This is a genomic window from Methyloceanibacter methanicus (genome assembly GCF_001723285.1).
Taxonomy (GTDB): Bacteria; Pseudomonadota; Alphaproteobacteria; order Rhizobiales; family Methyloligellaceae; genus Methyloceanibacter; species Methyloceanibacter methanicus.
In genome coordinates this window covers 173015-229761 of record NZ_LPWG01000012.1, presented here as the reverse complement: position 1 = coordinate 229761, position 56747 = coordinate 173015, and the positions used below count along the sequence as shown (strand labels likewise).

The window sequence follows — 56747 nt, the reverse complement described above, 5'->3', positions numbered from 1 at the left end:
CACCACGAGCGCGACCGCCGGCAACGCCGTCGTGACGACGGTCTGGCCCAGAAGGGGCTGGCCATAACCGAGCGCCAGCATGCCGAGACAAACGACGGCGGGCTGCAAGACGTTCTTGATGAAAACGAGGATGGCCACGGGCCAGGTCACGGTGACCTTGTAGCTTGCGAGGATGATCCCGGAGGCGAACAGAGCGACACCGGAGGAGGCGTGCCCGAGGAGCGACATCGAGTGGTCCACGACCTCCGGCAGATCGAGGCCCAGCAGGACCAGGACGAACCCCGCGCCCGGCAACCAGACGATCGGCTGCTTCAGCGAGCCGAGAAGCGTTCGTGCGATACCGGCCTCTTGCCGGGGCGCCGCTTGCTGGGGCGCCGCTTGCTGGGGCACCTTGGCCGGGCTTCCGGCGGCGGGTTCGGTGGTGGCGTTGCTTCGGGCGGCGTCGAGCCCCAGCAGCACGAGGGTCGCCGGCAGCAGGAAGATCACGATGATGATGCCGCCCGCGGCGATCGGGATATTGCCTGTCGGGCCATAGAGGTAGCCCAGCACCGGGACGCCGACGAAGGCCGTGCTCGGCGCGGACGCCATCAACGCCCGCAGGGCGCTCAAGCCCGGCGGATGGTGGAAGCCGAACATCGCGATCGCGAGAACCGCGCCATAGGTGCCGACCATTGCCAGCAGCAGGAACAAAATGAGGGGCGTCGCGGCGAGCAGGTCCTCGCGCCCGGCGCTGAAGACGCCGACGAACAGGGCCAGCGGCAAGGCGTAAGTCATCACCATGCGATTGAGCGTCGGCACCTCGCTCTTGGAGAAGTCGTGATGCCACGCCGCGAAATAGCCGAGCATGATGGTGATAATCGCCGGCAGCAGCGCGCTCAGAATCTGTCCTAGCATTGGTCCCCTGCACTGGTTCGCGATCTCGGCTGCCGTTGCCGCCACGCGCCGCGGCGCGCCTTTGCCGGCGTCACGTCCGTTCGCCCACGCTTCCCGATCAATCCCAGGCTACGATAGGCCCGCTTCAAATCAAAAGTTGCGGCCCCTCTTGATGTCCGCCCCCACAGACCAAATGTGTAAGCCTCATTCGAAGCACCCTGGAGGCTCCGTACGCGCCCGGCTTCAGCGCCCGGCCCGCCGCTTCGCGACAGGACCCATCGCTGTAAAGGCCGAGTCGGCCCCCGGCACAAGGAATTGCGGGGAATTGTCCTATCGTCACTTGATTGCGCTACGACCAAACTGAACCTCGATTCTTCGTCCAAGCCTCAAGAGACCCGCCATGACCGATGATCTCCAAGAGACTGAGCAGACTCAAATGACAGACCAGACAGCCAAGACCGACGACAAAACCAAGACCGATGCCGAGATGACCGTACAGGCCGACAAGGAATGGGACGATCTGCAGCGCGAGCTGGAAACGCTCGGCGATCAGGTCAGGTCCCTGCGCGAACACGCCGGCGCCCTCGGCGAAACCGTCCTCGGCAACATGGAACTGCGCTTTCAGGACGTGCTCAGCCGCGCTCATGCCTATCGCAATACGACGGCCACCCAGATGGAGACTCTGCAAAAGCTCGCCGTCGAGCAAGCCGGCCAGACCCAAGCTACCCTGACCGAGACCGGCAAGAAGTCCGCCGAGATGGCTAAGGACAAGGCCCGCGAGCTCTGGGACCGGGCCGAACCGCTCCGCCAAGGCGCCCAGGAAGTGGGCCAGGGATTCTTGCGGGCCTGGTCGGAGATCGCCGCCTCGTTCGGCAAGGCCGCCGAGAAGGTGCAATCGGACAAGCCCAAGGAAACCGCTGAAAACGAGACGTCCAAGACGACCGAAAATCAGCCGTCTTAAGCTCTGTATGGGGATTTCTTCGCAGAGCGCACACCGGGAGAGTGCCCAGGTCTTCGGATCTGGGCATTTTCTTTTCGCGTCATTTGGCGTCTTCCGGCCCCCGGCGGGGGCCGTTTCGGCGTCAGTCCGCAAGTGCCGGTTTGGGACTGCCGGCCGCCTGCAACAGCTCGGCCCGAACGAGACCGCGGACCGAGTTGCCGAGATAGAGGCGGTCCGCGTCCCTTAAGTCGGCCTCCGTCAGAACCGCTTCGCTCGCGGCCGCCCGCGGCAAGTCGAGCAGTTCCTCCCGCAGCGTCCCGGGCAGGAGCCCGCAGGAGAGCGCGGGCGTGAACAAACGTCCGTCCCGTTCGACGAACAGATTGGTCCGCGTCCCTTCCGTCAATTCTCCGCGCATGTTGAGGAACACGACCTCGTCGCAGCCCGTGAGGTCCTTCTGCCGCTCCATCTCCCGGTCGTAGAACTGCCGCCGCGTGGTCTTGTGATAGAAGAAGGGATCCTTCTCGTCGACGCGCAGGTCCGAGATGACGAAGCGCCAGACCGTATCCTTGGTCGGCAACGCGATCTCCCGCGCGCTGACCGTGACGGTCCCATCCTCGAACAGGAGGAGCCGGACCATGGCCACGGGCGCCTCGATCGTTGCGGCCTCCGCGTCCAGCGCCGCAAGGACGGCGTCGCGCGAAAAGGGATAGCCGAAATGAGCGGCAGAGGCCTGAAGGCGCATGAGGTGGCGCTCCAGCAGGTGGTAGCCGCGCTCGCTCTGCCAGCGCAGCGTCTCGATGAGTTCGAACGGGCCGACGGACTCCGTGAGGAACTGGGCCTTTAGGAGGCATTCGGCGTATTCGGAGTCTTCCTTCGAGTCGGCGACGATGCCGCCGCCGATGCCCATTTCGCCGCGTCCGCCCGACAGCACCGCCGTACGGATCGCGACGTTGAACTGGCATTCCCCCGAGGGCGCGATGGTGCCGATGGCCCCGGTGTAAATGCCCCGAGGCTCCTTCTCCAATTCGCGGATGATCTCCATCGCCCGGACCTTCGGCGCGCCGGTGATGGACCCGCACGGAAACAGGGCCCGGAGCATGTCGGCGAGCTCCATGTCCGAGCGCAGCTCCGAGGTAATTCCAGACGTCATCTGATGCACGGTGCGATAGGTCTCGACCGTGAACAGGTCCGTCACCTCCACCGAACCAATCCGCGACACGCGGGCGAGATCGTTGCGCAGGAGATCCACGATCATCAGGTTCTCCGCACGCTGCTTCTCGTCCATGGCGAGCCAGGTCTTGAGCCGCGCATCCTCGCGCGGCGTCCGGCCCGTGGCGCGGTGCCCTTCATGGGCCGCGTGCTGAGTTGCTGATCCTCGCGCCGGAAGAACAGCTCGGGCGAGAGCGAGAGCACGGACAGCTCCGGCATTTCCATCAGAGCGCCATAGGCCACCCGCTGTCTCCGTCTTAGGCCGGCGTAGAGCGCTGTGGGGTCACCCTCGAAGTCGAACAGATATTTCTGCGTGAGATTGATCTGGTAGACGTCGCCGGCCGCGATGTAGTCCTGGACTGCCCGGAAGGCGCGCCCATACGCCTCGCGGCTCCAGGACAGCGTCAGGTTCGAGATTTTCGCGTGCCCCGCCCCGCCCCGCGCGTCGAGCCAGTGCCGGACCGCCTCGTCGCCCATTCTCCGGGCTTGGCCGTAGAGCCCCACCCAGAACAGCGGCACCGCGCGCTTCTCGGGGAGCAGTCCCGCCAATTTCGGTTCCAGGCAATAGCCCAGCTCGTAGGCGAAGAAGCCGGCGGCATGGAGACCCCGCGCGAGCCCATCGGAAATGCGCTGAAGCCCGGCCTCCACGTCCTCCGGCCGGTCGACGCGGACGATCTCTTCCGCCGATTCGAACAGCAGGCTGCGCTCACCGGAGGTAAGGCTGTCGTCGAGAAGGACAAAGGGCGAAGACGTCATTATTCAATGCGCGAGGCGAAAGAGCTTGAAACCTCAAGCATAAAGGAGAAGCCCCGATCCGGCGTCAAGTGCGGCTCGTGAGTGCCTGCCGCCTCGCGTCAGTCGAGGATCAGCATTTCCCCTTTGCCCAGAACGGCCATGTCGCCCATGAGCCGGCGCGCGCGGGCGCCGAGGCGAATCCGCATGCCTTGGCCGCGCAGCCACGTTTCCAGGAGGCGCAAATAGTCGAACTCCATCACGCCGCTGTCCACATAGGTGGGCAGGAGGTGCCGCGGCTTGTCGGCCAAGATCAAACTGCCGCGCCGGTTGCCGTAGCCCGCGTAGCGGCCGGCGCCGCCCCCGGAGCAGAACGGTGCCGGCGATCATACGGCCGCCTGCGTAGTCGCCCGCCTTGCCGCCGACCACGATGAGCCCGCGGCGCAACCGCTCGCCGACAAGGGCGCCGGCATCGCCGCCGATGGAGATGAACCCGCCCCTCATGCCGAATGTCTCGCCGAACGCGACGCCGCCGGCCTGGTCGCCCACATGACGCCGGACGCTGATTTCGCCGCCGGCCATGCTGCGCCCACGGACACGCCCGCGCTGCCCTCGACCGCGATCTTGCCGCGCTTCATCTGCACGCCGAGCAACATGCCCGCATCGCCCTCGACCACGATCTCGCCGCCCTTCAGCTTGGCGCCGATCTTGTCGCAGCGATCGTCGGTGCCGACGAAGTGCAGGGTCTGGACGTCCCTGCCCTTCACCTTGAAGGCATCGCCGACGGTGAGCGCCTCGCGCGTCGTGGCGATCGACAGCGACTCGATCTCTTTGCGGTTCAGACCGTCCAGGCGCGCCGGCACCAACGGCGACAGATCAAGCCGCTGCTCAGTCCGTCTCTTGAGCTCGAAACAAAGCGCGCTCACCCGACAATCTCCTTAAGGTGGAAGTGATGGGGCCCGAGGTTGCCGCCGTAATTTCCGGCCGTGATATGCGTGACGCCTTCCCGCGCCCCGCCCTTGGCGATCGCGTGGATGCCCTCATGCATGGCCTCGTGAATGGCATCGGCCGTCAGGCCGTCGATTACGATCTCGAGCACGGCTTCAGCGCTCGGCGGCAGCTCCGAATCCGCGTGCCATTTGAGGCCGGGCGCATAGGCGTGATTGGTCGAGGCGATCTGGCCGGCGTATTTCGAAGCCACTTTCGAGCCGGAGCGCACGATGCCGCCCGGGAACGGCGTGATGACGTCCCGAACCTCCGCCATGGCCTTGACCGCCCGCGTGCAGGCGGCCAGCACGGCGCTGTGGGACTTGCCGATCACGAGAAGGTTGCCGCCGCCCACGGCCTTCGTCGTCAAACCGGTCTTCTCTTCGCAGACGAACTCGCCGCCCATGACGGGAATGCGCCAGTAGCGCCGTCCGCCGATGACTTTCGACATCTGCCAGCCGTCGCCGAAGAAGCGCAAGGACGCGCCGAGCTTCAGCGTCTTCTCGCCCTCGAGCCCCGCATAGCAGGCCGACCCCGGACTGGTCAGGACGCATTGGCCCACCCGATTGCGCAGCTGGGTCTGGAGCTTGTCCACGTCCATGGTGAACAGCAGCACCGCAACGCCGGGTCGCCCGTCGGGCGTTTCGGATCTCGGCACGACCCGTTCGATCCCGGCTTCGGCGCCGCACGCGATCACCGAAGTCGCGAACCCGGTCATGGTGCGCGCGGAAATCATCGCCCATTCGGCGGTCGGCGCGGTGATGATGACGCGCGTCCCCACCATCGGGAAGGCTTCCGCGAACGTCTCGACAATGGTGACGCCTTTGACTTTCAGTTCTGGCATGTCAGCTCGCACAAGGAATGGTCGCGAACCGATCGGGACGATCGGAAACGGTTGGGGTCACGCCGAACCATGACGGGTCGGCACCATAATAGGTCTCGTAGAAGGACCGCACGCGATTTTCGATCTGGCGGTCGAAGCCCGGGTCCACGTGATAGCAGCGGCCCCAGCTCACATCCACGACATTGCCGTTGCGCACCACGAGCTTGCCCGATTTGAACACCAGGTCGGCGGCGGAGAACATTTTCGTCTTGTTCTTCTGATCGGTGTAGACGGCCACGTCGGCAATGGCGCCCGGCGCCAAATGGCCCCGGTCCGTGAGCCCCAGGACCTTCGCCGGCGCGGCCCGCGTGATAATCGCCAATTCGGACAAGGTCAGTTCACGCGAAATCCCGGCAAGACCCGAGACCTGACGCGAGGCTTCCGGCAACCGGTCGAACCAGCGCAACCGCTCGTTCTTGTCCATCAGAAGATGGAAGATTTCCGGATAGCGGACGAACAGCGCACCGTTGGGATGATCTGTCGAGAACAGCACCCGCCACGGATCCTCCGCGAGCAGGAATATCTCGAGGCCGATGGCCCATTGCAGCGCGTTGACGAAGCTCTTCTTCTTATAATTGTACGGAACGATGCCCGTGCCGTTGCCATCGGCCTGATTGATGACCCACTTCTTGGGGTTAGCCGCGCGCGCCGTGAACTGGCGCAACACATCGCCGGAAATGGTGACGGTCTGCCCGAACATGACCTGACCGACATCCACGGTCGCTTTCTTGTTCTTGTTGATCGCTTCCATGAGGCGCGGCGCACCGGACGAGAAGCCCTTATCGCCTTCCTTGCCGTAGCCGTAGAACTGGATATGCGCCAAGTGGATCGGATGGGCCTGGGTGGCTTCCAACGTCGCCACGGCCGTGTCCACATTGCCCGCGATGCCGAGATTGTTGGTGTGGACATGGGGCGGATGCGGGACGCCGAGATCGGCGATCGCCTGCTGCATGGCCTCGACGATGCCGCGCGAGGTCACGCCGTATTCCGGCACCTGTTCGTCCAGATCGAAGGTCCGCGCGTTGAACTTGAAGGCCTCGGAACCGCCCGCGTTGATGACCTTCAAGCCGAGCGCCTTGGAATGCATGAGGGTCCAGGCGACGTAATCCTTCAACTCGTCGCTCTTGACGTTGCCCGTCCGGAGCAGGTTGAGCGTGTAGTCGTCATTGCCGAGAATCACGAGGCCCGCCACGTCGATGATCGGGATCGACGCCATCTCCTTGTGCGCCTGGATGGCATGGGTCGGGATCATCGCGGGCTCGATCACCGTCGTGTAGCCCATCTCCGCGTAGCGAATGCCGGTGGCGTACGAGCCCCAGGCGGCAGACGACGGCAGAATGGGCTGCCCTTCGGCCGAGGCCATGAGCGGCAACTCCGGCATCAACTGCCGGCCAAGGGTCACGTTGGTGCCGGCGATATGCGAATGCACGTCGATCGCGCCGGCCATGACGATCTTGCCCGAGACGTTATGCACCTCATCGGGCTCGCGCCCTTCCGGTGCATCGACGATGCGTCCGTTCTCGAGATAGACATCGCCCACCGCATCGCGATTATGCGCGGGATCGATGACGCGACCGCCCTTGAGCTGGGTGAGCATCAAGCGGCCCTCTTCGCATCGATCAGTGTACCGATCTTATTCAACACGTCCGCCACGGTCGGCTTGGACGCATCCGCTGACGTTGCCTTGACCTCGCCGATCCCCGCGATGGGCGGCAGGTAGACCGCGGCGTCATGGTCGGCGACGGCGGCGCCCACTTCGACCACCACGTCGTCGCGGCCCGCCTTCACCGGCTTGGACGACAGCACGACCGATGAAATGCCGCGGAAAGCCCGCGTCGGCGGTGCGGCATCGGCGCCATCGAGCGCATCGATCCACACGAGAGCGTCCGCCTCGCCGCTCTTCAAGAGGCGTTCGGTCTCGAAGGCCCACATATTGTTCTCCGGCGTCTCGCCCGCGAAGCTGGTTCGCACCGGCAAGCCACAGGTCCAGGTCGAACAGAGATTGACGCCCTCGCCGTTCCCGGGCGCGGCCAGCGACAGCGTCGCCGCGCGCGTGGTCTTGACGAGATGGCGGACGGCTTCGAGCACCGTGTGGAGCACGGGCTCCTCGATTTCGGCGGGGTCATAGACGAACACGGCGAAGGCCGATTCGCGCAACCGCTTGCCCGTGGACAAGATCTTCTTGGCCAGCGCCGCATCGCGAATCTCAAACGGCAACTCGCGGATAGCGGCCCCCAGCGACGCGACAAGCTCCGGCAACGCGGTCTTGCCATCGATCTCCGTGGTGCGAAGACCGGCCGGCGTCTTGCCCTTCTTGGCGCCGACGACGACGAGCTCGCGCGCATTGTCGCCCGGCCGCGGCAAGGCCTTGGCGGGAAACAGCTTTTCCAGGAGTTCCGGGTCGCGCGCGCGCGGACTGTCGCCGATCAGCACGATCGTGTCGGCACGATTGCGGACCTCGCCGAAGCTCGCCGGGGTGGATCCCGTCTCGCGCATGACGCGCGCCGCCCGGGACATGCCTTCGCTGGCGGCATGGTCGACCACGCCGCCCAGTTTCTGCGCCAGGGCCAAGGCCGCCGCGGCGCCGTTCACATCCGTAAAGAGCCCGCCGAAAACCGGGAAACGTGCTTGTGCGAGTAAATCCGCTGCACGTTGGAGCGTGCTGTCCAAACTCGTTGTCCTCCCCGGCGTCTTCTTCTTGAACTCGTTACACAGATAAACAGGTGGCTTCCCGGGCGCAAGCGCAGCCGGACGCGTTCGCGGACAAATTTGCCCGCTTGGGTTCGTCAACTGAGATGGGTCAGCGGACCGCCCTTGTCCGTGCCCAGGAACTGAGCACGCGCAGGCGAACGGTTAGTCCTTGGGCCTGTCGTACTTGATATACGAGAATCGCATGTCGTCTTCCGGCGTTCCTTCCAGCGCGCCGCCCTCGGCGCCCGGTTGCCAGTGCACGACGTCCTCGATCTTCTTCGCAAGCTCGAAGTCCTTGTCGGTGATCCCCTTGGCCGCGTGGTTCATCAGCCGCACCTCGACCCAGGCATAGGAGGCGGTGATGTCGGGATGGTGCCAGGCCGCCTCGGAGAGATGGCCGACGGTGTTGATCACCATCAGCGTCCCCTTCCAGCTGTTCGTCTTGAATTTGCGACGAATCCAGCCGTCTTCGAGATACCAGTGAGGGAGCTCTTTCTTCAGACGCTCCTCGACTTCCGCGTCGCTGTAGGTGCGCTCTTTCGTTGCCATCGCTCTCTTCTTTTGAAACAGTGCGGCGCAACATCTTCGAACCGCGCGCCGCTCTTTCCGCAATCACGCCCGCGAGCATATCGGCGCGCTGCGGACCGATCAATGGAGGCCGTTCGGGGAGAACGCCTATGCCGGACCTTGAGCGCAATAAGGATACCGTGGTGGCCTTCTACGACCTCGCCTTCAATGAATCGCAGCCGCGTGAGGCGATCGCGCGCTATGCGGGCGACGCTTATATTCAGCACAATCCCCGCGTGAAGGACGGGAAAGACGGGTTCATCGCCTATTTCGAGGAGATGCAGCTCCGTTATCCCGGCAAGCGCGTGACCTTCAAGCGCATCTTGGCCGAGGGCGATTTCGTGGTGCTGCATTGTCTTCAAGAGTGGCCCGGCGATGCCGATTGGATCGGCATCGACATCTTCCGGCTGGACGCGGCGGGGAAGATCGTCGAGCACTGGGACGTTCTGCAGGTTGCGCCAGAGACTTCGGCGAACGCGAACGGCATGTTCTGATGCCGCTGGAGTTCTAGCCCCCATGGAAACAGCGTTCACTGACGTGTCTCAGCCTCGCAAAGACGATCTCGAATCGGCCGTGAGCGTCGCCACGACCGCGCGTCTGCATTTCGGGTTCTTCGATCCCAGCGGCCGGACGGCACGGCCCTTCGGCAGTTTCGGGCTGTCGCTCGACCGGCCATGGACCCGGCTCACGCTGCAGCACGCCCGCGAGGACGCCTTCAGCGGCCCCGAGGCCGAACGCGCCGCGCGCTATCTCCGGGCCCTGGCCGAGGCGCAGGGGCTCGACAGCGCCTATCGGCTCGATATCTCCGAGGCGATCCCATCCCATGCCGGGCTTGGCTCGGGCACGCAGCTCGCCCTGGCCGTGGGCGCCGCCGTCGCGGCGCTCGAGGGGCTCGACCTGTCGCCAGCCGACATTGCCCGTACGCTCGGACGCGGCGCCCGGTCCGGGATCGGCATCGCCACGTTCGAAACCGGCGGCGCCGTGCTCGATAGCGGCCCGCGCGATGGCGCGTTGCCGCAACTCGTGGCGCGCGTTCCCTTCCCCTCGAGCTGGCGGACGTTGCTGATCTTCGACCCCGAGACAAAGGGCCTCGACGGCGAGGACGAGATCGCGGCCTTCGAAGCCTCGCCCGCCTATTCCGAGGAGGCGCGCGCCGCCTTGGAAGCACGCATCGTGGAGCGCGCGCTGCCGGCGCTCGAGACCGGCGATTTCGGCGTGTTCTGCGAAGAGGTGGGCTATCTCCAGGCCCGGATGGGCGACTATTTCGCGCCCCGCCAGGGCGGCGTCTATACCAGCCCGCGCGTTGGCGCGGTCCTCGATGCCTTGCGCGCGGCCGGCGTGACGGGGCTCGGCCAAAGCTCCTGGGGGCCGACGGGATTCGCCTTTGCGCAATCGGAGACCGAGGCGCAACGGCTCCTTCGGATCGCGTCCGATGCGGACGCCGGTGCGGCGCTGCAATTGCTCGTGGCCAAGGGCCGCAACGAGGGCGCGGAGATCACCCACTCGCGCGCGGGCACGACGCGAAGACCGTAAGTCCATCGGGCCCGCGACGGTCTTTGAGCGTTTGAAGTTGTTTGCACCTGCGCCCAATGTGCTAAAGCGAGTTCCATAAGAGCAACACATCGGGCTGGACGTGCGAAAACGCACCGAGGCCGCAAAAGTCTGGGGAGATGCAAACGATGGCCCCGCCACGTATTCTGCACATGGTCACACCGCTCAAATATATGAGCCCGTTCGACATCAACATGGGGATCGACGCCGGCTACGATCACGCCATTCCGTACACGAACGCGACGATTGAGGACATTTACGGCCTCGTGCAGGACGCCATCTTCTCGCGGAGCCCCGAGGGGATCAAACGGCAAGCCGTCTTCATCGGCGGCAAGCGCGCCATCGAGTCGCTCGACATGATGGACAAGGCCAAGAAGGCCATGGTGCCGCCCTTCGAGGTGTCCGTGTTCGCCGATCCCGCCGGGTCCTTCACCACGGCCGCGGCCATGGTCGCCTGCGCCAAGACCGCGCTGAAGACCAAGTTCGACACGGACTTCAAGGACAAGCGGGTGATCGTCTATGGCGGCACGGGCGTGGTTGCGTTCGCCTCCGCCGTGATCGCCTCGATGGACGGCGCCAAGGCGTTCCTCGTGGGCTATGACGGCCCGGAGCGGGTGCGCCGGCTGACCATGGAAGCCAATGACCGCTTCGGCGTCGATCTCGACTATGCGGACGGCACGACCGAAGAGCAAAAGGTCGAGCTGGCCCAAAGTGCCGATGTCATCTTCTCGGCGGGGCCGGCTGGGCGCCAGATCCTGAGCCTTGCCCAATACAGCCCGGCGAAGAACCTCAAAGTGGTCGCGGACGTGAACGCCGTGCCGCCACTCGGGATCGAGGGCGTCGGCATTCAGGACAATGGCGTCCCGGTCGAGGGTACCGACGGCACGGTCGGCATCGGAGCGCTGGCCATCGGCGACATCAAGTACAAGACCGAAATCGGCATGTTCAAGGAGATGATCAAGGCCGAAAAGCCGGTCTATCTCGACTTCCGCGCCGCTTACGAACTCGCCCAAGAGCTCACGTCCTGAGTTGTCCCGGCAACCGCGCGGTTCGGTCCTGATCGCCGCGGTCTCGGGCCGGGCGCTGGCCCGCGCCGCAACGGATGCGGGCTACACGCCCCTCGTCGCGGATTTCTTCGCGACCGGGATACGGAGGCACTCGCCCACGGGGTGCGCAAAATGCCCGGCGACATCGCCTCCGGCTTTCAACGGACGGCGCTGACACCCGCGCTCGAGTGCTCGCACGCGAGCGCCCTCCCCGCTCATCGGCCTGATCTATGGGTCGGGCTTCGAGGACCGAACCCGGCTCCTCGCAGAGCTGGCGGAACGGTGGGTCCTCCTCGGCAACGATGCCGACATCGTGGCGCGAATCACGACCCGGCGCGCTTCTTCGCGGATTTGGGGCGATACGGCATCGCCCACCCTGAAACGCGTCTCGGCGCCCCACGCGATCCGAAGGGCTGGATCGCAAAACGGCGCGGCGGTGCCGGTGGCAGCCATATCGGCCTTGCGGGCGCGCCAAAGGACCGGGCCGATCTCTATTTCCAAAGGCTGGTGCCGGGGCGGTCGATCTCCGCGCTCTTCGCGGCGGCCGGCAATGACGCTGTCGTGCTCGGTTTCAGCGAACAATGGACCGCGCCGGCCCCCGGCAAGCCGTGGCGCTTTGGGGGCGCCTGTCAGCCGGCGGACCTTTCTCGGAGCGCCAGCGCGCGCATGACCGAAATCATCTTGCGCCTCGCCGCCGCGTTCGGATTGACGGGACTGAATTCGGCCGACTTCGTGCTGCAAGGCGACGATCCGGTGCTGCTGGAGGTCAACCCGCGCCCCGGCGCTACGCTCGACATCTTCGCAAGCACGCCGACGCCGCTTCTCGATATCCATCTCGATGCGGTGCAGCACGGTGCTTTGCCATCCCGCGCTCCCGTATTCGAAAGCGCGGCCGCATCGGCGATCGCCTTCGCGCCGGAGACGCTCACGATCCCTATCCAGATGGCCTGGCCCGCATGGGCGGCGGATCTGCCGAAGATCGGTCAACGGATCGACAAAGAGCGTCCGATATGCACTCTACTGGCGCGGGCGGGATCGGTGGACGATGCGCGGCGCCTCCTGCAAACGCGCATCAACGATCTGTTGAGCGCGTTGGCGGTGTCCGAACATCCCGAACGCACGCAATAAGAACACCACGCGAATGCGAAGGAACAGATGAAAAAACCAAGCTTGAATACGCAGGTCGCACCGTTGGTGCAGAATCTGATCGACAATGCCGACGCCTTGCGGGTCGGCGTGTCGAAGGGGTCTTTGGGGGAAACGCTGATCGACTGCGGCGTCGAGGCTGTTGGGGGCCTGGAAGCCGGACGCCATCTCGCGGAAATCTGCCTGGCCGGACTCGGCGTCGTGTCCTTCGAGACCGCCGCTACCGGCGACAAATGGCCCTTCCTGATCACCGTCCATACAAGCCAGCCGGTACTGGCCTGTCTCGGTTCGCAATATGCGGGCTGGAGCCTGTCGGGCAAGGATGCCGACGGCAAGGATTTTTACATGCTGGGCTCGGGCCCGGCCCGCGCGATGGGCTCGTCCGAACCGCTGTTCAAGGAACTGGGCTATCGGGACAAGGCGAAGACCGCCGCGCTCGTGCTCGAGTCCGACAACGCCCCGCCAGCCGCGCTCGTCGAGGATGTGGCCAAGGCGTGCGGCCTGCCGCCCGAGAAGCTGACCTTCTTGTTTGCGCCGACCTCGAGCCTTGCGGGCTCGGTCCAGGTCGCCGGCCGGAGCCTGGAAGTCGCGCTGCACAAGGCCCACGAGTTGCACTTCCCGCTCGAGAACATCGTCGACGGCATGGCCACGGTGCCGATTCCGCCGCCGGTCCCCGGCTTCGTGGAAGCCATGGGCCGCACGAACGACGCCATCATCTATGGCGGCCGGGCGCATCTGTATGTGGAGGGTGACGAGAAGGCTGCGAAGAAACTCGCCAAGGAACTCCCGAGCAAGAACTCGAAGGATTACGGCAAGCCGTTCGCGGAAATCTTCGCCGCCGTCAAAGGCGATTTCTACCAGATCGATCCGATGCTGTTCAGCCCGGCGAAGGTTACGGTGACGTCCCTGTCGACCGGGAAAAGCTTCGAAGGCGGCGCCATCGACGACGCCGTTCTCAATCGCTCCTTCTCGTAGGGCTCGATGATCAGCGATACCGCCACAACACCGTCCGTCGTCCTCTTTGGCGACGGGCGGGACTGGCACGGCAGGAGCCTCCGGCGTGCTTTCGAGCGGCGGGGCATCAAACCCGTGGTCGCGCCCCTGCCCGCTTGCGGCTTCTCCACGGAAACCGCGACCGGCCTCGCCATCCCGGGGCTGGGGGATCACTGTCCGCACGGCGCTTTCGTCCGGTTCATTCCGGGCGGCAGCTTCGAACAGGTGACCCTCTATCTCGGCCTGCTGCATGCCTTGCGGGAACGCGGCGTCACGGTCTGGAACGATGCCCGCGCCATCGAGCGCTGCGTGGACAAATCCACGACGACCTTCTTCCTGCAGAAGGCCGGTCTGCCGACCCCGCGCACCTTTGCCGGCGTCGATCGCAGCACGGCGGAGGAGGTGGTCGCGCGCCTCGCTTCGGAAGGTCACAAGATCGTCGAGAAGCCGCTGTTCGGGGCGCAAGGCAAGGGCGTCCGCCTGATCGAGACGGCGAGCGATTTGTCGCCGCCGGAGGCGGTCGACGGTGTCTACTATCTGCAGGAGTTCGTTCCGCCCGCGCAGGAGCACCATCAGGACTGGCGTTTGTTCGTCTGCGGCGGGCGCGTGGTCGCCTCGATGATCCGGCACGGGGAAGACTGGATCACCAATATCAAGCTCGGCGCCCGGGCCGAGGCGGCGATCGCCAGTCAAGAGCTCGCCGAACTCGCGGTCGGCGCGGCAGCTAGCGTTGGCGCGGACTATGCCGGTGTGGATATCATCCAGGCGCGCGATGGGCGCTTCCTCGTGCTGGAGGTCAATTCCATGCCTGCCTGGAACGGTCTGCAGAAGGTCACCAGCCTTCGCTTGTCGGACACCGTGGTCGACGCATTCCTCGCCGCGGCCCTGCCCGGCAGCACTCGGACCGTCCGGGAGGAAGCGTGAACGCGCCGCTGACCAGCGATGCCGTTGCCTCCGCCTTCCATGACGCTTGCCTTGCCGAACTCGACGCACTCAAGCCGGGCAATGTCCACCGCTATGCCGGCGGCCATGGCATGGAGGCCGCCGACTTCGAGAAGAGCGCGGCCGCCGCGGCCCCGGTTATTGGCGCAAGTGGCCTCACGGTCGGCGAACGCATCGAAGCGGCGGTGGAAGCCACGCGCGGCGTCGTCGGCCACAACACCAATCTCGGCATCGTTCTGCTCGCCGCGCCCCTCGCCCAGGCCGCGCTCATCTCGTCCGGCAAGGACTTGCGCCCGGCCCTGACCGAGGTGCTTCGATCCTTGACAGTCGAGGACGCCAAGCGCGCCTATCGCGCGATCCGTCTGGCCGAGCCCGGCGGGCTCGGGAGTGCGCCGGAGCACGATGTGGCGGCGGAGCCCACCACGACGCTGCTCGAGGCCATGCATGCGGCCCGGTCCCGCGACCGCATTGCCTGGAACTACGCGCACGATTTCGTCGACATTTTCGACCTGGGCCTGAAATGGTGCGGCGGCGGCAGAGCGCGCTGGGGCGACGTGCCCTGGGTCACCACCTATGTGTATCTCGGTTTCCTCGCCCACATCCCGGACACGCTGATCGAGCGCAAATTCGGGACGCATATGGCCGGAGAAGTCCTTGACGAGGCCCGGCCTATCGAAGCGGGGCTTTCGCAGTGCCACAATCCGAAGGAAATGGCAGGACCTTTGGCTGCATTCGACGCATCGTTGAAGAATCGCGGCCTCAATCCGGGGACGTCGGCGGATCTCACGGTCGCAACAGTGTTCGCAAGCGCCCTGATCGCCGGGTAACCTCCCATAAAGAAATCGCCCCAAATCGAGCCGGGCAGTTCATAATCGGCTTGCATCCTTCAAGCTCGGCCTTATGTTCACCACGCGGAGCTCCATTGGGGCTGCGAACGCTGGAGCGCATCCTGTGCTCTTCCGTTGGTTTCGCCGGTCTGCGCCGGTGGGACCGTGTTTTTGTGTTGATCACGTCTCAGGTATCTAGGGAGGGGGCCTCATGGCCAAAATCACTGGTGTATGCATCGGCGAGTCGCTCGTCGGCGATGGCAACGAAGTTGCTCATATCGATCTCATCCTTGGCCCGCGCGGAAGCGCCGCCGAGACGGCTTTCTGCAACGCGCTGACGAACAACAAGGACGGCTTCACCACGCTGCTCGCCGTTGTTGCTCCGAACCTGCTCTGCAAGCCGGCTACGATTCTCTACAACAAGGTCACCATCAAGGACGCCCGTCAGGCCGTTCAGATGTTCGGTCCGGCTCAGTACGCGGTTGCCAAGGCCGTTGCTGACTCTGTCGCCGAGGGTGTCATCCCCGCCGATCAGGCCGACGATCTTTATGTCTGCGTTGGCGTCTTCATCCACTGGGAAGCCGCAGACGACAAGAAGATCCAGGACTTCAACTACCAGGCAACGAAGGAAGCTATCGCCCGCGCCGTCGCCGGCGAGCCGAAGGCTTCCGAAGTCACTGCCAAGAAGGACTCCGCCGCGCACCCGTTCGCCGCTGGCTGAACTGGAGAAGCTGCGGATCGGGCGACCTCCGGTGGAGAAGACGAGCCGGGCCCGATACGTCGGTGGCTCAAGAAGCTTGGTTTCTAGTTCGCGGGGTTGACCGCAGGTCAGATTTGAGGTCGCCGCCCTCCCCAGAGGGCGGCGATTTCTTTTTGTCCGATCGCGCCGGAATGGAGCGCCGTCGCCACGAGGACGCCGCGCGCGCCGGCCTCTTTGACCGTCGCAACGTCGTCCCGGGTGGCGACGCCACCGGCCACATAGACATGGCGGTCGCCGGCGCTCGCGATCGTTTTCCGCAAGAGCTCGAGATCGGGGCCCGTCTCGGTGCCCACCCGGCCGAGGCTCATGAGGATGATCCGGTCGGGCCACAGGTCCGGATCGTCCATCAGGTCCTTCGGGCCGCGCAGACCCTGCTCGTCGAAGTCGAGCGAGAGCACGACATTGCGGCCGAAGCTCTCGCAGATGGCGTTCCAGTCCTCAAGGCTCGCAATGGTCTCACTGCCGATGACGAGCGTCGCCCCAAGGGGGAGCCAGAAGGCACAATCGTCGAGATGGGCAAAACCGGCATCGATCCAAAGATCGGTGCCCGGGACGGCGTTCGCCAGTGCCTGACAGAGTTCGAAATTGTTGCCGCGCCCCAGGATCGCGTCGAGATCGGCGATATACAGAGCCGGCGAGAAAGTGATACCGAGAAGCGCCCTGGCGATGGCCGGTGCGTCGTGAGGCGGCCCGAAGGGCGTCGCGATCGGGCGGTATTCCGCACGCTTTCCCGCCCGCGCGTATTTGCCCGCACGCGCATGAACCACGCCGCCGTCCTTCAGATCGAGCACGGGAACGACGTCGAAGGACGTGAAGGTCGGGTTTCCAGAAACCTCGGAAGTCGGCGCCATAGCGAACGTGCCTTTCGAATCTCGAAGTTATCATGACGCGGAATGGCGTCGTGTAAAATGCGCGCTTGGGGAATGAGGTCTCAATGGACACGGCTTTTGGGTGGGATTTAGGCGGCGTCAATTTGAAGCTGGCCCGCGTCGAAGACGGACGCGTCGTGTCGGTGACGCAAATCCCCTGCCCCGCACTTCCCGAGCCCCGCAAGTTCGATCTCGCCGTGGAAGAGGCGATCCGCGATATCGGCGACACCGAAGCGGCTCACGCCATCACCATGACCGGGGAACTCTCCGATGTCTTCGCCAGCCGCTACGAGGGCGTCGCCTATCTGGTGGCCTTGATGCGCAAGACCGTGGGCGAGAACGCCCGCTTCTACGGTCTCGACGGTTTCGTCGACGCCCACCAGGCCATCGCCGACTGGGAAAGCGTCGCATCGGCCAACTGGCACGCGAGCGCGGCCCTGGCCGCGGCCGTCGAGGACGCCGGCCTCCTGGTCGATGTGGGAACAACGACGACGGACATCATTCCGTTCAAGGAGGGAAGCCCTTGCGCTATCGGGCTCAACGACGGCGACCGCCTGAGGGAAGGCGAACTCCTGTATCGCGGGGTCGTGCGGACGCCCGTGATGGCGATCGCGAGCCAGGCGCCCTTCAAAGGCCGGATGCAGGGTTTGGCCGCCGAACGGTTCGCCACCATGGCGGATGTCTATCGCCTGACCGGCGACCTGCCCGACGACGCCGACCCCTTCGCATCCGCCGACGGCCGCGGCAAAGGACTCGATGAGAGCGCTGCGCGGCTCGCCCGCATGCTTGGACGCGATGCGGAGGATGCGGACTTCGTGGCCTGGAAGCGCTTGCGCATTTCCTCGGCCGCCGCCTCTTGGACGCGATCGAGGCCGATGCCCGCTCGGTCATCGAACGGGTGAACCTGCCGTCCACAGCACCTATTGTCGGGGCCGGCTGCGGACGCTTTCTGGCCGTGGCGCTCGCCGACCGGCTAGAGCGTCCTTATCGCGATTTCGCCGATCTCACCCCTTGCGCCGACACCGCGCGCGAAATGCTCGCCCGTTGCGCGCCCGCCGCAGCCGTGGCACAGCTTGCCTAGCGGCGCGACACCTCCCACATTGAGTTGTCTCAAAGTATTGATTCTCGAAATCTCCTATCCCCCGGGGATGGGGTTACGCAATTGAACTGCAAAGGATTTACGACGAATATGGCAAGCGAAACACAATCCGCCAACGTGCATGACGACATCGTCTACCCGTCGGCGATTCCCTTTCTCTTGGTCCATCTTGCCTGTTTTGGCGCCATCTGGTCCGGCGTGACCTGGGAGGCCGCGATCCTCGGCATCTCGCTGTATTGGCTGCGCATCTTCGCCATCGGCGCGGGATACCATCGTCTGTTTTCCCATCGCGCCTACTCCACGAGCCGCGCCTTTCAGTTCGTCCTGGCCGTCCTGTGCCAGAGCACCGCTCAGAAGAGCGTGCTGTGGTGGGCCGCCAAGCACCGCCACCACCATCTGCATTCGGACACCGAACTCGACACTCACTCTCCGCGTCAGCACGGCTTCCTCTACAGCCATCTCGGCTGGATCTTCTCCAGGCGGCACGACGATTTCGACGAGGAGAAGGTCGCCGATCTGATGCGCTATCCGGAGCTTCGCTGGCTCGACAAATACCCGCTCGTGCCGGCTTTCGGCCTTGCGGCCATCTGCTTCCTCGTGGCCGGGTGGTCCGGCCTGTTCGTCGGCTTCTTCTGGAGCACCGTGGCCGTCTATCACGGCACGTTTTGCATCAACTCGCTCGCCCATGTGCACGGCAAGAAGCGTTACGTGACCGGCGACGATTCCCGCAACAACTGGCTCTTGGCGATCTTCACCATGGGCGAGGGCTGGCACAACAATCACCACGCCTTCCAAAGCAGCGTACGCCAGGGTTTCCGCTGGTACGAGTGGGATCCGACCTATTACATCCTCAAGGCCCTGTCCTGGGTCGGCCTTGTCTGGGATTTGCGCATGCCCCCGAAGAAGGTCGTGCGCAACGAGCACGGTCTCGGCGTCGGGGTCATCAACCGGGCCGCCGAACAGCTCGCCGGGCATTTCAATTCGGCCGGCATCGCCAACGCCATTTCCGCAACCCTGAACGGGGTGGAACTCGACGCGTTGCGAGACGCCCTGGCGCGGGCGCAGGACCGTACCCACGACGCCTTGGCGAGCGTGTACGTCCCGCAATTGCCGACGCGCGAGGAACTGATGGCCAAGGCCAATGCCATCTTCGCGCGCACCCAATCGCTCGAAGAGATCGTCGATCGCGCCTATCAGCTTCTGCTGTCCTCGGTAGGTCCTATCTCGCCGAGCCGGCCAAAGCGCGCGCTTAGCGCAGCGACCTTGGCGCCCGTGACGCCCGCCCGCACGGGGCTCACATGACCGCGTATGTGGCGCTCTTGCGCGCCGTCAATGTGGGCGGCACCGGAAAGCTCCCCATGCGCGATCTTGTGGCGATGTGCGAGCGCGCGGGGTTTTCCGCGGTCCGCACCTATATCGCGTCGGGAAACGTCGTCTTCTCGAGCAACGAAACCGAAGCGGCGGTGAAGGCGGACCTGGAAGAGGCGCTGCACGCTTATGCGGGCAAGCCCGTCGCCGTCTTGGTTCGCACGGCGGACGAGCTATCGGGGGTCCTCGCGGACAATCCCTTTCCAGGGGTCCCGCCAAACAAGGTCATGGCACTCTTTCTCGACCACGCACCGGCCGCGACAGAGATCGAGACCGTCTCGGGTCTGACGAGCGAGATCCTGCAGCTTGGGAAGCGCGAGCTTTACGTTCACTACCCGGACGGCATGGGCCGATCGAAACTGAAAATCCCCGCGGCGTCGCGCGGCACGGCCCGCAACATGAACACCGTGGCGAAGCTCGTGGCGATGGCGTCCGAGATCTGAGGCGCGCCTACGCCCCAGCCGGGGCGTGCTTGTAGTAGTCCTCGATCTTCTCGACCAGGATGCGCCAGGCTTCGCGCTCGCGCGGACCGGCGGTCTTCTCGACGGCGATCTGGTGGTAGGCCAGCTCCGTCTCCACCTTCTCGCGCGACAGCATCTTGAGGCGGCTCGCAAGGATCGCCGTTTCGATCACCGCGGCTTGGGCCCGGTTGAAGCCCTTGAACGGGGCGTGATTGCCCTCATGCACGATGCGGCAGTGGAAGCGCGGCCGCAGTTCGTCTTCCTCCACATGTTCGACCGCAAGTTCGAAATGGGCCAGCGCGCCGTCCAGAACCGCGCCCGGGATGTGCTCGGCCGGCCGGGTCGGCCAATCCTTGTTGCCCGTGAGACAGCCGGCGAAGACCAGCACGTCGTCGGTGAAGCTGGCAACGGCGAAGGGCGTGGCACGGAGATTGTCGAGGGTCGTCGAGGGCCGGAACGGGGCGATGACCCACCCCTCCCCGTCTTCGATGAGCCCGAGCGGCGCGATATGCACCCTGCCCTCGTCGTTCTGCGTAGTGACGATACATTCGCGGATCATGGGCATCGCAGCACCTCGGACGACATCACATCTCCTCCCGCTTCTTCTTCATGGCGAGCGTATGGCCCGCCTCCTTGAGCCGCGTCCGATCTTCTCGCGGCTTGTCGGCGGCGACGCCCCAGTCGAGTGGCTCGTCCTGGGCATAGCGTTTGCCGAGGCGCCAGGCCGTCTCCGCCTTGGTCAGCTCGGCGGCGATGTAGAAGGCGTGCGCGCCATCGTCGCCGAGATCGAGCTTGGGAAAGAGATCGAAGATGTCCTGGGCGATATGGTGGCCGTCGCGATTGTAGATGTGGACACCGTCCTCGGCGACTTCAATGCGGAAATTCTTGTCGCGCACGGCGGCCGCGTTCTCGGCGACCTCCTCGGGGGTGAGCGGGAACGGACGCTTGGCATGAAGGCTCAGCAGGTCGTCCGTATAGCCCTTGGGCAGCTCACCGTCCGCGCGCGATGCGAACATCAGCCGCCGCGCCGCATCGTGCTCCTCGTAGGTGCGGCGCGTATGGGGGCTGACCTGCACCACGAGCACGTTCTTGATGTTCAATTCCGAGGCGATGCCGATCAGCGCCGCGGTGATGCCCGTCGTATCGGCCTCGGTGAGTTCGGTGAGATTGCCGGTGCCGAGCAGCATATCCACGTCGGGCCGCGCCCGCCTCAAGGCCGCATAGCGCTCGAGCGACGTCATGAAGCCGAAATTGATCGGGTCGAGCACCGGGTCGGCGAGATAAGGCAGCCCCTTTTCGTCGAGCACCGCCATTGCGCGATAGAGCGAGTCCATGTCGCCGTGGACGGCCGGAATCAGCACCGGGATCGACGAGACCGCGTCGGCGATGTGGAGCCGCGTCTCGTCGAGGCTCAGGAGATAGTCGGCGCCCGCGTTGCCGCCGCGCAGCAACTCGTCGGGATCGGCGGAATCGATGCTGACCTTGTAGCCGTGCGTCTTGAGCGCGCGCACCGTCTCCTCGAGGATGGGGAAACGGCGTGTCTGGAAGAGAGCGAGATCGATCACGTCGGCGCCCTTGTGCGAATAGTCCTCGGCGCACGCCAGGATGTCCTCGACGCTCATGGCCGTCGCATCGATGATCTCGGCGAAGATGGCGATGTCGTATTTGGACATGTCCGAGGCTTTGCGCGCGCGGCCGAAATAGACCGGAATGTCCTTGACCTCGTCGGGACCGCGCTCGACCGGGACGCCATAATGGGCCGAGAGCCGGTCCAGGTCGCCACGGCAGCGGCCCGGCAACAGGATCTTGTCGGCACCGCCCGCGTCGGGAAGGCGCCGCAAGATGATCTCCTCGGTCATCAGCGCGGCGACCTTGACGCCGATATCCACCACGCGCCACTCGAACTCCGCATCCATGCCGGAGAGCACGGTCTTCAAGCGCGGTTCGGCCAAATGCCCGGTGAGGAACAGGATCTTCTGGGCCATAGCGTCCACGCTCAACCAACGACCGGGCTTGGCGCGGGGGCCTTGCCCGCGAGGTGGGCCGCGAGCCTTGCCTGATCGCCCTGTCCGAAGATCGTTGTGGGAACGCCCGTCTCCGCAAGCATGGCCGGAAAGGCCTCATCGACGATGCCGTCCTGCCTGAGCGCGCCGGCGGAGCGCCGCCCGGGCGGCAGCGCCACGGATTTGACGACGCAACACGCGTCCGCGCCGAGCTTTCCCGCAAGCCAGAGCGCCAGACTGTCGGATGTCAGCCGCCACGTCGCTTCGAGATCCGTCCGGTCCGCGACCAGCGCGGCGGCGCCCAGACGGCAATCAGCCCGCGTTGCAGCGTGGCACACAAATCCTCCACGGCCGTGCCGACCTCGTAGCCCGGCCGCATGCCCGCGATCGCCCAGGCGAGCTGGTCCATGGCAAGCAACGCCATGCGATGGGCCGTCACGTCGCCGAAACCGAGTTGGCGCTGGCAGTCGCGGACTTCGTCGGCCAAGGCCCCGCCGCCGGGCACGAGAACGATCGGGCGCTGCGCATCGGCGATGACATCGAGCCAGCCGTTGAGCGTGCCGGCACGCACGACGCTCCCGCCGAGCTTCACCACTGCCGGCCGCGCGGCGGACGCGTGCCGGCGGGACGCAGAGGTCGGCAACGGGGCGTTCATATCAGCCCTCCTGCTTCCTCCGGACGATCTGCACGCCGACCGCACCCGGGTCCTTGTCAAGTTTCTCGATAACGACCTCGACACGCTCCGCACGCGGATGAGCAATGCAATGCTGCGCGACCTCCTCGGCCAGCGTCTCCACGAGATTGATATGACCGCCGGAGATGATCGTCTTGATTCCGTTGATGACGTAGTCGTAATCGAGCGTCCGGTTGATATCGTCGTCGAGATCCTTTGGATTGGGCTGCACATCGATATCGACCGAGAAACGGACCCGCTGAGTGACACCCTTCTCGTTGTGGTGAACGCCGATTTCCACTTCGAGCACATAGTTGTGCACGAAGATGCGGTCCAGAGGGCCGTCCGTTCCGCTCGCCGTGCTCACGTGTCCAAGTCGTTGTTCCATCTGTCGCTCCGGTCTCCCCCCGCTGCCCGGATCTTCCGTCCGGCCGCCCGTTTCGCGCCTGGCCAAGCAGATGCTGCACATCGCGGAGGTTGTGCGCGCCTCGAAACGCGCCTCCGTGACCGGGCGGTAACCGGCGATCAGCGCGGCGATTTCGGCACAGGCCTTCGGATCGAGTTTCCCGCCCCGGACGCCCCGTTCGCACAGCGCGCCACGAAATCCGATCACGTCGGGACGCAGTTCGAGCAGCGGTTCAACGTGCGCGGTGCGCAAGGAGCCCGCTACCCCCGTCTGCAAGGCCGCATCGCGCGCCCGATCCAGGAAGCGCGCAATAAGGCTCAGCGGCATATGATCGAGCAGCGATCTGTTGTCCTTGCCCATCGTGTCCAGCATCACGCCGCGCGCCCCGCTCTTCGCCCGCGCCTCGACCGGATCGACGTCCGGCAAAGCATCGGCGAAGCAGACGAGCACAAGAGAGGCGCGCAACTTCAGTTCGCGAAGGGCCTCGAGGCAGCCCCAGGGATCGCCGCCCGGCATGATCCCGAGCTTCACGATATCGACGCCGAGATCGGCCGTCGCCGCCACGGCGCCGGCAACGGTTTCCGGACGCATCGGCACGTCGCCCACGGTCGCGCTGACCGGCGTCCGTCCGCCGATCGCGGCCAGGCATTCGCGGATCACACCGGGCGCTACGGCGCCGAGCGCCCCTCGTTCCGGTTCCTTGAGGTCGACGATATCGGCACCGGCGGCGAGAACGAGCTCGGCCTCCGCCCGGCTGCGAACGCTGGCGAGGAAGTGAGTCATGCGTGTCGTGTTATCCTGGAAACCGCCGTCGGGCCAGCGGCGCATGCCTACCCATCAGCGGAACAGCCACCCGAGAGGATTGTTGTTTCCGCCCCCGCCGCGTCGGCTGCGTTTTCGGGGTGCCTTGCGCTGCGGCTGCTGTTGCGCAAACCCGACGAAGCCGCCGCCGTCGTCGCGGCGCGCCGGGCGACGGGCGCTCTCTGGGTCCGCTGAGGCTGCAACGCCACGTCGCTGACATTGCCGTCGGGGTCCGTGACCGATAGCGAGGCCGTCTGCCAGGTCCATGTCGCGGATTTGTCGCCCCACCGCTCGGGTTCGATCGACAGAACCGACCGCTTCTTGGTGTCGACAACGGCCACATATTCGAACGCGCCCTCACCCTTGGCCGTGCCGGCATAGTACTTCAACAGACCGATCCCGGACTGTGCGCCCTTGAGCTTGTCCCACGCCAAAATTTTCGGCTTGCCCGCGCCGAACATCTCCATGTCGACCGTGACACCGCGATAATCCGGGTTCGTGGCCACGTAGCGGCCGGGGGCCTTTTCGTTGATGACCCACCCCGCGACGGCCGCCCCCAGGGGCTTCCGTGTGTCCACCGGCACCGGCGCGCGAAGACGCTCCAATGCGGCCCGCGACTCCTCCTGGAACGGGTCCAAGGTCAGGGCCTTTTGATAATCGGCGATCGCATTCTCGGTGCGTTTCTGAGCCTGGAAAATGTCACCGCGGATCCGCAAGGCGAGCGGATCGTCCGGCTTCAGGATGAGCGCGATATTGACGTCGACATAGCCCTCGTCGGCCTTGCGGTCGTACAGCTTGGTCTCTCCGCGCCGCGCATAGGCGCGTGCGTTCTTCGGCTGCAGCTCCAGAACCTTGTTGAAGTCCTTGATGGCCGCGTCGTTGCGCTTGTTCTGGGCCAGAAGTTCGCCCCGCTCCATGAAGGCGTCGGCATTTTCCGGCTCGATATCGAGAACCTTGTCGAAATCGGCCACGCCCTCCCGAAAGCTGTTCTGCGCGGCATAGGACCGCGCCCGGAGCATGAGAAGCGCGGCCTTGTCGTGCTCAGGCTCGAGGTCGAGCGCCTGGGTGGCATCGTCGGCCGCCTCCGCGTAATGCCCCAACGCGAAATTGGCCGCGGCACGATTGCGATAGGCGGCCGCCAATTTGGGATCGAGCTTGATGGCGCGGCTGAGGTCCCGGACCGCGGCGTGGTAACGCTCGCGCTCCACATGGGCGCGCCCGCGTCCGTTATAGGGCGCCGCGGTTCTGGACAGCAGCGCCGTGGCCTTGCGGAAGGATTGGAACGCCGCATCGTAATTCTGCAGCGAGGCATAGGCGTTGCCGCGATTGTTGAAGGCGGCGCCATAGGCCGGCTCCAGCGCGATCGCGCGGTCGAAATCCTTGATGGCCTCGTCGGGATGCCCAAGATCCATCAGCGCGTTGCCGCGGTTGTTGTAGACAATGGCATTGTCGGGCGCGAGCTGGATCGACTCGTTGAAATCGTCGATCGCCTCCTTCGTCTTCTTCATGCGCCATTTGGCAACGCCGCGATCGCTGTAGATGCTGGCTTGGACGAATTTGGACACGTCGGGCGTGTTCAGGGCTTCGTCGTACAGCACCACCGCGCGGTCGTATTGCCCACGGAGCATGGCGGCCGCGCCTTCGCGCGCGCGCAGCAGGATTTGGTCGGCCGCGTGGGCCGTCCCGGCCACGGCCGTCGCCAGGGCAACGCCGAGGAGAATTGTCTTTGCGCGTATACGGCTCTTTGCGGCGCGGCAGCGGCCCATGATCGTGAGCGATCCTTCGCTAGAGCGGTCGTCAATCCCGAAGGACACGGCGCGAAGCGGTGTCCCATCAAGATGTCTCTCATAACCGGCGAGTGTGTCAACAAACGGTCGCGAAGGCCGACCCCCGCCGCTCACCCGTCTGTCCCATATTCTTCCAGTTCCTCAAGGACTTCTGGGATCAGCTCGGGCAAGTCCTCGGCGATCAGGCCCGGCCCGAACCGTTTCGCCGCCTGCCCATGCATCCAGACGCCGATGCACCCGGCATCGAAACCGCCGAGCCCTTGGGCCAGCATGCCGAGCACCATTCCCCCCAAGACATCGCCCGAGCCCGCAGTCGCGAGCCAGGGGCTGCCATTGGTGTCGATGGCGGCGTGGCCGTCCGGGCTTGCGATGACCGTATCGGGGCCTTTCAGAATGACGGTCGCGCCGCAGCGGGACGCGGCCGTCCGGGTGCGGTCGACCTTGGAGGCGCCGGGCACATCGCCGAACAGGCGTGCGAACTCGCCTTCGTGCGGCGTCATCACGACGGGCCGTTCGCGCCCGCGGATGGCCTCGAACAATGTTTCCGGGGTCTCCGCAAAAGATGTCAGCGCGTCGGCGTCCAGGAGCACGGCCGGCGTCGCCTTCAACGCCGTGACAACCATCTCGCGCGTGCCCTCGCCGACGCCATGGCCGGGGCCGATCAGAAACGCATTCTTGCGGGCATCGGATAAAAGCGCCGCGAGCCCTTGCGGTCCGTCGGCCTCCCGCAGCATCACCGCGGTCAGTTGCGCGGCGTTGACGGCCAAGGCCCCGCGTGGCGAAGCAACGGTGACGAGCCCGGCGCCGGTCCGCAACGCGCCGCGCGCGGCCAGGCGCGCCGCCCCGGTCGCGTCCGCCGGCCCCGAGGCCACCAGCGCATGCCCCCGCAGATATTTGTGTCCCCCCACCGTGGGCCATGGGAACTGGTCGAGCCACAGCCCCGGCTCGTTGGCGTAGAGGGTGGGCTTCACCGTCTCGAGGACCGCGTCGGGAATGGCGATATCGGCGAGGTGAAGGTCGCCGCAATGCAAATGTCCGGGCATCAGAAAATGCCCCGGCTTGAAGCGGAAGAACGTGACCGAACTCAAGGCACGGATCGCCGTGCCGAGGACCCTGCCCGTTGTGCCGTCGACGCCGCTCGGCACGTCGATGGCGATGATGGGCACGCCGCTCGCGTTCGCGGCCTCGACCAGATCGGCGAACTTGCCGTCGAGGGGCCGCGCGAGCCCGGCGCCGAACAAGCCGTCCACGATCACGTCGGCGTGGTCGAACAGAGCGGGATCGAGCGGGTGTATCGTTCCCGAATACCGCGCCGCCATCTCGGCCGCGTCGGCCGGAAGCGCGCCGGGATCGCCGTCGAAACCGAGACGAACGAAGTAGCCCCGCTCCAGAAGTCGGCGCGCCGCCACGAAGCCGTCGCCGCCGTTATTGCCGGGCCCGCAAAGTATCGCGACCGTGGAAGCGTCGGGAAATCGCAACGAAACCTCGTCGGCGACACTTCGGCCCGCATTCTCCATGAGAACAGCGCCCGGCACCCCGCCTTCTATGGCAAGTTTGTCGGCGCGGCCCATTTCTTTCGCGGTCAAGAGTTCCAACATGGCCGTCCCCGTGTGCGAATAGCTTCCGAACACCAAACCCGTGTCCCCTTAAGTCTTGGCGGGCGTTGCGCCTGCCCAGTTTTTGTGCGTATTGCCTATTGTGCTGTCAGCGTGCCGAATCGCTCCGCCTCCACATTTTGCGTAAATTTTCTAAGCGTTTGGTTTTACTATAAAAACTACCGCCCATTAGATTGGCACAGCGTGTGCTAAGGCTTGGTCTCAGGTACGTTCTGAACAGCAGCACGCTACGCGGCGAGGCTTCGCAAGGTTAGACTGGGAGGTATGACGAAGAATGAAAAAGATCGAAGCGATCATCAAGCCATTCAAGCTCGATGAGGTGAAGGAGGCCCTCCAGGAGATCGGTCTTCAGGGCATCACGGTCACCGAAGCCAAAGGCTTTGGCCGTCAAAAGGGCCATACGGAGTTGTATCGCGGTGCTGAATACGTGGTCGATTTCCTTCCCAAGGTGAAGCTTGAGCTCGTTCTCGTCGACCATATGGTCGAGAAGGCTGTCGAGGCGATCGTGGCCTCCGCCAAGACGGGCCGGATCGGCGATGGCAAGATCTTCGTGTCGCAGGTCGAGGAAGCCGTGCGCATCCGGACCGGCGAGACGGGTGACGATGCGATCTAGTCGCAATTGGACTGGCCCATCCGCCCCATTTCACTCATAACTTTCACATAACTCGAGCAACCTGTCGTCAGCCTCGACCGAGGCGGCGAGGGAACAATGTGTACAGGGGAGAGAAAATGGCAGACGCAAGTAGCACCGCCAAAAAGATCAAGGACGAGGAAATCAAGTTCGTCGACCTGCGATTCACCGATCCCAGGGGAAAGATGCAGCACGTGACGATGGACGCGAGCCTCATGGACGAGGAAGCGTTCTCCGAAGGTGTCATGTTCGATGGGTCTTCCATTGCAGGCTGGAAGGCCATCAACGAGTCGGACATGAAGCTGATGCCCGACTGCAACTCGGCGGTCATCGACCCGTTCTTCGCGCAGAGCACGCTCGCCGTCTTCTGCGACGTGCTCGAGCCGCTGACGAACGAGCCCTATGAGCGCGATCCGCGCGGCATTGCCGGCAAGGCCCAGGCCTATATGCAGCAGACCGGCGTCGGCGACACGGCCGTGTTCGGCCCCGAGGCCGAGTTCTTCGTGTTCGACGACGTGCGCTTCACGGCCGAGCCTTACAATTGCGGTTTCCGTGTCGACTCGACGGAGCTGCCGACCAATACGGGCACGGAGTACGAGATGGGCAATCTGGGCCATCGTCCGCGCACGAAGGGTGGTTACTTCCCGGTGCCCCCGGTCGACTCCGCGCAGGATCTGCGGTCGGAGATGCTGTCGGTCATGGCCGAAATGGGCGTCTCTACCGAGAAGCACCACCACGAGGTGGGCGCGGCCCAGCATGAGCTCGGCATCAAGTTCGGTCCGATCATCCAGACCGGCGATGCGATGCAGATCTACAAATACGTGATCCACAACGTAGCGCATGTCTACGGCAAGTCCGCCACGTTCATGCCGAAGCCGGTCTTCGGCGACAACGGCTCGGGCATGCACGTGCACCAGTCGATCTGGAAAGACGGCGCCCCGACCTTCGCCGGCGACAAATACGCCGACCTGTCCGACACGGCACTCCACTACATCGCGGGCATCCTGAAGCACGCCAAGGCGCTCAACGCCTATACCAACCCGAGCACCAACTCCTACAAGCGGCTGGTCCCGGGCTACGAAGCGCCGGTTCTGCTGGCCTACTCCTCGCGCAACCGCTCTGCTTCGTGCCGTATTCCGCTCGGCACGGGTCCGAAGTCCAAGCGCGTCGAGGTTCGCTTCCCCGATCCGACGGCCAATCCGTATCTGCCTTTCTCGGCCATGCTGATGGCCGGCCTGGACGGCATCGAGAACAAGCTCGATCCGGGTTCGGCGATCGACAAGAACCTGTACGACCTGCCGCCCGAGGAGCTCGAAAAGGTTCCGACGGTCAGCGGTTCGCTGCGCGAAGCCTGCGAGTCCCTGGACGCGGACCGCGCCTTCCTCAAAAAGGGCAACGTGTTCACGGACGACGCGATCGACGCTTATCTCGAGTTGAAGATGGAAGAGGTGGAGCGCTTCGAGATGATGCCCCACCCGGTCGAATACGACATGTACTACAGCGTCTAGCCGGCTCCCGGCTTTTGCGCTTTCAAGAACGAACCGGGGGCGGCCGCGAAACGCGGTCGCCCCCTTCTCTCGCCCGGCCTCTTGCGAACCGCTGGCCGTTTTCTCCGCGTACCCCCGTCGGACACGGAAACCAATCGGTTCGTACCAGGCTCCCCCAAACTGAACCCAACTCTTGGCAGGCTTCTGCGGCTACGTGAAAGCGTAGGCCGCGTAGACCAGAATTCCGGCGCCGGCGAACAGCCATGTCTTGCTGGCGCCGGACAACGTGCCCATCATCGACGGCAGGCTCAAGGCGGACCCGCGGCGGAACGACAGAAGCATCGCGACCGCGAGCATCGCCAGAACCCAGACGGGAATATCGGCGCTCAGACCGCCGCCCCCCGCATCGACGAGCATCATGTTCGAATTGTTCGAGCCGAGATTGACGGCGCCGTAGACCGTTGCGGCGGCCGCTGCTCCCGTCATTGCGTATCGCGTCAACATCGTGCCCGAAATCCTCTCGAATTCGAGACGAATTTTAGGGACCCGCGAGTAAAGAAACGGGAAAGCGATACGCTTAAGCCGGAGTTAATCGCGCGGCGCCGTCAGGCGGCCTTCCACTTGATCGAGCAGCCGATGGACGGCGTCTGCTCGCGCGGGCCCTGGCCCGTTTCCGCGATCTGTTTCATCGCCTCGAACAGGTCGCGTTTGACGTGGGGCCCGGCGGGATCGCGGCCGCTTGCATCCATCCGCCCGCGGTATTGCAGCTCCAGATCGGCATTGAACCCGAAGAAGTCCGGCGTGCAGGCCGCATCGTAGGCCCGCGCCACGTCCTGGCTCTCGTCGTGAAGATAGGGGAAGGTGAAGCCGTGCCGCGCGGCAAAGAGCTTCATGTTCTCGAAGGAGTCGTCGGGATGGGTCGTCGCATCGTTCGAACAAATCGCGACGGTGTTCACCCCAAGTGCGGCAAGCTCTTTCGCGTCCCGGACGATGCGGTCGATCACGGCGATGACGTACGGGCAATGGTTGCAGATGAACGCCACGAGCGTCCCGTTCGGCCCCTTCAGGGCATCCAGCGTGTAGGTCTCGCCATCGACCCCGATCAACGAGAATCCGGGGGCCTTCCAACCAAAATCACAAACGGGCGGGCGTTCGGCCAAGGTACACTCCTCTTCGCAAATCTGTCACGGCGCCCCACTAGCTTCGGCACTGGCGCATGTCCAACGGTCGACTGTCGCTCGAGCCGCGCCTAGCGGCGCTATTTTCCGGCCAAGAGAACCAAAGGACTGGTACGATGATAGGGCAAATTCTGGTTTCGCTGATCCTGACGGCAGCCCTCACTCTGCCTGCGAGCGCCGGCTTCCAGCTCGATGGCCGCTACCAGGACGCTGACGGCGACCTGATCGCCGACATCCCCACCGACCCCGCAGACCAGGTCGACCCCGTCACGCTGATCTTCGCCTATACGCCCGTCGAAGACCCGGCCGTGTATGTGGATGTCTGGAAGGAGTTTCTCGATCATCTGTCCGAGGCCACGGGCAAATCGGTGCAGTTCTTTCCGGTCCAGTCCAACGCGGCGCAGATCGAGGCCATGCGCGCCGGGCGGCTGCATGTGGCCGGGGTCAATACCGGCTCCAACCCGCTGGCGGTCGCCTGTGCCGGTTTCCGCCCCTTCACCATGATGGCGAGCGACGACGGCAGCTACGGCTACGAGATGGAGATCATCACCTATCCGGGTTCCGGCATCGAAAAGCCCGAAGACCTGAAAGGCCGCGTGCTTGCCTTCACCGCGGAAACGTCCAACTCCGGCTTCAAGGCGCCGTCCGCGCTCCTCAAGTCCGAGTTCGGTCTTGAGCGCGACACGGACTTCACGCCCCGCTTCTCCGGCGCGCACGACAACTCGATCCTGGGCGTGGCCAACAAGGACTATGACGCGGCGGCGATCGCCAATTCGGTCAAGGCGCGGATGATCGACCGGGGTCTCGTCACCGAAGACCAGCTCAAGACCATCTACACCTCGCAGACCTTCCCGACCACGGGCTTCGGCATGGCCTACAATCTGAAGCCCGAACTGCAGGACAAGATCAGGGAAGCCTTCTTTAGCTTCGATTGGAAGGGCACGAAGCTGCTGGAAGAATTCTCGAAATCCGGCGACACCTCGTTCATTCCGATCACGTTCAAGGACGATTGGGCGGTCATCCGCCAGATCGACGAAGCCAACGGCGTCCAATATTCCTGCAACTGAATTGGCCGCCTCGGCCGGGCCAGGGCATGGCTTTCGCGCCCTGTCCCTTTCTCATACGATGCCCGCGACCCACGCCCCGCCAGGACCGGCCCGGACAGGACATGCTGCGCGTTTCCTCACTCACAAAGCGGTACAAGACCGGCGACGAAGCGCTGCGCGGCGTCTCGTTCGAGGTGCCGGCGGGCCAGGTCGTTGCCCTCATCGGACCGTCCGGCGCAGGCAAGTCCACGCTCATCCGTTGCATCAACCGCCTCGTCAATCCCACGAGCGGCGGCATCGACCTGAACGGCATCGAGATCACGCATCTTGGCGGCCGGGGCCTCCGGCGCGCCCGGCGTCATATGGGCATGATCTTCCAGGAATACGCGCTGGTGGAGCGTCTGACCGTGATGGAGAACGTGCTGTCGGGGCGCCTGGGCTACGTGCCGTTCTGGCGGTCGTTCCTGCGGCGGTTCCCGCAAGAGGACGTGGACAAGGCCTTCGCCCTTCTGGAGCGCGTCGGGCTCTCCGAGCAGGTGGACAAGCGCGCGAGCGCGCTCTCCGGCGGCCAGCGCCAACGGGTGGGCATCGCCCGGGCGCTCGAGCAGGACCCGAAGCTGCTCCTGGTCGACGAACCGACCGCCTCGCTCGACCCGAAGACCGCGCGCCAGATCATGCGGCTCATCTGCGAAGTGTGCCGCGAACGCAATCTCCCGGCGATCATCAGCCTGCATGACGTCCCGCTCGCCAAGATGTTCGCGGACCGCATCGTCGGCTTGCGCGCGGGCGCGATCGTGTTCGACGGGGCACCGGCCGAGCTGGACACGGCCATGCTGACGGAGATCTACGGCGCCGAGGACTGGACGCAGATCCATCCCGACCGCGAGGCGGAGGCGGAGCCCGCGCCGGACGATCGACATGCGCGCGAGGAACGCATGGCCGGGCTCACATGAGACCGCACGCCGCCCCGGCCGGCTGGACCCGTCCGCCGCTTATTGGCAATCCCTGGCTGCGATGGGGCCTGTACCTCGGCCTGCTGGCCTATCTCATCGCCGCGCTCTCGACGCTCGACATCAATTGGCAGCGCGTCCTGGTGGGGCTTGGCAATGGCTGGCGCGTCCTCGAGGCTTCTTCACGCCCGACTTCACGACGCGCTCACGCGACATCTGGCAAGGCATGGAGGAGAGCCTGACCATGACGGTGACGTCCACCGTGGCCGGCTGCCTCATCTCGATCCCCATCGGGCTTGGCGCCGCCCGCAATATCGCGCCGCTGCCGGTCTATGCGGTGTGCCGTGCCGTCATCGCCGTCAGCCGCGCCTTCCAGGAAATCATCATCGCCATCCTGTTCGTGGCCATGTTCGGTTTCGGACCGTTTGCCGGCTTCCTCACCCTGTCCTTCGCCACGATCGGCTTCATGGCGAAGCTCCTGGCCGAGGACATCGAGGACATCGAGGAAGCCCAGGCCGAGGCGATCCGCGCGACCGGCGCGAGCTGGTGGCAGGTCATCAATTACGGCATTCAGCCTCAGGTCATGCCGCGCCTGATCGGACTGTCGCTCTACCGGCTCGACATCAATTTCCGCGAAAGCGCCGTGATCGGCATTGTCGGCGCGGGCGGCATCGGCGCGACCCTCAACACGGCCATGCAGCGTTACGACTACGATACCGCCGGCGCGATCCTCATCATGATCATCGCCGTGGTGCTCGTCGCCGAATACGCCTCCAGCCATTTGCGCAAATGGGTGCAGTGATGCCGGTCCTTGCCCACGACAGCCGTCTCCTCTGGCAGCGCCGCACCCCTCTCGCCCAATGGGCCGTCTGGTTCGGTTGGCTCGCGCTCGCCGTGCTGTTCGTCCTCAGCTGGCAGGTCATGAACAAGAACACGATCTGGCTGTTCGTGGAGGATGCGCCGCGGCAGGCGGCAGACCTTCTGTCGCGCGCCTGGCCGCCGCGCTGGTCCTATCTCGACCGGCTTTGGGCCCCGCTGTGGGATACGATCAACATCGCGACGCTCGGGACCGGGCTCGGGATCGTGCTGGCGACGCCGGTCGCGTTTCTCGCCGCCCGCAACACGACGCCGAGCGCGGCGCTGGTCCGCCCGCTGGCGCTGCTGCTGATCGTCGCGTCGCGTTCGATCAATTCGCTCATCTGGGCGCTGCTGCTGGTGGCGATCATCGGGCCGGGCCTGCTCGCCGGGATCGTCGCCATCGCCCTGCGCTCCATCGGCTTCATCGGCAAGCTGCTCTACGAGGCCATCGAGGAGATCGACGAGACGGAGGTCGAGGCGGTGCGCGCCACGGGCGCGTCGCGCTGGCAGATCATGGACTACGCGGTATGGCCCCAGATCGCCCCCGCCTTCGCCGGGATTTCGGTGTTCCGCTGGGACATCAACATCCGCGAGTCCACCATCCTCGGTCTCGTCGGCGCGGGCGGTATCGGGCTCCAGCTCCAGTCGTCGCTCGCGCGTCTCGCCTGGGCCGAGGTCACCGTCATCTTCATCGTCATCCTCGCCACGGTCGTCGTGTCCGAATGGGTCTCGGCGAAGGTGCGCGCGCGATCATCTGAGCGCGGGGTGCTGCAGAATTGTCATAAGACACGGTCATGCTGTGGCCGAAACTTACCTCCGAGATGACCGCCGATGTCTGACCCTCGCGTCAAACCTTGTCTTGATCCCGCCCGTGCCGCCGGCGACGAGCCCGACAGCCCCTCGGGCGGCGAAACCATCGGCGACGTGATCGCCCGGCGCTACAACCGGCGCGACATCGTCAAAGGCGCGCTGGGCGTCAGCGCCGTTGCCGCCTTGTTCGGTACCACGGCGCTCGCCGGATGCGGCGCGGACGAGGCCGTCGAGACCGATCCCAAGACGTTCACCCCCAACGGCTTCGCCTTCAAAGAGGTGAAGGCGGGCGTCGACGGCACGCACCACGTGGCCGACGGCTACGAGGCGCAATGCCTGCTGCGATGGGGCGACCCGATCGTCGGCGGCGCGCCGGACTTCGATCCCTACCGGCAGACCGCCGGCGCGCAGAACCGCCAGTTCGGCTACAACAACGACTACGTCGCCTATTTCCCCATGGACGACAGCGGCGCCTTCATCGAGGGCGCGCGGGCCAGGGACGGCAACGAACGCGGTCTGCTCTGCGTCAATCACGAATACGCTCTCGCCCCGATGATGTTCCCCGGCGTCGAACAGCCCGGCGGCGATGTGGACTTCGCCTCGATCAAGGACTGGATGGTCGATGTGGAGATGGCCGCGGTCGGCGTCACCATCGTCGAGATCGAAAGGGATGGCGATGCGTGGCGGGTCGTCACCGACAGCCCCTACAACCGCCGTATCACCGCGAACACGCCGATGACCGTAGACGGTCCCGTGACGGACGAAGACGCCGGCGGCGGTCTCGAACGCCTGAAAACGACCTACGACGAAACCGGCAAGGACCTTCGCGGCACGTTCGCGAACTGCGCCGGCGGCAGGACCCCGTGGGGCACCTATCTCACGGCGGAAGAAAACTTTCAGTATGCGTTCTATACGGACGAAACCGATTGGGAGGGCATGCCCGCCCTCGGCGAGCAACACCACGCCAACCGGGACCGCTTCAGAGCCTATGGCATCCCCACGAAGGGCTATGTCTGGGGGCGCGACTACGCGCGCTTTAACCTGGACAAGCAACCGAACGAACCCAACCGTTTCGGTTGGATCGTCGAAATCGATCCCTTCGATCCGAAGTCCAAACCCGTCAAGCACACGGCCCTTGGCCGCTTCCTCCACGAGGGTGCGGAAACCGTTCTCAGCGACGACAACCGGGTCGTGGTCTTCAGCGGTGACGATTCCAAGTTCGAACATGTCTATCGCTTCGTCAGCGACGGCACCTACAAGCCGGGCGACAAGCAGGCGAACATGACGCTGCTCTCGAAGGGCACGCTGTCCGCCGCGAAGTTCAACGACGACGGCACCGGCGCGTGGATTGCCCTCAAATGCGGCGAAGGCAAGCTTGCCGCGGACGAGGACTTCGCGCGCCAGGCCGACGTGGTGATCGACGCGCGGCTCGCCGCCAAGGACGCCGGTGCCACGAAGATGGACCGGCCCGAGGACGTGCAGCCCAACACCAAGACGAAGCGCGTCTACGTCATGCTGACGAACAACACGAGCCGCACCCCCGATCATCCGAAGGTCGCAGCCAACCCGAGGGCGAACAACCGGTACGGCCACATCATCGAGATCGTCCCCGACGGTCTCGATTTCGGCGCCGACACGTTTCAATGGAAGATCCTGGTCCTTTGCGGCGATCCGAACAGGCCCTCGCTCGAGACCAATTGGAACCCGGCGACCTCCGAGGACGGCTGGTTCGTCACCCCCGACAACGCCGCGGTGGACAATCAGGGGCGGCTCTGGGTCGCCACGGACCAGGGCGCCAACTGGCCGAGCACCATGCGCGCCGACGGCCTCTACGCGCTGGAAACGGACAGCGAAGGCGGCCCCACGCCGCATCTGTTCTTCCGCGTGCCGGTCGGCGCGGAACTCTGCGGGCCGTGCTTCACGCCCAACGGAGAGACTCTGTTCGTCGCCGTGCAGCACCCGGGCACGGACGGCGTGAAGAACTTTCACGAGAGCGATGAGAGCGACGAGTCTTCCGGCGGCCATAGGTCTTCCCGCACGGATGCGTCCCAAGAGGGCAAGCCCTTCGACGCCAGCGCGCCCGTCAGTTTCGAGAATCCGGCCACCCGCTGGCCCGATTTCAAGGCCGGCATGCCGCCCCGCCCCTCCGTGGTGGCGATCACCAGGAAAGGCGGGGGCAAGATCGGCGGCTGAGGCTTCCGGGGTCCTGCGGCAATCCCTGCCGGCGGGGGACCTCCCCCTTGAAACCGTGCCCCTTGAAAACCGTGCCCCTTGAAAAAGCCCCACCTCCGTGCGAGCAAGAATCGCGCCTCAAACGCCACTGATTCTTTGTTTTTCGAGGGCCCGGCGCCCTTAGTCCGGCGCCGTTAGCCCGGCGCCTTGGCCTGGAGGACTCCACCGATCGCACCCAGACGAAAATCCGCTGCCGCGAACGATTTGTTCGATGCTCCGCCGCCTAGCCCCGCGCGCGCCAAAGCGCCGCCGAAGCAGAGCGCGAAGAGCAGCGGTGCAGAGGCCGGTTACACCGCCGCTCATATCGAGGTCCTCGAAGGATTGGAGCCCGTCCGGAAGCGGCCGGGCATGTATGTGGGCGGCACCGACGAAAAGGCGCTGCATCACCTCTTCGCCGAAGTGCTGGACAATGCGATGGACGAGGCCGTGGCGGGCCATGCGAGCTGGATCGAGGTCTCGCTCGACAGAGACGGCACTCTCACCGTCAACGACAACGGCCGGGGCATCCCGGTCGATCCGCATCCCAAGTTCAAGAACAAGTCTGCGCTCGAAGTCATCATGACGACGCTGCACGCGGGCGGGAAGTTCGACTCCAAGGTCTACGCCACGAGCGGCGGACTTCACGGCGTCGGCGTGTCGGTCGCCAACGCCCTGTCGGAGACTCTCGAAGTAGAAGTGGCGCGGGGGCAGACCCTCTACCGGCAGAGCTATACGCGCGGCATTCCCGACGGACCCTTGCAGAATCTCGGGCCCGTCAAGAACCGGCGCGGCACGAAGGTGCGCTTTCGCCCGGACCCCGAGATTTTCGGCAAGGGGGCCGCGTTCAAGCCGGCGCGGCTGTTCCGCATGTCGCGCTCCAAGGCCTACCTGTTCCGGGGCGTCGCAATCCGCTGGTCGTGCGACAAATCGCTGATTACCGCGGGCAGCGACGTGCCGGAGAAGGCCGAGCTGCATTTCCCCGGCGGTCTCAAGGATTTCCTCGCGGACAGCATCAACGGCCAGACCACCGTCACCAACGACATCTTCGCCGGACGCGTGGAAAGGTCCGAAGGGCATGGCTCGGTGGAATGGGCCATCGCCTGGGTCGCGAGCGCCGACGGCTTCATGAGCTCGTACTGCAACACGGTCCCGACCCCGGACGGCGGCACCCACGAGGCGGGCTTGCGCGCCGCGCTCACCAAGGGCCTGCGCGCCTATGGCGAACTCACCGGCGTCAAGCGCGTGTCCCAGGTCACGGGCGACGACGTGCTCGGAACAACGGCGTCCATGCTCTCGGTCTTCATCCGCGAGCCCGAGTTCCAGGGCCAAACCAAGGACCGCCTGGCCACCCAGGAGGCCGCCAGGATCGTCGAGAACGCCGTGCGCGATGCCTTCGACCACTGGCTCACGGGGCACCCGAACCAGGCCGGAAAGCTCCTCGACTGGGTGGTGGACCGGTCGGAGGAACGCCTTCGCCGCCGCAAAGAGAAGGAAGTCAGCCGGCAGACCGCCACGCGGCGCCTGCGGCTTCCCGGCAAGTTGGCCGATTGCTCCGCGACCGGATCGAAAGGCACGGAGATCTTCATCGTCGAGGGCGACTCGGCCGGCGGATCGGCCAAGCAGGCCCGCAACCGGGCCACGCAGGCGGTGCTGCCCTTGCGCGGCAAGATCCTCAATGTCGCCAGCGCCAGCTCTTCGAAACTCGCCGACAACCAGCTCCTCAGCGACCTGATCCAGGCGCTCGGCTGCGGAACCAGGACCCGCTACAGCGAGGACGATCTCCGCTATGAGAAGGTCGTGGTCATGACCGATGCGGATGTGGACGGCGCCCACATCGCCGCGCTGCTGATCACCTTCTTCTATCAGGAGATGAAAGGCCTGATCGAAAACGGGCACCTCTACCTCGCCGTGCCGCCGCTCTACCGGCTGAGCCAGGGCGCCAAGACCGCCTATGCGCGCGACGAGGCCCATAAGGACGCGCTGATGAAGGAGGTCTTCAAGGCCGCGGCAAGATCGGATGTGAGTCGTTTCAAGGGCTTGGGCGAGATGCTTCCCAAGCAGCTCAAGGAGACGACTATGGACCCGGCGTCGCGCACCCTGCTGCGCGTGGAACTCGACGAGGAGGACCGCCCCGGCACGACCAAGGCGGTCGATCAGCTCATGGGCAACAAGCCCGAAGCCCGCTTCAAGTTCATTCAGGAACGGGCCGCCTTTGCCGAAGCCGAAGACTTGGACATCTAGGGGCTCGGCAAAGGGGCTCACGCTACCTGGGCCCCGGCCCCCTCGTCTCAAAGCCAGCGCGGCACCCGTTCCATATAGCGGCGATAGGCATCGCCGAATTTCCAGGTGAGGTAGTCCTCTTCCCGCTTCACCACGCCCCGGTGCAGGATGATCACCGCCGGGATGAGCAGAAGCAGCATCCACACGCTGGTCAGGACCAGGCACAGACCGAAATAGATCAGGATCAAGCCGATATAGATAGGGTTTCGCGTCACCCGGTACAGGCCCTCCTGGACGAGAACGGTCGAAGGCTCGCCGGGTATGACACTGGTCCCGGCCTTGTGAAAGCGTCTGGCGGGAAGGATGGCGAGCGCGAAGCCGGCGAGCATGAAGACCAGCCCCGTGGTCAGCCCCAAGGCGTTCGGGGAGGCAGGGCCCGGGCCGATGGGAAACCAATAGGTCAGCACATAGCCGAGTAGAAGCGCGGCGAGAAACAGGATCGGCGGCTTGATGGCAACGTCGGCGTAGTCTTTTGTCCTCATGTTATTCTCAGCCTTTTCGAAGCCGCCTGGCGCGCTCAAGCCTCCTTAACGCTTGGAGCGCTGCGAACTTTTGCCTCTTGCGCGTATCGGCAATGCCGCCTATGTCATTCTCAAACTATCCACGGTCATGTGACCGTAATGATCGGGTGCTGTGTTGAAAGCACCCGGCGAATCGTAACAGCTAATCTTTGTAGCGATAGAACAAGACGCAAGGCCAGCGCTAGCGTCGCATTTTTGCTAACCCATGAGCTTTTCAAATCTTGGCTTAAGTCCAAAAGTCGAATCCGCGGTCGAAGCGGCCGGGTTCGATACCCCAACGCTATCCAGGCCCAGGCCATACCGGTGGCCGTCTCAGGCCGCGATGTCCTGGGGATTGCGCAGACAGGCACCGGCAAGACGGCCTCGTTCGTGCTTCCCATGCTGACACGCCTCGAACGCGGACGGGCCCGGGCCCGCATGCCGCGAACCCTGATCCTGGAGCCGACGCGCGAACTCGCCGCGCAGGTGGCCGAGGCCTTCGAACTTCTGGGCAAGAACCACAAACTCACCGTCGCACTGCTGATCGGCGGCGTCTCCTACGACGAGCAGAACAAGAAGCTGGATCGTGGCGCCGATGTGGTGATCGCCACCCCAGGCCGCCTCCTGGATCACCTCGAACGCGGCAAGCTCCTTTTGAACAGCATCGAGATCCTCGTCGTCGACGAGGCCGACCGAATGCTCGATATGGGGTTCATCCCGGATATCGAGCGCATCTGCAAAGTCCTTCCCTTCACGCGGCAGACGCTCTTCTTCTCCGCGACCATGCCCCCCGAAATTCAACGTCTCGCCGATAATTTCCTGCATACGCCGCAGCGCATCGAAGTCGCCCGGCCCGCCTCGGCGGCATCCACCATTACGCAGCGTCTGAAGAGGACGGGCGACCAACCGGCGGAGAAACGCGCCGCGTTGCGCAGCCTGATCCAGGAGCATGACGTCAAGAACGCCATCATCTTCTGCAATCGCAAGAAGGACGTGGGCGTCGTCTTCCGCTCGCTGCAGCGCCACGGCTTCAATGTCGGCGCCCTGCATGGCGACATGGACCAGCGGCAGCGCACGGCCACGCTCGAGGCGTTCCGTAACGGCGAGATCGCGCTGCTTGCGGCCAGCGACGTCGCCGCGCGCGGGCTCGATATTCCCGCCGTGAGCCACGTGTTCAATTACGACGTGCCGGTGCATCCGGAGGACTACGTGCACCGGATCGGCCGCACGGGCCGTGCGGGCCGCGAGGGCTACGCCGCGATGCTGGTCACGCCCAAGGATCACAAGGCCCTGAAGGCCATCGAATCCTTGCTGCGCGAGGAAATCGAATGGGTCGATGGCGCGCCCGACCCGCAAGACATCGAAGAGGCCCGCAGCGCCGCCCGCGAAAATGGGCGTGGACGCCGCCGTGGCGGCCGCTCCCGGCGCGGTGGATCGAAACAGGCCGATGGCGAGTCCGAAGCGCCCGCCGAGCGCCGCACCGGGCGCTCTCACGCCGACGATGCTACGGACGGCAGCGCCGATAGCGACAAGCGGTCGCGCCCTGCCCGCAAATCCGCGGGCGCCGATGCGCGCTCCGAAGCCAAGCCCGCCGCCAAGGCGAAGCCCGCTCCCGAGGAAAAGTCGGCTCACAAGGACAAGCCGGCGCCGAAAGGCAAGACGGGACAAACGGGCAAGTCCCGATCCGGTCAGCCCCGCGAGAAGCAGCCCGTCGGCATGGGCGACCACGTTCCGGCCTTCATGATGCGGCCGGTGCGGGCAGGCTGAATTTTCTCGATTTCCGCGTTTAGTCCGCGAGGTTGACCGGCGCCGGGTCCGGTTGACCGGCGGGCTTCAGCATGACGGACTCGCCGCAGCCGCAGGCGCTGGTCTGGTTCGGGTTGTTGAACACGAAACCCGACCGCATCTGGCCGACCTCGTAATCCATCTCCGTTCCCAGCAGAAACATGATGGCCGAAGGGTCGATCAAGAGGGTCACGCCCTTGTCTTCGACAACCTCGTCATGCGGGCCGCGCTCGGCCGCGTATTCCATCGTGTATTCCATGCCCGCGCAGCCGCCGTTCTTGACGCCGATGCGTACGGCTTCCATTTCCGGTCCCGTCGCGGCCGCCAGTTCGCGCAGACGCACGGCGGCGGCTTCGGTGAGGCTCATGGCTTTGGGGCGGGGACGGTTGCTCATGGTCGAAAAATGGGACGGATTGCCCAGCGTTTCAAGGGCTTAGAACATGTTCAGGGCAAGCCGCGCTTCGTCGGACATGCGCGACATGTCCCAAGGCGGATCGAAGACAAGCTTCACGTCGACCTGGCCGACACCCGGAACGGAGGCCATGGCGTTCTGGACCCAGCCGGGCATTTCGCCTGCGACCGGGCATCCAGGCGCCGTCAGGGTCATTTCAACCGCGATATTCCGGTCGTCGTCCACATCGATCTTGTAGATCAGGCCGAGCTCGTAGATATCGACCGGGATCTCGGGGTCGAAAACCGTCTTCAGCGCGCCGACGAGATCGCCGTGCAACCGCTCGAGTTCGTCGGGCGGAATGCTGGACGGGGCGTCCTCGTCGAAGGGCGAGGGGTCGGGCAATGCGCCCGGTTCCCCGGATTCAGGCGCCTCGGCCGCGGACTGAATGTGCCCCGGGATAGACTGAGGCAGGCCCGGCGACATGTCGTCCCGGAGACCCCCGTCCTCGCTTCTTTGATTCTTTTCAACCATCTGAGCAGTCCTCTTTAGGACTCAACCTAATCCTCGGCGACCGGGTTCCTAAGCGAACAGGGATCGCACCTTATGCAAAGCGTCCACCAACCGGTCCACGTCTTCTTCCGTATTATACATGGCGAAAGACGCGCGGCATGTCGAGGTGACACCAAAGCGCGCCAGGAGCGGCTCACAGCAATGTGTGCCGGCCCGGACCGCCACGCCAAAGCGATCCAGGACGGTGCTGACATCATGGGGGTGGGCGCCCTCGACTTCAAACGACACGATGCCGCCCTTCCCTTCCGCACGGCCGTAGATCTTCAGCCAGTCCAGCGCGGCCAGGCGCTCCATGGCGTAGGCGAGGACCTTATGTTCGTGCGCGGCGATGACCTCCCGGCCGATCGCCTCCACATAGTCGATGGCCGCGCCGAGCCCGATCGCCTGGACGATCGCGGGCGTGCCGGCCTCGAAACGGTGGGGCGGCGTCGCGTAGGTCACCGTGTCCGTGGTGACATAGCCGATCATCTCGCCACCACCCTGATAAGGCCGCATGGCCTCGAGCAGCGCCTTCTTTCCATAGAGAACGCCAATGCCCGTGGGCCCGTAAAGCTTATGTCCCGTGAAGGTGTAGAAATCGCAATCGAGGTCCCGCACATCGACGGGGAGATGGACCGCCCCTTGCGCCCCATCCACCAGCACGGGAACGCCGTGAGCGCGCGCAACCCGGACGACCTCCTTGATGGGCACGATCGTGCCGAGCACGTTCGACATCTGGGTCACCGCGATCATCTTCGTGCGCGGCGAAATCAGCTTCTCGAACTCGTCGAGCAGAAAGGTCCCGTCATCGGCGACCGGCGCCCATTTCAGAACCGCGCCCTGACGCTCGCGCAGGAAATGCCACGGCACGATGTTGGAGTGATGCTCCATGATCGTGATGAGGATCTCATCGCCCGCCCCGATGCGCGGCGCGCCAAAGGACGAAGCGACGAGATTGATGGCCTCGGTGGCGTTCCGGGTGAAGATGATCTCCCTCGTCATGGGCCGCGTCAGAAAGGCCCGCACCTTGCCGCGCGCCGTCTCGAAATTCTCGGTCGCCAGGTTCGACAGATGGTGTAGGCCGCGATGAACGTTGGCGTATTCCGCCGAATACGTGCGGGTGATCGCCTCGATGACCTGACGCGGCTTCTGGGCCGAGGCGCCGTTGTCGAGATAGGTGAGACGCTTGCCGTGCACCGTCTCCGACAGGATCGGGAAGTCGGCGCGGATGCGCTCCACATCGAACGATGCCGCCGGGGATGCCGTTGAGGACGGGGACATCACATTCATGGGCCGGCCTGCTCCATCGGCGTGCCGAGCCACTCGGCGGACACGGCGGCCAGCGCATCGCCGATGGACTCGTCATCCAAGGCCTCGAAGACCTCACCGACAAAGGCTTGAATCAGCAGAGCCCGCGCCTCGGCCTCCGGAAGGCCCCGTGCGCGCAGGTAGAACAAAAGCTCCTCGTCGATCTGGCCGGAGGTCGCGCCGTGACCGCAGACGACGTCGTCGGCATAGATCTCCAGCTCGGGCTTGGAGTCGAACTCCGCCCTCTCCGACAGGAGCAGCGCTTGCGACATCTGCTTGCCGTCGGTCTTCTGGGCGTCCTTCGCCACGACGATCTTGCCCTGGAAGACCCCGCGCGCCTCCTCGTTCAGCACCAGCTTGAACAGTTCGCGGCTCTCGCAGGCCGGCACGTTGTGTTCGACAACGAGCGTGGTATCGCAGTGCTGGCTCCCGCGCGCCAGCGTGGCCCCGGAAATGTCGGTCGCCCCGCCCGCGCCGTCGAAGCGCACATGGACCTCGTTGCGCGCCAGCGCGGCGCCCATCGAGACCTGGAACCCATTGTAGCGGGCCTCGGCACCGACATCCGCCGCCCATACGTTGAGGTGAATCGTTTCAACGGCTTCGCGCTGCAGCTTGATGTGATGGACAGCCGATTTGGCGCCGAGCGAGACGGTCGTCACCGCATTCCGCTGAATGCCCTGACCGCCGAGCGTTCCAAAGCTTTCGAACAGGGTGGCCGATGCACCCTCCTCGGCGACGAGCACGTTGCGCGTATAGATGGAGCCGGGTCTGCCGGGGGCGTCGAGGTGAATCAGGTGGATCGGCTTTTGCAGGGTAAGACCTTCGGGAAGGCGCACGCCGACGCCGCCCGTCATGAGCGCTGAATTGAGCGCGATCACCACATTGTCGTCGCGCGCCGCGCCGCTCTCGAGGCTTGCCGTCAGCCAGGCCGGAGGCTGTTCCAGCATCTGGGCCAGCGAGCCAAGCTCGACACCTTCGTCGCGAAGCGCACCGACATCGGACAAATCCCCACGGAATTCGCCCGCGGCAAGCACGATGCGATAGGCCGGCAGCGTCAAGACGGCCTTGCCGAGAGCCGCTTCCAGCTCGCTTTCGCCGACCTGGACGTCAGCCTCGGCCAGAAGCGGGGGAATCTCATCGATGCGCCCGCGCAGGTCGGTGTATTTCCATGCCTCGACGCGGCGGTGAGGCAGACCGAGGCCCGCATAGGTCCGGATCGCGCTCTGGCGCAGGGCCGCGATCGCCGCACTGCCGGGCAGCGCGTCGGCGGAACGCTCATACAGATCGAGCAGATCTTGCTCGGCCTTGGTCCGGAATTGTTGGACAGGCAGCTCCATCGGGATGCTCCTTAAGCCGCCGAGGCTTCGTCTTGGCCGTAGTCGGCGTAACCGGACTTCTCGAGCTCCAGCGCCAGTTCGGGTCCGCCGGAGCGCGCGACGCGGCCCTTGGACAGCACGTGCACTCTGTCCGGCACGATGTAGTTCAGCAGCCGCTGGTAGTGGGTGATGACGAGCATCGACCGCTCCGGCGACCGCAGCGCGTTCACCCCTTCGGAGACGATCCGCAAGGCATCGATGTCGAGCCCGGAATCCGTCTCGTCGAGGATGCAGAGATCAGGCTCCAGCAGCGACATCTGCAGGATCTCGTTGCGCTTCTTCTCGCCACCGGAAAAGCCCACATTGAGCGGACGGCGGAGCATCGCCATGTCGATCTTCAGGAGCTTCGCCTTTTCCTTGACGATCCGCAGGAAGTCGGGCGTCGAAAATTCCTCTTGCCCGCGCGCTTTGCGCACCGCGTTCACCGCGCTCCGCAGGAAGGTCATGGTGGCGACGCCGGGAATCTCCATCGGGTATTGGAAGGCGAGAAAAACGCCGGCGGCCGCGCGCTCTTCCGGGTCCATGTCGAGCAGGTTCTCGCCCTTCCACGTGATCGTGCCGTCGGTGACCTCGTAGTCCTCCTTGCCAGCAAGCACGTAGGACAGGGTCGACTTGCCGGAACCGTTCGGGCCCATGATGGCGTGGACCTCGCCGGCCGGAACCGTCAGGTCGAGGCCCTTCAAAATTTCGCGCCCGTCGACGGTGGCGTGGAGGTTCTTGATCTCAAGCATGCAGTTCTTCTCTCAGTCTCGAAACTCTCTCATTCGTCATGCCCGGATTTGATCCGGCAATGACGAAGTTCTTGTTGGCGGCAAACGCCATCAGCCCACACTGCCTTCCAGCGAAATGCCGATCAGCTTCTGGGTCTCGGCCATGAACTCCATCGGCAGTTGCTGCAGCACGTCGCGCACGAAACCGTTCACGATGAGCGCTACCGCCTCTTCCTCCGACAGACCGCGGCTCAAGCAGTAGAACAGCTGATCGTCGGAGATCTTCGAGGTGGTCGCCTCGTGCTCGAACGTCGCGGACGCATTCTTCGCCTCGATATAGGGGATGGTATGCGCCCCGCATTTGTCGCCGATGAGCAGCGAGTCGCAGCAAGTGAAGTTCCGCGCGTTCGTGGCCTTGCGATGCGCCGAGACGAGCCCGCGATAGGTGTTGTCCGAATAGCCGGCAGCGATGCCCTTGGAGATGATCCGGCTCGACGTGTCACGGCCGAGATGGATCATCTTGGTGCCGCTATCGACCTGCTGATAGCCGTTCGAGATCGCGATCGAATAGAACTCGCCGCGGCTGCCGTGGCCGCGCAGGATACAGGACGGGTATTTCCACGTGATCGCCGACCCGGTTTCGACCTGGGTCCAGGAGATCTTCGAACGGTCACCGCGGCAGTCGCCGCGCTTGGTCACGAAATTGTAGACGCCGCCCTTGCCTTCGGCATCCCCGGGATACCAGTTCTGCACGGTCGAGTATTTGATCTCGGCGTCTTCCAACGCCACGAGTTCCACCACGGCCGCGTGAAGCTGGTTCTCATCGCGCATGGGCGCGGTGCAGCCTTCGAGATAGCTCACATAGGCGCCCTTGTCGGCGATGATCAGCGTGCGTTCGAACTGGCCGGTATTCTCCGCGTTAATGCGGAAATAGGTGGACAGCTCCATCGGGCAGCGCACCCCTTCGGGCACGTAGACGAAGGACCCGTCCGAGAACACGGCCGAGTTCAGGGTCGCGTAGAAATTGTCCGTCACAGGCACGACCGACCCCAGATATTTCTTCACGAGCTCGGGGTGCTCTCGCACCGCCTCGGAGATCGAGCAGAAGATCACGCCGGCCTTGGCCAGTTCTTCCCGGAAGGTGGTGACCACCGACACGCTGTCGAACACCGCATCGACCGCGACCTTCGGCGCGCCTTGGACGCCCGCGAGCACCTCCTGCTCTTTCAGCGGAATCCCGAGCTTCTCGTAGGTCGCCAGCAGTTCCGGATCGACCTCGGCGAGGCTCTTGGGCCCTTCGGTGCTCTTGGGCGCGGCGTAGTAATAGAGGTCCTCGAAGTCGATCTTCGGATAGTGGACCTTGGCCCAGGTGGGCTCGCGCATGGTGCGCCAGCGTCTATAGGCTTCGAGACGCCATTCCAGCAGCCATTCCGGCTCGTCCTTCTTGGCCGAAATGAACCGGACAATGTCTTCGTTGCCTTTCGGGGCCTTGACCGACTCGATATCGGTCGTGAAGCCGTATTTGTACTTGTCGACGTCGATTTCCTTGACGCGTTCGACGGTTTCATCGACTGCAGGCATCGTCTCTTTCCCAAATTCGTTTCGTTTGCGCGCGGGCGGACCCGCGAAAGGCCTCTAGGCCGCCTCTTTTGCATCCTTCCTGAGACGTTTGACGAGATCGCCAAACGCAACCAGGAAGCTTTGGATATCGTTATCGGAACTCCCGAAACCAAGGCTTACGCGGATCGCGGACTGCGCCAGTTCGGGCGCCGCCCCCATGGCCGCCAGGACGTGCGAGGTTTCGACCTTGCCGGAGGAGCACGCGCTTCCGGCGCTGACCGCGACTCCCGCCAGATCGAGACCGATCACCAGCGTTTCGGCCTTCAGCCCGGGCACGGCGATGGACGACGTATTCGGCAGACGCGGAACGCCTCGCGCGAAGACGACGGCGTCCGGCGCAATCGCGCGCACGCCCTCTTCGAGCGCGTCCCGCAGCCGTGCCACCTCGTCCATGCGAGACAGTTCTTTTGCGGCGAGGTCCGCGGCGACGCCAAAGCCGACGATGCCGGCCACGTTCTCCGTGCCCGGACGGCGGCGTCCTTCCTGTCCCCCGCCGGTCATGAGCGGGATGACCTCCGCCCCCTCCGCCAGAACCAACGCGCCCACACCCTTCGGGCCGCCGATCTTGTGGGCCGAGAGGGTCATCAGATCCGCCTTGAGCGCGCCGATGTCGAGCGGCAAACGCCCGGCCATCTGAACCGCGTCGGTGTGGAGCACGCCGCCGGCTGCGTGGACGATCTCCGCCGCCTCGGCCACCGGCTGGAGCGCGCCCGTTTCGTTGTTGGCCGCCATCAGCGACACGAAAGGACGCCCGCCGTCGGACTCGGCGTCCTCGAGCAGCCGCGCCAGGGCATCGAGATCCACGACGCCCTCGCAGGTCACGGGCACGACCGTTCGCGCCTCGGGGCCGAACCGTCCGCCCGCCAGCACCGAGGGGTGCTCGATCGCCGACAGATAGGCCCGCCCGGGCGTGCTGCCGGGGGGCGGTGCGAGCGCAAGTCCATTGGCCTCGGTGCCGCCGCTCGTGGGATATCTGTTCTCCAGCCGTGCACCGGCTAGAGCGGCAACCTTGGCCCGCGCGTTCTCCACGGCCGCCCGCGCCGCGCGCCCTTCCGCGTGGACCGAGGACGGGTTGCCGGGAAGCGCCAAGGCGCCAAGCACCGCCTCGCGCACTTCGGGGCGCAAGGGGGCGGTCGCGTTATGGTCGAGATAGGTGCGCTGGTTCATGGTCTTCCGAAGCCTTGGGACGGTTTTCCGCCCCGCGGCCCTCAATCTGGCCGGTTATCGCTTGCACGAGCCCCGGTCGGCCGTGCTAAGAAGCCCGGCCTGTCAGTCGGCTCGATCCTTGCGCCCAGCTTTCTCGGAACGGCCCTGTTTGGAACAATTCTAATTTTTATAGGATTCCGAAGGGGCCAAGTCAAGCAATGCGGCGGCGCCTGGCGCACGGCAGAGCCTGAAAATCCGGAAGACCGGCCCTATATACCGAAGACCGGCAGCAATTCCGTCTGCCGACGCGACCAGTCGAGGCCCCATCATTCATGCCTGAAGTCAATATCAGCGGCCCTGCCGGCCGCATCGAAGCCCGTTACCACCACCAGCCCGCGGCGAACTCACCGGTTGCCCTGATTCTTCATCCCCACCCGCAATTCGGCGGGACGATGAACAATCAGGTCGTGTACCACATGTATTACGCCTTCCAGAGGCGCGGCTTCTCGGTCCTGCGCTTCAACTTCCGGGGCGTAGGCCGCTCCGAAGGCCTGTTCGACAACGGCCCCGGCGAGCTGGCGGATGCGGCGACCGCGCTCGACTGGCTCCAGGCCTATAACGCCGATGCGCCCTCTTGCTGGATTGCCGGCGCCTCCTTCGGTTCCTGGATCGCCATGCAACTCCTGATGCGGCGCCCGGAGATCGAGGGCTTCATCTGCGTCGCGCCGCCCGCAAACCTCTACGACTTCTCGTTCCTGGCCCCCTGCCCGTCCTCGGGCCTGATGGTCAACGGTGCGAAAGATCGAGTCGTTCCAACGGAATCCGTGCGCGGCCTCGTCGAAAGGCTGAAGACCCAGAAGGACGCCATCGTCGACCACGCCACGGTGCCGGATGCCAACCACTTCTTCGAGGACCAGATGGAAGGGCTGATGGAAGTCGTCGATGCCTATCTCGACAAGCGCCTCGGCAAGCCGGCGCCGAAGAAGGGCAAGGCGCCGAAGGAATCGGCCGCTTAGGGCGCGATCCGGGCTCGGACCCCACGCCATCGTGCCCGTGCATTCGCGGGCCAAACCTGTTAGACGCTCGGGCGAGCGCGCCGGTCCGGCGCCGTCATCCGATTCTTTTCGCACGTCCCGACGATGAGCACCGCCAAATCAGACCTCCTCCACGAGCTTTCCGCGCGCGGCTATATCCACCAATGCACCGACGAGGCCGGGCTCGATGCGCTTGCGCGCAAGGAGATCGTCACCGGCTATATCGGCTTCGACTGTACGGCCCCAAGCCTCCATGTCGGCCATCTCGTCAGCATCATGCTGCTCAGGAAGCTGCAGCAGACGGGGCACCGCCCTATTGTGCTGATCGGCGGCGGCACAACCAAGGTGGGCGACCCCTCCGGCAAGGATGAGACCCGCAAGCTCCTCGACGATGCGACCATCGCGTCGAATATCGACAGCATCCAGCGGGTCTTTTCGAAGTTCTTGGATTTCGGCTCCGGAGACCAAGATGCGCTTCTTCTGAACAACGCCGAATGGCTGGATCAACTCGGCTACATTTCGTTCCTGCGCGACTACGGGCGGCATTTCAGCGTCAATCGCATGCTCAGCCAGGATTCGGTGAAGCTGCGGCTCGAGCGCGAGCAGAATCTCAGCTTCATCGAGTTCAACTACATGGTGCTCCAAGCCTACGACTTCGTGGAGCTTCATCGCCGTACGGGTTGCCGCCTGCAAATGGGCGGATCGGACCAATGGGGCAATATCGTCACCGGCATCGAGCTCGGCAGGCGGACCGACGGCGTCGAGCTGTTCGGCGTGACCACGCCCCTGCTCACGACAGCGTCCGGCGCCAAGATGGGCAAGACCGCGGCCGGCGCCGTCTGGCTCAACCCGGACATGCTCTCGCCGTACGACTACTGGCAGTTCTGGCGGAACGCCGAGGACGCGGACGTGCCGCGCTTCCTCAAGCTCTTCACCGAACTCCCGCTCGACGAGATCGACCGGCTGGCCAAGCTCGAAGGCGCCGAACTCAACGAGGCCAAGAAGATCCTCGCGACGGAAGCGACGGCTTTTGTCCATGGCCGCGAGGCGGCCGACCAGGCGGCCGAGACGCGCGCGCCACGTTCGAGCAAGGACAGCTTGCCTCGGAACTCCCGACCATCGAAAATCCCGCGCGCGGAACTCGAGAAGGGCTTTGGCGTGTTGACGGCCAATGTCCAGGTTGGATTCGTGAAATCGACCGGGGAAGCACGGCGGCAGATCAAGGGCGGCGGGATCAAGGTCAACGACGTCGTCGTCAACGACGAACGCGCCGTGCTGACGCCGGCCGATCTCACCGCGGACGGAGTGATCAAGCTCTCGCTCGGCAAGAAGCGCCATGCGCTGATCCGGCCCGTCTAGGTCGGCCGTCTCAGTCCGCCGATCAGTTCAGGCCCCTGCGTTCTCTGGCGTTCTCGAAGGGACGCAAGCGCCGCTTCTTTCGCGTCTTCTCCCGGGGCTCGGCTACGTCTGCAGGTGCGGTGCCCTGCGGCACGCCGCCGTTGAAGTCGAAAATCTGCCGGAAGATTCCCGGCGTCATCACCGACATCGGATTCACCAGCACCGTTGGGTCGTCGAGATTGCCCTTGATGGCGAAGGTGATGCCGACGACACCCTCCCCTTTCCGGCCGACAAACACGCGCCCCAGAACGGGCACGGCGCCGAGGGCCGAGTTCAGCCCATAAAGCGGCACATAGGTTCCGCCGAGATCGACCTTCCGCGCCCTGAAGTCGATCGTCCCGCGCAACGTGGCGCCAAGCTCGGGACCGTTCACATAGGCGTCGTTGAGCTGGAACTTGCCGCCGCCGGCGACAAAGGGCGCGCGTAACCGCCGGAACACGATCTTCCGTCCGGCGTCCGGCCGGTCCTGTCCCAGCGCGGCCGTCGAACTCGGATCGCTGAGCACGTCGGCGACGACGCTGTCTCCGGCGACGGCGAAGTCGAGGACCCGCAGCGTTCCGGATCGTTTGGTGCCGCCCGCATCCAGGTTGACGCGAAGCGAGGCCTTCCCCCCTTGGACGCTTCGATAGAAGCCGATGAGGCGGAAGGCCGTGCCGGCGTCGTCCGCCTCGGCGGTCAGCACGCGGGCCCCATTGCTGTCTTGCAGATCGACGCTCACCGGCTTGCGGCCGTCCAGGAGGCCCCTGCCTCGTAGCGCGACCAGCTCTCCCGCACGCTTGGTCAAGGCAAGGTCGACGTCCGTGGCGCTGCTGCCGTCGTACCCCACCAGGCGGCCGATCTTCGCCGTCAGCTCGATGTCGTCGGACTCGGCCTCTTTGGCCTTTCCGCTGGCCGTCAACTGGTCCGCGGAAATCAGGGCATGGAAGATGTCGCGCGCGTCATAGGACGGCCCCTCGGCGTGAACCTGCATCACGCCGTCGGCACGGCGGCTGGCCTCGATGGACAGCTCGGTCAGCGGCCCGATGGAGAACTGCGAAAAGGAGTACGTCTCGAGTTCGTTTTCGGCACTCAACGCCATTTGGCCGGCAATCGCGAGGTTCTGTCCCGCGATCTGGAAGTTCTCCAAGTCGGTGGCGCCGTCGCTCTTCCGGTTCACATCGAAGCTGATCTTCGCGCTTTGTCCGGCGGGCTTCTTCCAGCCGACCGTTTCGAACTGCAGTTCGGCGTCCGTAAGATCGCCGACGATCTTCATTTTGGACGTATCGGGCTGCCCGCCGCCCTCTTTCAGCCCGCTGAGATAGAGGGTCAGCGGCATCGAGCCCTTGACGAAATCGTTGACCTCGAGCCCGAGCTTCTCGCGTGCGGCCGCGTCGAGCATCGCGGTGACCGAGATGGGCGGCTGCTCGCTCTCGGGCGCGTAGAACAGCCGCCGCCAGTGAACCGAGGCCGGAACGTCCTTGATCGTCACATTGCCCGAGGCGCTGACCTCTTCGCTCGTGAGGCTGACGTCGATCATGCCGCCTTCGATCCCCAGATCGCCGACGAGCCCCGGCGTGATGGCGTTCTGGAGACGCGCCGTGCCCGAGTACTTGATGTCCTTGGGGTCGAGGTTGTCCACGAGCGGAACGTTGAAGGTGAACACCCCTGTCGCGGTCCCGCCCAGGAAGTCCGTCTTGAGCCCCACGTCGCTGATGAAGTTGAAGGGCTCATAGTCCAGCAAGGTCAGCACGGCGGGGGTGGGCGCGGCGGCGTGGAAGTCGACGACGCCCATGTTCGGATTCTTGCGCATGTCCGCGATGAAGAATTGCCCGTCGCTCACGTCGATCTGCATCCCGTTGGAGACGGCGACCGTGCCGGACGGAATGCGGACCTGAAACTTCGTGCCGGCGATGGTCATCGTGCCCTCGCCCGTGCGCACCGGCGGCAGTTCGGGGATGTAGGCGATGTTCGTGTCGGTGAATTTCAGTTCGGCGGCGATGGCCTCGTCGGGAACCGGCTGGCCCTGCTTGAAAGCCTCGAACATTTCCGGCGCGAGCGCGATGTTGAAGGAGCCGCCGAGAACACGGCCTCCGTCGACCTGTTTGAGCACCCATTCGCGCGCCGGTCCTGCCAGGAACTTCGGCCAAAGCTGCTTGAACATCTTCATCGGCATCGGGCTCACTTCGCCCGACAATTGGACCGCAGGCGAGCCGAAATGGTCCGTGACCGTCCCTGTCGCGGTAATCGTCGCGTCGCCCACCCGGATGACGAAACGCGACAGCGTCATGTTGCCATCCGCGAGCGACACGTTCCCCGTTGCCCGCCACTCATCGACCTTGGTGGGGCCGAGGCCGAACTCCTCGACACCCAGCACGGCCTCGTCGGCGGCGATGTCGAAGTTCCAGGACACGACCTCGTTGTTGTTGTCGACCACCGGAAGAAACTTGCCGCTGAAGGTCGCGTGCGATTGCTTGCCCCATCGCAAGGTGGACGGGGCGAGTTCGACGATCCGCTGCCCTTCGATATAGCGAATGGTGAGATCACCGTGATCGATCCGCACGGGCGTATCGGGATCCCATGGGGGCGTGATCTGACCCGGTGCCAAGCGGAGCCTCGCCTCGCCGCCGATGAAGTCTCCGTTGTGTGCAAGTTCGACGACGGCCTCTCCGTCGACGGCCATGTCCAGAGCGCGCAGCAGGCCGACGTTGGGAAAATTGCCCGCGATCCCCGACGGCACCAGGTTCTCGACCACGACCTGGGTCTGGAGCCCTTTCGTGGTCGCTTTCTGCGCGGTGCGGACTTCGAGCTGCCAGTCGCCACGGCTCGATGCCACGTTCGCCTCGCCGACAAGGACGCTGCGGCGGTCGTGATGCTCGAGATTCAAGGCAAGGTCCGGCACCTGCCACAGGGTCTTGGCGCCGTCCTTGTACAGGACGACGATCGAATCCTTCAGACCAAATCGCGCCAGGTAGGAGGTGTCGGACCGGCGCACGCGCCGAAGCACCTCGTTCACCGCGTTCGTGAGGTTGAACCCTCGGACGTTCTTTGCGTCCGGGACGGCGCTCGAGGCTTGAGCGGCGGCCGACTGCTCATCGGCGGGGATCGTGCCGCGTATGAGATCCTCGGCCTCTTCGCCGGGCTTGGAGAAGGCCAGGGACAGGCCCCGCTCCTCGTCATAGGTCATCACCAGCCGGGAGCCGATAAAGTCGACGCTGCCGGGCGCGATCCGGCCGGAGAGCAGCGCGGACCCGCTCAGGCCGATCGCGGCAAGGGGCGCTTGGGCCACGACCTCCCCGTCCGGATTGACGAGCCGTATGTCCCGCAAGCGCAGGACGATTCCGGGACCGTCGCTGCCGCGCTGGAGCACCGCGTCGTCGATCCGCACGGTCAAGTCGGAGAGCTGGTCGTTGATCGCCGCCTCGATGGGCGGGACCAGGCCCGGCAACGAGATGGGCCCGCGCGACAGGCGCCCATAGCCCAGAACGATGACGATGAGTCCGACGACGAAGAAGCCCGCGAAGATCTCGCGGCAGACATGAGCGCCGTGGGACGACAATCTTGCCAGTTGTATTTGGACCGGCGCCGGCACCCGCTTGACGAGCTGACGCCCGCGGGCGGGCAGCGCGCGGATGGCCTCGCCCCCTTGGGTGGTCAGCTTGGCCAGGGCCCCTGCGAGCGGTTGGTCCATTCAGTCACAGGCCCCAAAGGTCTTCCGGGCGCTCCAAACCGCGTCCACTGGCAACAGGACGCCGTTCAACATGCATCGCCTCCGCAAGATCGCGTCGTCTGCCGGGCGCACGTCCCGCTGCACAAGCCGGGACGGTCCGTACTGGGACTTCCCTAATTTCGGTACCAGAAAATGTGCCCGGCACGCGTTCCGCCCATTGCGTGTCGTTAGCACGTGCGCGAGGCAACGCTAAGGTCTTGTTGCATTAAGATGGTCCAAAATCGGCTAAACCAAGGCGAATCAAGGCCTAAGCCGATCCTGTACAGGCCTTGTGCGCAGGCCACAACCCCGATGACAAGATTGGCGGGAAAGGATAATGTTGACATCGCAACAGGGTCTTGCGCCGTAGCTGCTTGGGACGCCTCGCCAATTTGCCAGTGAGGCAAAATTCTGGGTTGCGCGCATCCTTGAGCCGGGTTGTATTTCGCGCTGCGTCACGCGTTTTGAGGGGGAGAGCCCAGCCATGTTCACGAAGAAACCAGAGCCGAGCGGTACGATGGCCAAGCTGGGTGGCGAACGGCCCAGCGGTGCACCGGAAGCCAAATCCTCGCCGTTCACCGAGCGGCCGTCGCCGCAGCCGAAGCCCGCCGGCCCGTCCATGGGCAAGATGATCCCGTCGATCATCGGCGAAGATCTCACCATCGAGGGGAACGTCTCTTCCAAGGGCGAGATCCAGGTCGACGGAAAGATCCAGGGCGATGTCAAATGCGGCTCGCTGCTGCTGGGCGACAAGGCCGAGGTCAACGGCTCCGTCCTCTCCGAAGACGTGGTCATCCGCGGCAAGGTCGTCGGATCCATCCGGGGCCTGCGCGTGACCTTGCAATCGCAGTCGCATGTCGAGGGCGACATCTATCACCAGAGCCTGGCCATCGAGCAGGGCGCCTATTTCGAAGGAAAGTCGCGCCGCTCGGACGACCCGTTGGCGTCCGAAACGTCGGGCCCCAAGTCCGGCGCGCCCGCGTCGGGCAATCCGTTCTCGAGCAACGCCGCCGAATAGCACGGCGCCAACACGCCGACGAAGAGTTCGAAGCCGTGGCCGGCACAACACCGGCCGCGGCGTTCTGCGTGACATCCCGGTGCCCGCTAAGAGCCGGCGTCGGCGCTGATCCGCTCGGCGAGCGCCGCCTCGATGAAGGCGTCGATGTCGCCATCGAGAACCGCCGGTGGGTTGGTGTTTTCGACACCGGTCCGCAGGTCCTTCACGAGCTGATAGGGCTGCAGCACGTAGGAGCGGATCTGATGCCCCCAGCCGATCTCCGACTTCGACGCTTCCGACGCCATGGCCTCTTCTTCCCGCCGCTTGAGCTCGGCCTCGTAGAGACGCGCCCGTAACATGGCCCACGCGGTCGCGCGATTCTTGTGCTGCGACCGCTCGTTCTGGCACTGCACGACGATGCCCGTCGGCACGTGGGTGATGCGCACGGCGCTGTCGGTCGTATTGACGTGCTGGCCGCCGGCCCCGGATGCCCGGTACGTATCGATCCGAACGTCCTTGTCCTCGATATCGATCTCGATCGCATCGTCGACAGCCGGATAGACCCAGACCGAGGCAAAGCTCGTATGGCGGCGCGCATTGGAATCGAACGGCGAGATGCGGACGAGGCGATGCACCCCGGACTCCGTCTTGAGCCAGCCATAGGCATTGAGCCCCTTGATCAGGATCGTGGCCGACTTGATCCCCGCTTCTTCGCCGGGACTCTCACCGATCAGCTCGACCTTGTAGCCGTGGCCTTCCGCCCAGCGCATATACATGCGCTCCAGCATCTGGGCCCAGTCCTGGCTTTCGGTGCCGCCGGCACCGGCGTGAATCTCCGCATACGCATCATTTGCGTCCGCCTCGCCCGAGAGCAGGGCCTCGACCTCACGGGTGTGCGCCTCCTGACGCAGCTTGCGCAAGGACTCTTCGGCTTCGGCGACGATGCTTTCGTCGTTCTCCTCTTCGCCCAGAGTGACGAGCGTCAGGTTGTCGTCGAGTTCGGACTGGATGCGATCGAAGGCGCCGAGGGCTGCCTCGAGCTGCTGGCGTTCGCGCATGACCCCTTGGGCCCGCGCCGCGTCGTTCCAGAAGTTGGGATCCTCGGCCTCCCGGTCCAGTTCGCTCAGCCGGTCTCTTGCCCGTTCGGGGTCAAAGATGCCTCCGCAAAAGCGACAGCGACTCTTTGATCTCGTTTACAAGCGCCTCGGTTTCGGCTCGCATCCTATCCTCGTCGTGACTTTTGGTGTGTTGAACGAAATGCACGCACGGACACCCTCCGCGCAGCGCGACCTTCTCATATTCATCGGATTGCTGCCGACGCGTTCCGCGTGGCGGTCAGAAGCGCCCGAAGAATCCGGAGCGTTTCTGACGGCGGCGTTGCGGCGGCGGCGATGCGGCCGGCGGCGGGCTGGCGACCTGCCGGGGCGCTGCCGCTGGCGCGGCTGCGTGGGATAGGACGGATAGGAATCGCCCGCCCCGTCGTCCGCAACCGCTTCTCCCCGGGCTGCCGCGGCGGCGGCGGCGGAGACCTGCTCCGGCTTGAACGCTTCCATCACCGTTCCAG

Annotated in this window: 51 protein-coding genes and 3 pseudogenes (2 of these 54 running past the window's edge); 25 read left to right on the top strand and 29 right to left on the bottom strand. The window is 64.9% G+C overall.

The genetic code is table 11. The features are described 5' to 3' along the window. A protein-coding gene (locus AUC68_RS10725) for an AEC family transporter (protein WP_141701216.1) crosses the window boundary here: on the bottom strand, positions 1 to 939 show its 5' portion. Its footprint begins 111 nt before the window's first position; the window shows 939 of its 1050 coding nt (coding positions 1-939); the start codon lies at positions 937 to 939; the stop codon falls past the left edge of the window. A gap of 370 nt (positions 940 to 1309) precedes the next feature. Here AUC68_RS10725 and AUC68_RS10720 point away from each other — a divergent pair, with 370 nt between their 5' ends. Then, entirely contained in the window at positions 1310 to 1834 is a 525-nt protein-coding gene (locus AUC68_RS10720) for a hypothetical protein (protein WP_069437625.1), read from the top strand. Between the two features lie 121 nt (positions 1835 to 1955). On the opposite strand, the gene AUC68_RS17805 is transcribed toward AUC68_RS10720, so the two are convergent. From AUC68_RS17805 to AUC68_RS10690, 8 genes and pseudogenes are all read right to left on the bottom strand, one after another. Further along, on the bottom strand, positions 1956 to 2720 hold the full coding sequence (locus tag AUC68_RS17805) for an aminotransferase class IV family protein (RefSeq protein ID WP_280138551.1): 765 nt from the start codon (positions 2718 to 2720) through the stop codon (positions 1956 to 1958). Next, positions 2712 to 3499 (bottom strand): annotated as a pseudogene (gene pabB, locus AUC68_RS16005) (aminodeoxychorismate synthase component I); the annotation flags it as partial. The gene AUC68_RS17805 and the pseudogene pabB, both read right to left, overlap by 9 nt. Before the next feature lie 377 nt (positions 3500 to 3876). Continuing rightward, positions 3877 to 4065, bottom strand: a complete 189-nt coding sequence (locus AUC68_RS16000) for a hypothetical protein (RefSeq protein ID WP_083240640.1) — start codon at positions 4063 to 4065, stop codon at positions 3877 to 3879. Between the two features lie 189 nt (positions 4066 to 4254). Next, complete coding sequence (locus AUC68_RS15995) at positions 4255 to 4680, bottom strand: hypothetical protein (protein ID WP_083240639.1); 426 nt, start codon at positions 4678 to 4680, stop codon at positions 4255 to 4257. Then, entirely contained in the window at positions 4677 to 5585 is a 909-nt protein-coding gene (gene fhcD, locus AUC68_RS10705) for a formylmethanofuran--tetrahydromethanopterin N-formyltransferase (RefSeq protein ID WP_193407088.1), read from the bottom strand. Before fhcD ends, AUC68_RS15995 begins: the two co-directional genes overlap by 4 nt. Position 5586: 1 nt before the next feature. Beyond that, positions 5587 to 7221 (bottom strand): formylmethanofuran dehydrogenase subunit A, encoded by a 1635-nt coding sequence (locus AUC68_RS10700; protein WP_069437624.1) that lies wholly within the window; start codon positions 7219 to 7221, stop codon positions 5587 to 5589. Further along, positions 7221 to 8294: a molybdopterin-binding domain-containing protein gene (locus tag AUC68_RS10695; RefSeq protein WP_141701215.1), complete on the bottom strand. Its 1074-nt coding sequence runs from the start codon at positions 8292 to 8294 to the stop codon at positions 7221 to 7223. The genes AUC68_RS10700 and AUC68_RS10695 overlap by 1 nt, the downstream gene beginning before the upstream one ends. 183 nt (positions 8295 to 8477) lie before the next feature. Further along, on the bottom strand, positions 8478 to 8864 hold the full coding sequence (locus tag AUC68_RS10690; RefSeq protein WP_069437622.1) for a 4a-hydroxytetrahydrobiopterin dehydratase: 387 nt from the start codon (positions 8862 to 8864) through the stop codon (positions 8478 to 8480). 128 nt (positions 8865 to 8992) lie between these two features. Here AUC68_RS10690 and AUC68_RS10685 point away from each other — a divergent pair, with 128 nt between their 5' ends. The 8 genes from AUC68_RS10685 (at position 8993) to fae (ending at position 16108) form a co-directional block, all read left to right on the top strand. Then, positions 8993 to 9376 (top strand): nuclear transport factor 2 family protein, encoded by a 384-nt coding sequence (locus AUC68_RS10685; protein ID WP_069437621.1) that lies wholly within the window; start codon positions 8993 to 8995, stop codon positions 9374 to 9376. 43 nt (positions 9377 to 9419) lie between these two features. Further along, complete coding sequence (locus AUC68_RS10680; protein WP_244500489.1) at positions 9420 to 10415, top strand: GHMP family kinase ATP-binding protein; 996 nt, start codon at positions 9420 to 9422, stop codon at positions 10413 to 10415. A 146-nt stretch (positions 10416 to 10561) separates the two neighbouring features. Beyond that, positions 10562 to 11461, top strand: a complete 900-nt coding sequence (locus AUC68_RS10675; RefSeq protein WP_141701214.1) for an NAD(P)-dependent methylenetetrahydromethanopterin dehydrogenase — start codon at positions 10562 to 10564, stop codon at positions 11459 to 11461. Positions 11462 to 11830: 369 nt separating this feature from the next. After that, a complete protein-coding gene (locus AUC68_RS10670) occupies positions 11831 to 12607 on the top strand; it encodes an ATP-grasp domain-containing protein (RefSeq protein WP_158008295.1) in 777 nt (258 codons plus the stop codon). Positions 12608 to 12634: 27 nt separating this feature from the next. Then, positions 12635 to 13600: a methenyltetrahydromethanopterin cyclohydrolase gene (gene mch, locus AUC68_RS10665; protein WP_069437618.1), complete on the top strand. Its 966-nt coding sequence runs from the start codon at positions 12635 to 12637 to the stop codon at positions 13598 to 13600. A gap of 6 nt (positions 13601 to 13606) precedes the next feature. Continuing rightward, complete coding sequence (locus tag AUC68_RS10660) at positions 13607 to 14542, top strand: ATP-grasp domain-containing protein (protein WP_069437617.1); 936 nt, start codon at positions 13607 to 13609, stop codon at positions 14540 to 14542. Continuing rightward, positions 14539 to 15387 (top strand): triphosphoribosyl-dephospho-CoA synthase, encoded by an 849-nt coding sequence (locus AUC68_RS10655; protein WP_244500488.1) that lies wholly within the window; start codon positions 14539 to 14541, stop codon positions 15385 to 15387. The genes AUC68_RS10660 and AUC68_RS10655 overlap by 4 nt, the downstream gene beginning before the upstream one ends. 211 nt (positions 15388 to 15598) lie before the next feature. Then, a complete protein-coding gene (gene fae / locus AUC68_RS10650; RefSeq protein ID WP_069437616.1) occupies positions 15599 to 16108 on the top strand; it encodes a formaldehyde-activating enzyme in 510 nt (169 codons plus the stop codon). 107 nt (positions 16109 to 16215) lie between these two features. Here the strand turns inward: fae and AUC68_RS10645 are convergent, their stop codons facing one another. After that, a complete protein-coding gene (locus AUC68_RS10645) occupies positions 16216 to 16998 on the bottom strand; it encodes a HisA/HisF-related TIM barrel protein (RefSeq protein ID WP_069437615.1) in 783 nt (260 codons plus the stop codon). Between the two features lie 83 nt (positions 16999 to 17081). Between AUC68_RS10645 and AUC68_RS10640 the strand changes: the two genes are divergently transcribed. The 4 genes from AUC68_RS10640 to AUC68_RS10630 all read left to right on the top strand — a co-directional run bounded on the left by AUC68_RS10640 (position 17082) and on the right by AUC68_RS10630 (position 19926). Further along, entirely contained in the window at positions 17082 to 17918 is an 837-nt protein-coding gene (locus tag AUC68_RS10640) for a hydantoinase/oxoprolinase family protein (protein WP_083240637.1), read from the top strand. Continuing rightward, positions 17873 to 18097: a hypothetical protein gene (locus tag AUC68_RS15990; protein ID WP_083240636.1), complete on the top strand. Its 225-nt coding sequence runs from the start codon at positions 17873 to 17875 to the stop codon at positions 18095 to 18097. The genes AUC68_RS10640 and AUC68_RS15990 overlap by 46 nt, the downstream gene beginning before the upstream one ends. Before the next feature lie 108 nt (positions 18098 to 18205). Further along, on the top strand, positions 18206 to 19417 hold the full coding sequence (locus AUC68_RS10635) for an acyl-CoA desaturase (protein WP_069437614.1): 1212 nt from the start codon (positions 18206 to 18208) through the stop codon (positions 19415 to 19417). Further along, entirely contained in the window at positions 19414 to 19926 is a 513-nt protein-coding gene (locus AUC68_RS10630) for a DUF1697 domain-containing protein (protein ID WP_069437613.1), read from the top strand. Before AUC68_RS10635 ends, AUC68_RS10630 begins: the two co-directional genes overlap by 4 nt. 7 nt (positions 19927 to 19933) lie before the next feature. Here AUC68_RS10630 and AUC68_RS10625 read toward each other — a convergent pair whose 3' ends face one another. The 6 genes from AUC68_RS10625 to AUC68_RS10595 all read right to left on the bottom strand — a co-directional run bounded on the left by AUC68_RS10625 (position 19934) and on the right by AUC68_RS10595 (position 27212). Next, positions 19934 to 20509 (bottom strand): DUF447 domain-containing protein, encoded by a 576-nt coding sequence (locus AUC68_RS10625; protein WP_069437612.1) that lies wholly within the window; start codon positions 20507 to 20509, stop codon positions 19934 to 19936. A 19-nt stretch (positions 20510 to 20528) separates the two neighbouring features. Further along, the gene (locus AUC68_RS10620; protein ID WP_069437611.1) at positions 20529 to 21929 is read right to left on the bottom strand and encodes a DUF6513 domain-containing protein; all 1401 of its coding nucleotides are present in this window, start codon (positions 21927 to 21929) and stop codon (positions 20529 to 20531) included. Positions 21930 to 22194: 265 nt separating this feature from the next. Further along, on the bottom strand, positions 22195 to 22602 hold the full coding sequence (locus AUC68_RS10610) for an amino acid kinase family protein (RefSeq protein ID WP_069437609.1): 408 nt from the start codon (positions 22600 to 22602) through the stop codon (positions 22195 to 22197). A 1-nt stretch (position 22603) separates the two neighbouring features. Next, positions 22604 to 23854, bottom strand: a complete 1251-nt coding sequence (locus AUC68_RS10605; RefSeq protein WP_069437608.1) for a (5-formylfuran-3-yl)methyl phosphate synthase — start codon at positions 23852 to 23854, stop codon at positions 22604 to 22606. Positions 23855 to 23856: 2 nt separating this feature from the next. Continuing rightward, positions 23857 to 25593 carry a tetratricopeptide repeat protein gene (locus AUC68_RS10600; RefSeq protein WP_141701212.1) on the bottom strand — a complete coding sequence of 579 codons (1737 nt, stop codon included), beginning with the start codon at positions 25591 to 25593 and terminating at the stop codon, positions 23857 to 23859. Positions 25594 to 25724: 131 nt separating this feature from the next. After that, complete coding sequence (locus AUC68_RS10595; protein ID WP_193407087.1) at positions 25725 to 27212, bottom strand: NAD(P)H-hydrate dehydratase; 1488 nt, start codon at positions 27210 to 27212, stop codon at positions 25725 to 25727. 292 nt (positions 27213 to 27504) lie between these two features. Here AUC68_RS10595 and AUC68_RS10590 point away from each other — a divergent pair, with 292 nt between their 5' ends. Both AUC68_RS10590 and glnA read left to right on the top strand, forming a co-directional pair. Further along, on the top strand, positions 27505 to 27843 hold the full coding sequence (locus tag AUC68_RS10590) for a P-II family nitrogen regulator (RefSeq protein ID WP_069437606.1): 339 nt from the start codon (positions 27505 to 27507) through the stop codon (positions 27841 to 27843). A gap of 116 nt (positions 27844 to 27959) precedes the next feature. Beyond that, positions 27960 to 29369 (top strand): type I glutamate--ammonia ligase, encoded by a 1410-nt coding sequence (glnA, locus tag AUC68_RS10585; protein ID WP_069437605.1) that lies wholly within the window; start codon positions 27960 to 27962, stop codon positions 29367 to 29369. A 189-nt stretch (positions 29370 to 29558) separates the two neighbouring features. Here glnA and AUC68_RS10580 read toward each other — a convergent pair whose 3' ends face one another. Both AUC68_RS10580 and AUC68_RS10575 read right to left on the bottom strand, forming a co-directional pair. Further along, positions 29559 to 29834 (bottom strand): hypothetical protein, encoded by a 276-nt coding sequence (locus AUC68_RS10580; RefSeq protein ID WP_069437604.1) that lies wholly within the window; start codon positions 29832 to 29834, stop codon positions 29559 to 29561. Positions 29835 to 29953: 119 nt separating this feature from the next. Beyond that, a complete protein-coding gene (locus AUC68_RS10575) occupies positions 29954 to 30508 on the bottom strand; it encodes a thioredoxin family protein (protein WP_069437603.1) in 555 nt (184 codons plus the stop codon). A 134-nt stretch (positions 30509 to 30642) separates the two neighbouring features. Here AUC68_RS10575 and phnD point away from each other — a divergent pair, with 134 nt between their 5' ends. From phnD to parE, 6 genes and pseudogenes are all read left to right on the top strand, one after another. Beyond that, positions 30643 to 31593: a phosphate/phosphite/phosphonate ABC transporter substrate-binding protein gene (gene phnD, locus AUC68_RS10570; protein WP_069437602.1), complete on the top strand. Its 951-nt coding sequence runs from the start codon at positions 30643 to 30645 to the stop codon at positions 31591 to 31593. A gap of 101 nt (positions 31594 to 31694) precedes the next feature. Next, positions 31695 to 32525: a phosphonate ABC transporter ATP-binding protein gene (gene phnC / locus AUC68_RS10565; protein ID WP_069437601.1), complete on the top strand. Its 831-nt coding sequence runs from the start codon at positions 31695 to 31697 to the stop codon at positions 32523 to 32525. Continuing rightward, a pseudogene (gene phnE, locus AUC68_RS10560) lies at positions 32522 to 33324 on the top strand (phosphonate ABC transporter, permease protein PhnE). The gene phnC and the pseudogene phnE (AUC68_RS10560) overlap by 4 nt, the downstream one beginning before the upstream one ends. Then, positions 33324 to 34205, top strand: coding sequence for a phosphonate ABC transporter, permease protein PhnE (gene phnE, locus AUC68_RS10555; RefSeq protein WP_083240635.1), 882 nt, complete (start codon positions 33324 to 33326; stop codon positions 34203 to 34205). Before phnE (AUC68_RS10560) ends, phnE (AUC68_RS10555) begins: the two are co-directional and overlap by 1 nt. 6 nt (positions 34206 to 34211) lie before the next feature. Continuing rightward, complete coding sequence (locus AUC68_RS10550; RefSeq protein WP_069437600.1) at positions 34212 to 36383, top strand: PhoX family protein; 2172 nt, start codon at positions 34212 to 34214, stop codon at positions 36381 to 36383. A gap of 243 nt (positions 36384 to 36626) precedes the next feature. Next, positions 36627 to 38642, top strand: a complete 2016-nt coding sequence (gene parE, locus AUC68_RS10545) for a DNA topoisomerase IV subunit B (protein WP_141701211.1) — start codon at positions 36627 to 36629, stop codon at positions 38640 to 38642. A 47-nt stretch (positions 38643 to 38689) separates the two neighbouring features. Here the strand turns inward: parE and AUC68_RS10540 are convergent, their stop codons facing one another. Beyond that, complete coding sequence (locus tag AUC68_RS10540) at positions 38690 to 39163, bottom strand: methyltransferase family protein (protein ID WP_069437599.1); 474 nt, start codon at positions 39161 to 39163, stop codon at positions 38690 to 38692. Between the two features lie 244 nt (positions 39164 to 39407). On the opposite strand from AUC68_RS10540, the pseudogene AUC68_RS10535 reads away from it, so the two are divergent. Further along, positions 39408 to 40948: pseudogene (locus AUC68_RS10535) on the top strand (DEAD/DEAH box helicase). Between the two features lie 19 nt (positions 40949 to 40967). Here AUC68_RS10535 and AUC68_RS10530 read toward each other — a convergent pair. From AUC68_RS10530 to AUC68_RS10500, 7 genes are all read right to left on the bottom strand, one after another. Further along, a complete protein-coding gene (locus AUC68_RS10530) occupies positions 40968 to 41360 on the bottom strand; it encodes a HesB/IscA family protein (RefSeq protein ID WP_069437598.1) in 393 nt (130 codons plus the stop codon). 39 nt (positions 41361 to 41399) lie between these two features. Continuing rightward, entirely contained in the window at positions 41400 to 41843 is a 444-nt protein-coding gene (locus tag AUC68_RS10525) for an SUF system Fe-S cluster assembly protein (protein WP_083240686.1), read from the bottom strand. Between the two features lie 96 nt (positions 41844 to 41939). Continuing rightward, positions 41940 to 43190 (bottom strand): cysteine desulfurase, encoded by a 1251-nt coding sequence (locus AUC68_RS10520; RefSeq protein WP_069437796.1) that lies wholly within the window; start codon positions 43188 to 43190, stop codon positions 41940 to 41942. Between the two features lie 5 nt (positions 43191 to 43195). Then, entirely contained in the window at positions 43196 to 44554 is a 1359-nt protein-coding gene (sufD, locus tag AUC68_RS10515; RefSeq protein ID WP_069437597.1) for a Fe-S cluster assembly protein SufD, read from the bottom strand. 11 nt (positions 44555 to 44565) lie between these two features. Next, complete coding sequence (gene sufC, locus AUC68_RS10510; RefSeq protein ID WP_069437596.1) at positions 44566 to 45324, bottom strand: Fe-S cluster assembly ATPase SufC; 759 nt, start codon at positions 45322 to 45324, stop codon at positions 44566 to 44568. A 90-nt stretch (positions 45325 to 45414) separates the two neighbouring features. Next, positions 45415 to 46884, bottom strand: a complete 1470-nt coding sequence (sufB, locus tag AUC68_RS10505) for a Fe-S cluster assembly protein SufB (protein ID WP_069437595.1) — start codon at positions 46882 to 46884, stop codon at positions 45415 to 45417. 54 nt (positions 46885 to 46938) lie between these two features. After that, positions 46939 to 48090, bottom strand: a complete 1152-nt coding sequence (locus tag AUC68_RS10500; protein WP_069437594.1) for a cysteine desulfurase family protein — start codon at positions 48088 to 48090, stop codon at positions 46939 to 46941. A gap of 311 nt (positions 48091 to 48401) precedes the next feature. On the opposite strand from AUC68_RS10500, the gene AUC68_RS10495 reads away from it, so the two are divergent. Beyond that, complete coding sequence (locus AUC68_RS10495; protein WP_069437593.1) at positions 48402 to 49085, top strand: alpha/beta hydrolase; 684 nt, start codon at positions 48402 to 48404, stop codon at positions 49083 to 49085. A gap of 123 nt (positions 49086 to 49208) precedes the next feature. Beyond that, entirely contained in the window at positions 49209 to 50462 is a 1254-nt protein-coding gene (tyrS, locus tag AUC68_RS10490) for a tyrosine--tRNA ligase (protein ID WP_069437592.1), read from the top strand. A 22-nt stretch (positions 50463 to 50484) separates the two neighbouring features. Here tyrS and AUC68_RS10485 read toward each other — a convergent pair whose 3' ends face one another. Further along, complete coding sequence (locus tag AUC68_RS10485; RefSeq protein WP_069437591.1) at positions 50485 to 54168, bottom strand: YhdP family protein; 3684 nt, start codon at positions 54166 to 54168, stop codon at positions 50485 to 50487. A gap of 502 nt (positions 54169 to 54670) precedes the next feature. Between AUC68_RS10485 and AUC68_RS10480 the strand changes: the two genes are divergently transcribed. Beyond that, on the top strand, positions 54671 to 55204 hold the full coding sequence (locus AUC68_RS10480; RefSeq protein WP_069437590.1) for a bactofilin family protein: 534 nt from the start codon (positions 54671 to 54673) through the stop codon (positions 55202 to 55204). Between the two features lie 86 nt (positions 55205 to 55290). Here AUC68_RS10480 and prfB read toward each other — a convergent pair. Together prfB and AUC68_RS10470 are read right to left on the bottom strand one after the other, a co-directional pair. After that, positions 55291 to 56404, bottom strand: a protein-coding gene (gene prfB, locus AUC68_RS10475) for a peptide chain release factor 2 (protein ID WP_141701210.1) whose coding sequence is annotated in 2 segments (ribosomal slippage) — positions 55291 to 56334 and positions 56336 to 56404 — 1113 coding nt in all. Because the reading frame shifts where the segments join, the coding sequence is not laid out codon by codon here. Beyond that, positions 56377 to 56747: the end of a penicillin-binding protein 1A gene (locus AUC68_RS10470; RefSeq protein ID WP_083240633.1), read on the bottom strand. The gene runs 2395 nt beyond the window's last position; only the last 371 of its 2766 coding nucleotides appear in the window; the start codon falls outside the window, past its right edge; its stop codon occupies positions 56377 to 56379. Before AUC68_RS10470 ends, prfB begins: the two co-directional genes overlap by 28 nt.

Excerpts from the sequence above, each read along its gene's own strand:
- phnD (WP_069437602.1), top strand. The coding sequence starts at position 30,643 with ATGATAGGGCAAATTCTGGTTTCGCTGATCCTGACGGCAGCCCTCACT.
- AUC68_RS10630 (WP_069437613.1), top strand. The coding sequence starts at position 19,414 with ATGACCGCGTATGTGGCGCTCTTGCGCGCCGTCAATGTGGGCGGCACC.
- AUC68_RS10640 (WP_083240637.1), top strand. The coding sequence starts at position 17,082 with ATGGACACGGCTTTTGGGTGGGATTTAGGCGGCGTCAATTTGAAGCTG.
- AUC68_RS17805 (WP_280138551.1), bottom strand. The coding sequence starts at position 2,720 with ATGGGCATCGGCGGCGGCATCGTCGCCGACTCGAAGGAAGACTCCGAA.
- AUC68_RS10500 (WP_069437594.1), bottom strand. The coding sequence starts at position 48,090 with ATGAACCAGCGCACCTATCTCGACCATAACGCGACCGCCCCCTTGCGC.
- tyrS (WP_069437592.1), top strand. The coding sequence starts at position 49,209 with ATGAGCACCGCCAAATCAGACCTCCTCCACGAGCTTTCCGCGCGCGGC.
- AUC68_RS10540 (WP_069437599.1), bottom strand. The coding sequence starts at position 39,163 with ATGAGGACAAAAGACTACGCCGACGTTGCCATCAAGCCGCCGATCCTG.
- AUC68_RS10720 (WP_069437625.1), top strand. The coding sequence starts at position 1,310 with ATGACAGACCAGACAGCCAAGACCGACGACAAAACCAAGACCGATGCC.
- sufB (WP_069437595.1), bottom strand. The coding sequence starts at position 46,884 with ATGCCTGCAGTCGATGAAACCGTCGAACGCGTCAAGGAAATCGACGTC.
- fhcD (WP_193407088.1), bottom strand. The coding sequence starts at position 5,585 with ATGCCAGAACTGAAAGTCAAAGGCGTCACCATTGTCGAGACGTTCGCG.
- AUC68_RS10685 (WP_069437621.1), top strand. The coding sequence starts at position 8,993 with ATGCCGGACCTTGAGCGCAATAAGGATACCGTGGTGGCCTTCTACGAC.
- AUC68_RS10485 (WP_069437591.1), bottom strand. The coding sequence starts at position 54,168 with ATGGACCAACCGCTCGCAGGGGCCCTGGCCAAGCTGACCACCCAAGGG.
- AUC68_RS10590 (WP_069437606.1), top strand. The coding sequence starts at position 27,505 with ATGAAAAAGATCGAAGCGATCATCAAGCCATTCAAGCTCGATGAGGTG.
- AUC68_RS10595 (WP_193407087.1), bottom strand. The coding sequence starts at position 27,212 with ATGTTGGAACTCTTGACCGCGAAAGAAATGGGCCGCGCCGACAAACTT.
- AUC68_RS10550 (WP_069437600.1), top strand. The coding sequence starts at position 34,212 with ATGTCTGACCCTCGCGTCAAACCTTGTCTTGATCCCGCCCGTGCCGCC.
- AUC68_RS10645 (WP_069437615.1), bottom strand. The coding sequence starts at position 16,998 with ATGGCGCCGACTTCCGAGGTTTCTGGAAACCCGACCTTCACGTCCTTC.
- AUC68_RS10610 (WP_069437609.1), bottom strand. The coding sequence starts at position 22,602 with ATGAACGCCCCGTTGCCGACCTCTGCGTCCCGCCGGCACGCGTCCGCC.
- fae (WP_069437616.1), top strand. The coding sequence starts at position 15,599 with ATGGCCAAAATCACTGGTGTATGCATCGGCGAGTCGCTCGTCGGCGAT.
- AUC68_RS10700 (WP_069437624.1), bottom strand. The coding sequence starts at position 7,221 with ATGCTCACCCAGCTCAAGGGCGGTCGCGTCATCGATCCCGCGCATAAT.
- AUC68_RS10480 (WP_069437590.1), top strand. The coding sequence starts at position 54,671 with ATGTTCACGAAGAAACCAGAGCCGAGCGGTACGATGGCCAAGCTGGGT.
- glnA (WP_069437605.1), top strand. The coding sequence starts at position 27,960 with ATGGCAGACGCAAGTAGCACCGCCAAAAAGATCAAGGACGAGGAAATC.
- AUC68_RS10580 (WP_069437604.1), bottom strand. The coding sequence starts at position 29,834 with ATGACGGGAGCAGCGGCCGCCGCAACGGTCTACGGCGCCGTCAATCTC.
- AUC68_RS10605 (WP_069437608.1), bottom strand. The coding sequence starts at position 23,854 with ATGCGCCGCTGGCCCGACGGCGGTTTCCAGGATAACACGACACGCATG.
- AUC68_RS10525 (WP_083240686.1), bottom strand. The coding sequence starts at position 41,843 with ATGTCGCCGGGCCTGCCTCAGTCTATCCCGGGGCACATTCAGTCCGCG.
- AUC68_RS10690 (WP_069437622.1), bottom strand. The coding sequence starts at position 8,864 with ATGGCAACGAAAGAGCGCACCTACAGCGACGCGGAAGTCGAGGAGCGT.
- AUC68_RS10625 (WP_069437612.1), bottom strand. The coding sequence starts at position 20,509 with ATGCCCATGATCCGCGAATGTATCGTCACTACGCAGAACGACGAGGGC.
- sufC (WP_069437596.1), bottom strand. The coding sequence starts at position 45,324 with ATGCTTGAGATCAAGAACCTCCACGCCACCGTCGACGGGCGCGAAATT.
- AUC68_RS10520 (WP_069437796.1), bottom strand. The coding sequence starts at position 43,190 with ATGTCCCCGTCCTCAACGGCATCCCCGGCGGCATCGTTCGATGTGGAG.
- AUC68_RS10495 (WP_069437593.1), top strand. The coding sequence starts at position 48,402 with ATGCCTGAAGTCAATATCAGCGGCCCTGCCGGCCGCATCGAAGCCCGT.
- AUC68_RS10675 (WP_141701214.1), top strand. The coding sequence starts at position 10,562 with ATGGCCCCGCCACGTATTCTGCACATGGTCACACCGCTCAAATATATG.
- AUC68_RS10660 (WP_069437617.1), top strand. The coding sequence starts at position 13,607 with ATGATCAGCGATACCGCCACAACACCGTCCGTCGTCCTCTTTGGCGAC.
- mch (WP_069437618.1), top strand. The coding sequence starts at position 12,635 with ATGAAAAAACCAAGCTTGAATACGCAGGTCGCACCGTTGGTGCAGAAT.
- phnC (WP_069437601.1), top strand. The coding sequence starts at position 31,695 with ATGCTGCGCGTTTCCTCACTCACAAAGCGGTACAAGACCGGCGACGAA.
- phnE (WP_083240635.1), top strand. The coding sequence starts at position 33,324 with ATGCCGGTCCTTGCCCACGACAGCCGTCTCCTCTGGCAGCGCCGCACC.
- AUC68_RS10620 (WP_069437611.1), bottom strand. The coding sequence starts at position 21,929 with ATGGCCCAGAAGATCCTGTTCCTCACCGGGCATTTGGCCGAACCGCGC.
- AUC68_RS10530 (WP_069437598.1), bottom strand. The coding sequence starts at position 41,360 with ATGAGCAACCGTCCCCGCCCCAAAGCCATGAGCCTCACCGAAGCCGCC.
- sufD (WP_069437597.1), bottom strand. The coding sequence starts at position 44,554 with ATGGAGCTGCCTGTCCAACAATTCCGGACCAAGGCCGAGCAAGATCTG.
- AUC68_RS10600 (WP_141701212.1), bottom strand. The coding sequence starts at position 25,593 with ATGGGCCGCTGCCGCGCCGCAAAGAGCCGTATACGCGCAAAGACAATT.
- AUC68_RS10635 (WP_069437614.1), top strand. The coding sequence starts at position 18,206 with ATGGCAAGCGAAACACAATCCGCCAACGTGCATGACGACATCGTCTAC.